Source organism: Veillonella sp. R32 (genome assembly GCF_010093125.1).
Classification (GTDB): Bacteria; Bacillota; Negativicutes; order Veillonellales; family Veillonellaceae; genus Veillonella_A.
In genome coordinates this window covers 1-43,065 of the sequence record NZ_NMZQ01000031.1, presented here as the reverse complement: position 1 = coordinate 43,065, position 43,065 = coordinate 1, and the positions used below count along the sequence as shown (strand labels likewise).

Sequence of the window (43,065 nt, the reverse complement as noted above, 5' to 3'; positions counted from 1 at the left end):
TCGACGCTTTTATTGTAACGGATTTTATTCAATATGTCTTTTTTTTGTACAAAAAAAGTAGGCGCCAAGAGGACACGCAACTTGCGTTTCTCTTTAGCGCCCCAAAATAAATTATAGAACCGTTTTTTGTATTATAAAACACTATTTTCGATATGCGATAAAACTATTTTAGATAATAGGGTTTATTCCTAAAAGTCATATGAAGAAACCCTTGAAGTTTAGCAGGTTTTCAAGTTGTTCTATAGAAAAAGACATGTTCTAAACCGTACATATCCTTATTTGATATAGCTTTATGGCACTTTTTGCTTTAGTTGTACTTTGTATACATGTTATAATGAACGTGTCCAAAAGATAGAGGGATGGAGTGATCTTAGCCCATCCTGGACATTTTAAAACGAAAACTACAAGATGATAACGGGATATACTCGGTTACCATATCGAGTAGCTATAAAGGAAACATAGTTTAGATTGTAATGAAGGATGAGGTACAGTATGCGTAAAGAACATGATTTTTTAGGCGAATTAGAAGTAGCTGATGAATTGTATTATGGGGTGCAAACATTGCGCGCTATGGAAAACTTCAATATTACGGGTAAACACATTGACCATGATTTTATTCGTTCCTTAGCGATGGTTAAGAAAGCTTGTGCATTGGCTAACATGAAAACAGGTCGTATGGATCCAACGATTGGTAATGCCATTGTAAAAGCAGCTGATGAAATTATTGGCGGAGGCTTAGTGGACCAATTCCCTGTTGATCCTATTCAAGGCGGTGCGGGTACATCGTTCAATATGAACATGAATGAAGTATTGGCAAACCGTGCCCTTGAAATTTTGGGACATCCAAAAGGAAGCTACGATATTATTTCTCCTAATAACCATTGTAATATGGCGCAATCTACGAATGATGCGTTCCCAACGGCTATCAAAGTATGTGCTATTTTAAAAAGCAAACCTTTATTAGCGGCTTTACAACGATTAGTAGATGAACTTGAGAAGAAAGCAGACGAATATAAAGAAGTCCTAAAAATGGGTCGGACTCATTTGCAAGATGCGGTGCCAATTACTTTAGGCCAAGAAATGGGGTCCTATGCATCGGGTATTCGTCGTGGTATTAAACGTATTGAATCCTCTATGTTAGGGGCTCACATTGTAAACATGGGTGCTACGGCTGTTGGTACAGGCCTTAATGCAGAACCTACTTATATTAAAGACGTAGCGGCTGAATTATCCGCTGTAGTAGGTGAAGAATTCTATACAGCTGAAAATTTAATTGATGCCACTAATAATACAGACGTATTTGCTGATATTTCCAGTGGTATGAAAGTAACAGCTTTAGTGTTAATCAAAATGGCGAATGATTTCCGTTTAATGGCATCGGGCCCTCGTTGTGGCATTGGTGAATTAAAATTACCGCCTCGCCAACCAGGATCTTCTATTATGCCAGGTAAAGTAAATCCTGTTATTGCAGAAGTACTTAATCAGGTATGTTACCAAGTAGTGGCTAATGACTTAGCCGTTACCTTAGGCGTTGAAAATGGTCAATTTGAATTAAACGTAATGGAACCAGTTATTGCTTATAATTTATTCAATGCTATGTGCTACTTGAAAAATGGTGTAAATACATTTGTAGATAAATTATTAATTGATTTAGAAGCTGACCGTGAACGTTGCCAATATTGGTTAGAACGCAGTGTTGGTATTGTCACTGCTTTATTACCGCATGTAGGCTATGAAAATGCGTCCGCTTTAGCAAAAGAAGCGTATACGACTGGTCGCGCCATTAAAGAAATTATTCTTGAAAAAGGCTTGTTGACTAAAGAAGAAATGGAACATATTTTATCCCCTGCAGAAATGACGAAACCAGGGATTGCTGGTGCCGATATTTTAAAAGTAAAAGGTAACTAATTTAATTAGGTCCCCCTTATAAAAAGCCCAAGGCCAGATGTAATAATACATCGAGCCTTGGGCTTTTGCATATTTTTCTATATGGTCTTCTATATGTTTTTTACATAGTTTGTAAGCTATGTAGCCATTGGGTTGTATATTGCATAGGGTCTGTTTGCTCCATTGCTTCATGCATGATGCATACACCAGCTAGGCCTGATGGGAGAGTCTGCCAATTATGTTGATAAATACCACCGATGGCGTAGGTAGGGCAGCCTAAATCGATAATCTGTTGCAAGATTTTATGGGAACGAGGGGGTAAACAAGGCTTGCAACGGGATTCAAATACGTGTCCATATACGAGCCAGTCACTATGATAGGCGAGTGCTTCTTGGGCCTCTTCATAGGAATGAATGGCTACCCCTATAGGGATTGAGTTCCTTATGGCCGGGGATAACTTAGTTAGTTCCGCCATGGATACTTGCAAGGGGCAGTTATAGGTTAGCGCTAGGTTAGGATGATGATTAACGATTAGTTTGACATTGTAATTGACTGCCAATGGTTGCAAGAATCGCAGTACTTGCTCATAGGTTCCCACACTTAATTCCTTAGCGCGCAAGACTAAACGATGAGGTTTACTTTTGATTAATGTGGCCATATAGGTAAGCACGTGTTGTAATGTAATATCTGTATACGCCAGCTTACTATATTGTGATTCACTATAGCGTAATTCATTATAGCGGGGGTTCTTGCCTAGGGAGTCATTATATTGTGAGTCAACATATTGGGGCTTACCAAATTGTGATGAATCATAGGGTGTATGTTTTAAAAAATTGATTATTGCCGGAAAATGGGTTACATAGGTAAGGGATAAGGAGGAGTGCCTAGTTGATAGCGTAGTTGTAGTAGGTGGTTGAGGTTTAGAGTCGGATATGGTCATGGTAGACTACCTGTAAGCCTTGGGCCACAATATCTGCATGCATCTGAGCCACACTGCGCGTATCATTAATATCAAATTGATCACTACTTTTATGCTTGTTACTTGCACTGTGTCCACCTACATCAACTTGTACACCAGCAGAAACTTTAGTGGCGCAAATTTTCATGACCGCATTGCGGAAGGATTCGCTTTCGCGACTGGACACCGTAATGTGGGCATGGGGCATAAATAAACGATAGGCACACATAATTTGTACTAAGTCGCGATCACTCACTAAATGATTGAAATGGCCTAGTTCGCCATTAATAGGTCGTAAGCGAGGTACTGAAAAGCTGAGTTCTGCTTCAGGAAAGGCCGTTTGCACTGATTGCAAGTGGAGACCTGTGGCCAAGGCATCGTGGCGAAAATCGCTTAGGCCTAAGAGCGCGGCAAAGCCAGCCCCTCGAAAACCGGCGTTAAGGGCCCGTTCTTGGGAATAAAAGCGATAAGGAAAACTGCGTTTATTGCCATACGGATGATAATATTCGTAGGCTGTTAAATCATAGGTTTCCTGAAAAACAGTGACAAAGTCAGCGCCTGCTTGATGCAATATTCGGTAACTAGCTTCATTGGTAGGATAAATTTCAATTCCAATATTAGCAAAATACGGTTTGGCTAGCTCGAGTGCACTAGCAATATAGTCAATGGAGGAGTGGGCCTCTGATTCACCAGTTAAAAATAGGATTTCTTGCAGGCCTGTAGCGGCGATGGCTTCTAGTTCGCGCTGAATTTCTGATTTTGTTAGTTGTGCTCGTGGGATAGCTTGCTGGCTGTTAAAACCACAGTAGCGACAACCATTGTGGCAGTAGTTGGCGATGTACAGCGGTGTAAACAGTTGGATGTTATTGCCGAAGTGAGCTCTAGTGAGGGTTTGTGCTTTGTGAGCCATCATTTCTAAATAAGGGCCAGCAGCGGAGCTAAGCAGGGCCATAAAGTCATAGGCGTTGAGGGTAGTTTTAGTAAGTGCTGTTTCTACATCTTGAGCAGTAAAGGCCGCATCATTAAATTCGGATTTCAAGGCTAACACTTGATTCATACGAGCTGGGTCTAATTGATCCATTTGTTCCGTGTAGGACATAATATCTTTCATCATAAGCTCCTTGTAGGCTAGATTAGGAAATGTAATAGACGATATAGGTTATGTAATGGGCTAGTAGTATAAATACAATTTAGTTATCTAAGAAGCCTGTTAATGGGCTGGATGCATCCCCTTGCTGGGTGAGCACACGCCCTGTTTTGGCGAGATAGCCTAGGCGACCGGCTTGAATGGCTAGCTTGAAGGCGGCACACATTTGGGCCACATCACCAGCCGTGGCAATAGCTGTATTACACATAATGGCACTAACGCCCATTTCCATAGCTTCACAGGCTTCGGAGGGTTTGCCAATACCTGCATCTACGATGACTGGTAAGTTGGTACTTTGCAATACAATGTCGATAAATGGTTTGGTGCATAGACCGCGGTTACTGCCAATGGGAGCCGCTAAGGGCATAATGGCAGCAGCGCCTGCTTCCTCTAACGCTTTAGTGGCATAGTAATCGGGATACATGTAAGGCAAGACGACAAAGCCTTTAGCCACTAATAATTTGGTGGCACGAATCGTTTCATCGTTGTCTGGTAAGAGCCAGCGCGCATCGCGAATGATTTCTACTTTGATAAAATCACCACAGCCCATAGCGCGGGCTAATTCAGCGATACGCATAGCTTCTTCAGCGGTGCGGGCCCCTGAAGTATTGGGTAATAAGGTTACATTAGGAGGGATAAAGTCCAAGATGTTTTCTGTGCCTTCTGGATTAGCGCGTCGTAGGGCGAGTGTTATGATTTCGGCTTCGCCACTAGCGACTACCGCTTTGATTAAAGGGAGGGAGAACTTGCCCGAGCCTAGGATAAATCGAGAGTGGAAGGTTTTAGGGCCTAAGGTGAAACTATCTGTTTGATTTGCTGGTGCAGTTGTTGTCATGTGACATCTCCTTTGTTAAGAGTAAATGTAAGAACATGGTAGCTTGGTGGGCGGCGCAAAGCATAACTCGTGGTGCTAGAAGACCTAAACTACTTTCACTATGGCCGTCACCAGTTTGATAATACTGAGGGAGAATTTGTTTAGTCTTTACTGTATTGGGCTCGTCATAACCACTGACACCACTGGCGCCGATGAGCGTAGTATTAGGGTAATGGGTGATGACATACTCCGTTAAGGCTGCTTTGTTTTCAGGGGCATCAAAGGCTTCTAGGATATAAGGGAAACCAATTAAATAGTCATCATAGTTGTGAGCATCAATTGTGTCGTGAATGGCCGTTACTTTTACAAAAGGGTTGATGCGGTGTAATAAAGCTTTTAAAGCTATTACTTTAGGTTTCCCTAAATCACTTAACTCATAGGCTTGGCGCCCTAGATTGGTAATGTCTACGATGTCTTTATCAATGATTGTTAATTCGCCGATGCCTAGGCGGGTTAAGCTCATTGCTATATGAGAGCCTAGGCCCCCTGCGCCACAGATGGCGACACGGCTATGTTTTAAAATCTGGTATATACGCTGGCCGTAACGGGCTTCCCAGATAGCATCGTAGGCAGCTTCGTCTGGTGCCTCGGTGACTGATCGAGCTATGAGCGTATCACCGTCTTGTAAGCAGGGATTATCTTGAAACGAAAAGCCGTTTAACAAATGTAAGCTTGTTGCTTGTAGATTATATTTTGAAAGTACATCGAGGGCAGAAGCACCAGTGGCTACGTCCAGTGTTTGCCCATTAAGGGTAATATGCATTAGCCGCCTCCTACAAAATGAACAATTTCTAACGTATCCGTATCTAAGAGCCACGTGCTTTCAAATTCACTTCGTGGCACGATGGTACGGTTCCGTTCTACTACTACACGTGTGCTTTGGTAGCCAGCCGTAGCTAGGTAGTCTGCTACGGTTATAGAGGTAGGTAGTGTTTGTGATGTGCCGTTTACTATCATGAGGGCCTCCTTTTATATTAAGTATGTTTTAGGCAAATAAAAAAAGGCATAAAGGAAGAACACCCTTTTGGTGGTGTTCCCCTTTATGCCTACATATTTGCTTAAGTTGGTTTCAGTATAACAGAAATGAAAGAGGAAAGAAAGAGGGAATTGTAAAAAGATACGATAAAAATAGTTTTGACAAAGATAACTATTAATGCTATAATACTAAATTGCAAATGTACTCAATTAGAGCGTGATGTGTCTATCACCTTCATTCTGTGCAACGCATAGAATGAACCGATGAGTATGAATAAATAAGACTATAACATTGTTACTGATAAAGGGTAAATCTTCCAAGGTTGTGTCAGCCGATGGCGAAGCAAGGTTCAAAAGAAAAAATTGAGAGCCTTGCTTATTTTGTCATTGTGTTGACAGGAAAACTGAGACCTGGATATTTGTCTTGTGTCATACCGTTATAGAATAGAAGGTAAGCCAATTGAAATGAGGGGTGAAAGCTGGTATGTTCAAACCTGAGCAGGTAGGTAAAAGAACGCGTTATACGTATGCTAAAATTGACGAAGTTCTAGAAATGCCACATTTGTTGGACGTGCAACGCAAGTCTTACGAGTGGTTTTTGGAGAGCGGTTTACAAAATATTTTTGACGATATTTCTCCGATTAAAGACAATTCAGGTAATTTAGTGCTTTCTTTTGAAGGTTTTAGCCTTGGAGAGCCAAAATATGATATTAACGAATGTAAAAACCGTGATGCTACATATGCAGCACCATTGCGTGTTAATGTTCGTTTGATTAATAATGATCCAGAAAATCAGGATATTAAAGAACAAGAAGTATTCATGGGTGATTTCCCATTGATGACCGAAACAGGCACATTTATTATTAATGGTGCTGAACGTGTTATCGTATCCCAGTTAGTGCGTTCTCCAGGGGTATATTACACTCGTGAAATTGATACCATGGGTAACCGTTTATATGGTTCTACGGTAATTCCTAATCGTGGTGCTTGGATTGAACTTGAAACAGATGCTAATGAAATGGTAGCGGTTCGTATTGACCGTAACCGTAAATTACCAGCAACTGTTTTAATCCGTGCCCTTGGTTGGAGTACAGATGAATCCATTTTAGAATTATTCTGGAATGGTGAAGTTGATGAAGATGGTAATCGTTTATATGATGAACGTTTAGTTCGCACGTTAGAAAAAGATACCACTGAATCCGCAGAAGAAGCATTGGTAGAAATTTATAAAAAGCTTCGCCCAGGCGAACCACCTACCGTAGAAAGTGCGCGCAACTTATTTGATAATTTATTCTTCGATCCTCGTCGTTACGACTTGGCTCGTGTAGGTCGCTATAAATTAAATAAAAAATTAGGTTGGCGCCAACGTATGCTAGGCCAGACTTTGGCTCAGCCAATCGTAAATATGGAAACAGGTGAAGTGATTGTTGATGCTGGCACTGTAATGAACGAAGAACAGCTAGATATCGTTGCTGACAGTGGCGTATTTAACGGTGAAGGTTTTGCTGAATTCTATGTAAAAAATGCAGATGGCACATCTTTCAAAGTAATTTGTAACAACTGCAATTTACCATTTGAACATCGCACTGTAACTCGTGAAGACATGATTGCTAATATTAGCTACTTGTTAAACCTTATGGACGGTGTAGGTCATGTAGATGATATTGACCATTTGGGTAATCGTCGTTTACGTTGCGTGGGTGAGTTATTGCAAAATCAGTTCCGCATTGGTTTAACTCGTATGGAACGTGTTGTGCGTGAACGTATGACAATTCAAGATAATGCTATGATTACGCCACAAGCATTGATTAATATTCGTCCTGTAGTAGCAGCGATTAAAGAATTCTTTGGTTCTTCGCAGTTATCCCAGTTTATGGACCAAACAAATCCACTTGGTGAATTGACCCATAAACGTCGTTTATCTGCCTTAGGGCCTGGTGGTTTGTCTCGTGAACGTGCTGGTTTCGAAGTTCGTGACGTGCATCACTCTCACTATGGTCGTATGTGTCCGATTGAAACCCCAGAAGGTCCAAACATCGGCTTGATTTCTTCTCTTTCCAACTATGCGAAAGTGAATGAATTTGGTTTCATTGAAGCGCCATATCGCCGAGTAGAAAAAATCTATGGTACGGGTGCAGATGCTAATAAAATTGTTAAAGTACAAGTTACGGAACAAGTTGTATATATGACAGCCGACGAAGAAGAAGGCATGACGATTGCACAGGCTAACTCCATTCTTGATGCGGAAGGCTGTTTCGTAGATGCTCATATCGCTTGTCGTCGTGGTCATGAAGTCCTTGAAGTTGTGCCTGAAAAGGTTGACTACATGGACGTTAGCCCTAAAGAAGTTGTGTCCATCGGTACCGCTATGATTCCATTCCTTGAAAATGATGATGCGAACCGTGCTTTGATGGGGGCGAACATGCAGCGTCAGGCGGTGCCATTGCTTCGTGCACAGGCTCCACTAGTTGGTACTGGTATGGAATACAAAGCGGCTTGTGACTCTGGCGTGTGCGTATTGGCTAAAGAAGAAGGGGTCGTTACTCGTTGTTGGGGTAATGAAATTCACGTTATGCGTGATAATGGTCGTGTAGATATTTATAAATTAAATAAATTCTTGCGTTCCAACCAATCCACTTGTTTCAATCAAAAACCAATCGTATTCCGTGGTGACCGCGTGGTAAAAGGCCAAGTATTGGCTGATGGGCCAGCTACTGATGGTGGCGAATTAGCACTTGGTTTCAACGTACTTGTTGCCTTCATGCCTTGGGAAGGTTATAACTACGAAGATGCTATCTTGCTTAGTGAAGAACTTTGCAAAGAAGATATTTATACGTCTATTCATATTGAAGAGTATGAATGCGATGCTCGTGATACTAAATTAGGGGCGGAAGAAATTACCCGTGAATTGCCAAATACAGGGGATGACAATCTTCGTAACCTTGATGAAGATGGTATTATCTGCATTGGTGCGGAAGTACATCCAGGGGACATCCTTGTTGGTAAAGTAACACCAAAAGGGGAAACTGAATTAACGCCAGAAGAACGCTTATTGCGTGCTATCTTTGGGGATAAAGAACGTGAAGTACGCGATACTTCTTTGCGCGTGCCTCATGGTGAATCTGGTAAAATCGTTGACGTTAAAGTGTTTACTCGTGAAAATGGCGACGAATTACAACCAGGGGTTAATAAATTAGTTCGTGTATATATTGCGCAGAAACGTAAGATTCACGAAGGCGATAAAATGGCTGGTCGTCATGGTAACAAAGGTGTCGTTTCCCGCGTTATGCGTCAAGAAGATATGCCATTCTTGCCAGATGGCACACCAGTTCAAATTGTATTGAACCCATTGGGCGTACCATCTCGTATGAATATCGGTCAGGTATTAGAAACTCACCTTGGCTGGGCTGTACAAGGTCTTGGTATGCAGATCAAGGCAACTGACCTTAAAATTCAAAATGTATTAAATCAGGCTAAAGCTGATAGTCGTTATTGGGATAATATTGATCGCATTAAAGAATTATATGCTGAAATGGAATCTTTACAGGCTAAAGTGGCTGAAAATGTAACCATTTCACATTTAGATGTAGATAGTGAAATTGATGCACGCCGTGAAGAAGCGCTGGGCTTAATTTATGAAGAAGCGCAGAAACAATTAAATACCCTAGGTGGTCGTGCTCGTTATGATGAGTTGCGTGCTCTTGAAAAGAGCTATAGCGATGCGGAAATCGAGTACTTCGATGATGAAGAACAAGCACCAGAAATGGAAGAATCCCTACAAGAAGAGTTAAAACAAATCTCTGTAGTGGTAGATATTATTGATGCTATCGAAACAGCTCGTGAAAAACGCGAAGAAATCCGTAAAGATTTAGAATCGTATGGCTATGACTATGCAACCTATGGTATGCCAAAACCTGATGTAGCAGGTATCCATATTGCTACACCAGTATTCGATGGTGCTCACGAAAGTGATGTATTTAATACCCTTCGTATTGCTGGTAAAGAAGATGACGGTAAGACCGTATTATATGACGGACGTACTGGGGAACCAATGGATAATAAAGTTACCGTTGGTTACGTGTACATGTTGAAACTTCACCATCTTGTAGATGATAAGATTCATGCTCGTTCTACGGGTCCATACTCCTTAGTAACGCAACAGCCATTGGGTGGTAAAGCTCAATTCGGTGGTCAGCGTTTCGGGGAAATGGAAGTATGGGCATTGGAAGCTTATGGTGCAGCCTATACCTTGCAGGAATTATTAACCGTTAAGTCTGACGATGTGGTAGGTCGTGTTAAAGCATACGAAAAAATCGTTAAAGGTGAAAATATTCCTGAACCAGGCGTGCCAGAATCTTTCAAAGTATTGCTTAAAGAACTTCAAAGTATCGGTCTTGATGTGAAAATCTTGAATGAAGATCAAGAAGAAGTAGTAATTAAAGAACTCGATGACGATGATGATGTAGATACAAATGAAGATGAAATCAAAGAAGTAATGGAAGGCTCAGATACAACCTCTACGGAAGGGGAATTACCAGACGTTGAAGAATCAGAACCTGTAACTAGTGGCGAAGATGACGACGTGTTAAGCGCTATGGCAGCGTATGGTGATGAGTCCGACACAGATGAAGACTAATATTTGAGTATCCAAAAGAAGGGAGCGATACTTGTGCTAGACGTTAATGAATTCGATTCTATGCGAATTGGCTTGGCTTCGCCGGACCAGATTTTAGAATGGTCCTATGGGGAAGTCAAAAAGCCAGAAACAATTAACTATCGTACGCTTAAGCCAGAACGTGATGGCTTGTTTTGCGAGCGTATTTTTGGACCGACTAAGGACTGGGAATGTCATTGCGGTAAATATAAACGCATTCGCCATAAAGGCGTAGTCTGCGATAAATGTGGTGTAGAAGTGACTCGTTCTAAAGTTCGCCGTGAACGCATGGGTCATATTGTCTTAGCTACACCAGTGTCTCATATTTGGTATTTCAAGGGGATCCCATCTCGCATGGGTCTCATCCTTGATGTATCACCACGTTCCTTGGAACGCGTACTGTATTTTGCAGCGTATATCGTTGTAGATCCAGGCAGTACGCCTCTTATGAAACGTCAATTACTATCTGAAACAGAATTCCGTGAATACGAAGCTCAATTCAATGAAGAAGACTATAAAATTAATGGTAAGCAAGTTGAAATTGAAACCGTAGCACAACGACGTGAACGTTTGGCTGTTATTGCAGAAGCAAAACGTAAATTAGCAGCTAACGAAGCGTTGAAATTGAATACGGATATTCCAGAAGAAGAAAAAGAATACGAAGAATTAACTCGTGAAGAACGCTACGAATTAGGCGCCGTAGAAGAAGTAGAATTCGTATGTGTTGACATGGGGGCCGAAGCGATTAAAGCGTTACTAAGCGAATTAGACTTAGAAAGCCTCAATGTAGAACTTCGCAGTGAATTAGAAACAGCAACGGGGCAACGTAAGATTCGTGCCGTACGTCGCTTAGAAGTAGTAGAAGCATTCCGTCAGTCTGGTAATAAACCAGAGTGGATGATTATGGATGTAGTACCAGTAATTCCACCAGAATTACGTCCAATGGTTCAACTTGATGGCGGCCGCTTTGCTACGTCTGATTTGAATGATTTATATCGCCGTGTTATCAATCGTAATAATCGTTTAAAACGTTTATTAGATTTAGGGGCACCTGATATTATCGTGCGCAACGAAAAACGTATGTTGCAAGAAGCTGTTGATGCTCTTATCGATAATGGTCGTCGTGGCCGTCCGGTAACTGGTCCTGGTAACCGTCCTTTAAAATCTTTATCCGATATGCTTAAAGGTAAACAAGGTCGTTTCCGTCAGAACTTGTTAGGTAAACGTGTTGACTACTCCGGTCGTTCTGTAATCGTAGTTGGTCCAGAACTTAAAATGCACCAATGCGGCTTGCCTAAAGAAATGGCTCTTGAATTATTCAAACCATTTGTTATGAAACGTTTGGTAGAACGCCAACAAGCAAGCAATATTAAAGCAGCGAAACGTCAAGTAGAACGTATTGGTCCTGGCGTTTGGGAAGCCTTGGAAGAAGTTATTAAAGAACATCCAGTGCTCTTGAACCGTGCCCCTACACTTCACCGTTTGGGGATTCAAGCGTTCGAACCAATCCTTTGGGAAGGTCGCGCTATTAAATTGCATCCATTAGTATGTACGGCCTTCAACGCTGACTTTGACGGTGACCAAATGGCATGTCATTTACCATTGTCTGTTGAAGCACAATCAGAAGCGCGTACACTTATGTTGTCCTCTCATAACATCTTATCCACTAAAGATGGTAAACCAGTAGCGGTTCCATCTCAGGATATGATTTTGGGGACTTACTACTTAACGGTAGTACGTCAACATACTAAGGAAAAAGCAAAATACTTCGCCAACTATGATGAAGTTATGTTAGCTTATGATTCTGGTATTATTGGTTTGCAAGATATTCTTTACATTCGTGAAGAAGGGTATGGTCGTGTTGAAACAACTGCAGGCCGTTTGATCTTTAACAATGCGCTCTATCCAGAGCTTCGTCAATATGAATTGCAAGAAGATGGTCATTATACCTTGGGCCGCGTTATGGACAAGAAAATGGTTGGTAAATTAGTTGACCAATGTTTCCAATTATTTGGCAACGAAAAGACGGCTGAACTTCTTGACCGCGTAAAATCTTTAGGTTATTCCTATGCACGTCGTGCTGGTATGACTATTGCTATTGCGGATATTAAAGTACCAACTGAAAAAGCTGATATTTTACGCAAAGCTGATGAAGATGTAGATAAAGTATCTCGCAACTATCGTCGTGGTTATATGTCTGAAGACGAACGTTATCGTAAAACGATTCAACTTTGGACACAGGCTACTGAAGATGTAACCGATGCCATGATGGATACAATGATGCGTGACCAAGAAGGGTTTAACCCAGTTTACATGATGGCTATTTCTGGTGCCCGTGGTAACAAACAGCAGATTCGTCAGTTGGCGGGCATGCGTGGTTTGATGGCCGACCCATCTGGTCGAATCATCGACTTGCCAATTAAAGCAAACTTTAAAGAAGGCCTTACTGTATTGGATTACTTTACCTCCAGTCATGGTGCGCGTAAAGGTTTGGCCGATACGGCGCTTCGTACAGCTGACTCCGGGTACTTAACACGTCGTCTTGTTGATGTATCGCAAGACGTTATCGTTCGTGAAGAAGACTGCGATGTAGTGGGTATTGATTTAGTGCGTGAACGTGCGCGTCTAGCAAGCTCTACACGTCAGGCTCTTGCTCTATTAAAAGATAAATTGATTGGTCGCGTTCTTGACAAAGATGTAGTAGATACAGCGACTGGTGAAGTTGTTTTAGCTGCTGAAACAGTATTAACACAGGCTGATTTAGATGTATTAGCTGATCATAAGATTACTGATATCGATCTTCGTGGCGCTCATTTAGGCAGCGATAATGATATTAATCATACTAATCTTGTACAGAAAATTAGCCTTGGTGAAACGGATGAAGGCATTCGTCAAACCTTGCGTGAAACTATGGTTCAAAATATGCTTGGTAAGGATACCGTTAATGCCGTTGTAGATAGCGAAGGCAATGAAGTATTCCCTGCTCATAGTGCGCTTACTGAAGCTGGCATTGAAGCTATTCTTGACAGTGATGTAAAAGAAGTACAAGTACGCAATAATGACATTCATGGCATTGAAGTAGAGGCTATTGTAGAAGGTCAAGGTATTATTGAACCATTAAAAGATCGTATTATTGGCCGTACTGCTGCGGAAGAGTTAATTAACAAAGAAACGGGCGAAGTTATCGTGCCGCTTAATGGTGAAATTACAGAAGAATTGGCTGATGAAGTAGTAAAACACTACGAAACAGTTAAGATTCGCTCTGTATTAACTTGTCGTTCCCCATATGGCGTATGTATGAAATGTTATGGTCGTGACTTAGGTACTGGTAACCAGGTTCAAGTAGGGGAAGCAGTAGGTATTATTGCGGCTCAGTCTATCGGTGAACCAGGTACACAGTTGACGATGCGTACGTTCCATACAGGTGGTGTCGCTGGTGACGATATTACACAAGGTTTGCCACGTGTTGAAGAATTGTTCGAAGCACGTCGTCCAAAACGTCATGCCATTATTAGTGAAGTAGAAGGTACGGTTCGCGTTGTACCTAATGATAATAAAAAAGGCACAAACACTATCTTTGTAACTGATAAAGATGGTGTGGAATTTGATTATCTCATTCCTTACGGTGCTCGTATTATCGTTCGTGATGGTGACTTTGTAAAATTAGGCGCTCGTTTAACGGAAGGTTCTATTAACCCTCATGACATTATGCGCGTAATGGACACTGAAGCTACTCAGCGTTATCTTGTATATGAAGTACAAAAAGTATACAAATCGCAAGGTGTAGAAATTAATGATAAACATATTGAAGTTATTGTTCGTCAAATGCTTCATAAAGTAAAAGTAGAAGAAGTAGGCGATGCTGACTTATTGCCAGGCGATCCTATTGATGTAAATACTTTTGAAGAAGAAAACCGTCGTTTAATCTTAAATGGTAAACAACCTGCTACAGGTAAACGCATTCTTCTTGGTATTACAAAAGCCGCATTGGCAACCGATAGTTTCTTATCGGCCGCTTCCTTCCAGGAAACTACCCGTGTCCTTACTGATGCTGCTATTAAGGGCAAAATCGATCCATTGTTAGGTCTTAAAGAAAACGTTATTATTGGTAAATTGATTCCAGCTGGTACAGGCATGAGTCGTTACCGTAAAATTAAAGTTGTAAAAAAAGACCCTCAAGTGGAAGACGTAGCGCCTATTGATGTAACAGCGTCTGTAGAAGAATAAACTTCTTAGTAGTTTGTTTAGGGGCTTACGTATTAGCTAGAAAGCAAAAAAACGTGATACAGGCATAAGAACGTAAGCGTTTCAGAATTATATTTTAAAAGAGTGTCTCTCTTAATGGATAGAGGCACTCTTTTATATTTCTTGAGAAAGTTGTGTATGCTTATTTTGCAATCAATGCATAAGAGTGTATAAAATAAAGGAAAATAGTCAAAATATTGTATAAATTTTATAAAAATATACAGTGTGTAGCTGTTTTGAAACACACGGATAAGTGTACATATAAAAGCTAGCTAATATGCGGAAAATTCGCTATAAAATATGTTGACAGAGGAGGGGGAGTAATGCTAAACTGATATAGTGCTCAGGGGATAGTGTGCCTGAGTGCGATACAATCATGAGGAGCAAAGGTATGGAAATCGAAGTTTTGACATCGGCGAAAAAGACAATCGGAGCTAAACAGACGTCGAAAGCGATTATGCGCGGCGAAGTTCAGATGGTGTTTGTTGCTAACAACAGCGATGACCGAGTGGTGTTACCCATCCTTGAACTTTGTGAGAAACAAGCGGTGCCAGTAAATCAAGAATACTCGATGGAGGAACTTGGTAAGGCTGGTAAGATAAAAGTAAAAGCCGCTGCTATCGGCGTGCTTCGTTAATCTTGGTAATATCTATGGCAACACTTTGTTGTGGTAGATCAATTATAAATCTAATTGTTTGGAAAGGAGGTGCCCTAATGCCAACTATTAATCAGCTAGTACGTAAAGGTCGCGAAACCGTGACTACTAAATCTACGGCTCCTGCGTTGAAAAACTGTCCGCAGAAACGTGGTGTATGTACTCGTGTGTACACAGCTACTCCAAAAAAACCGAACTCCGCGCTTCGTAAAGTTGCCCGTGTTCGTTTAACAAACGCTATTGAAGTAACTGCTTACATCCCAGGCATTGGTCACAATTTACAGGAACACAGTGTAGTACTTATTCGAGGTGGTCGTGTTAAAGACTTACCAGGTGTGCGTTATCACATTGTTCGCGGTGCATTGGATACAGCTGGCGTACAGAACCGTATGCAGAGTCGTTCCAAATACGGCGCTAAAAAAGCTAAGAAATAATAGCTAACAATTGAAATCACACATCGTAGAGGAGGAAATAACATGCCAAGAAAAGGCCCTGTGTTGAAGCGTGATGTACTTCCAGATCCGGTGTACAACAGCAAATTGGTTACACGCTTCATTAACAAAGTAATGTACGATGGTAAAAAAGGTATTGCTGAAACTATCGTATATGATGCATTTGAAATTATTCGTTCCAAAATGGGTCAGGACCCAATGGAAGTTTTTGATCAGGCTTTAAAAAATGTAATGCCTGTGTTGGAAGTTCGTGCTCGTCGTATCGGCGGTGCTAACTACCAAGTACCAGTTGAAGTTCGCGCTGACCGTCGTCAGACATTAGGCATTCGTTGGATGGTAAACTATGCTCGTCTTCGTGGCGAACGTACCATGAAAGAACGTTTAGCTGGTGAATTAATGGATGCGTTCAATAACACTGGCGCAGCTATTAAGAAAAAAGATGATACTCATAAAATGGCAGAAGCTAATAAAGCATTTGCTCATTATCGTTGGTAATTAGTTAAGAGGAGTTGACATTCGTGGCAAGAGAATTTTCTTTAGAGAAAACTCGTAATATCGGTATCATGGCTCACATCGATGCTGGTAAAACAACCACAACGGAACGTATTCTTTACTATACAGGCCGAGTTCACAAAATCGGTGAAGTTCATGAAGGCGCTGCGACAATGGACTGGATGGCACAGGAACAGGAACGTGGTATTACAATCACGTCTGCTGCGACTACTTGTCACTGGAAAGATCATCGCATCAACATCATTGATACTCCTGGTCACGTTGACTTTACTGTAGAAGTAGAACGTTCGTTGCGTGTACTTGATGGTTCTGTTGCAGTATTCAGTGCTAAAGGTGGCGTTGAACCACAATCTGAAACTGTATGGCGTCAAGCTTCTACTTATGGCGTACCTCGTATCGCTTATGTAAATAAGATGGATACTGTAGGCGCTGACTTCTTCAATGTAGTAAACATGATGAAGGACCGTTTAGGTGCAAACAGTGTGGCTCTTCAGGTTCCAATTGGTGCCGAAGATACTTTCAAAGGCATTATCGACTTAATGACTATGAAAGCGGAAATTTACATCAGCGATGATGGTAAAGAATTCGAAATCACTGATATTCCTGCTGACTATGAAGAAATTGCAAAAGAACGTCGTGAAATGTTAGTAGATGCTATTGCTGAAACTGACGACGAAATCATGATGAAATACTTGGAAGGCGAAGAAATCAGCATTGATGAATTAAAAGTAGCTCTTCGCAAAGCAGTTTGTGAAAACAAATTGTTCCCAGTACTTTGCGGTTCTTCTTACAAAAATAAAGGTGTGCAGATGTTGCTAGATGCAGTTGTAGACTACATGCCATCGCCACTTGATATTCCGGCAATTAAAGGTGTTAACCCAGACACTGGGGCTGAAGAAACTCGCCCAGCATCTGATGAAGAACCATTCTCTGCATTGGCTTTCAAAATCATGGCTGACCCTTATGTTGGTAAATTAGCGTTCTTCCGCGTATACTCTGGTTCTTTAGAATCTGGTTCTTACGTATTTAACTCCACAAAAGGTAAAAAAGAACGTATTGGTCGTATCCTTCAAATGCATGCTAACAGCCGTCAAGAAATTGAACGTGTTTACTCCGGTGACATCGCTGCTGCTGTTGGTTTGAAAGATACTACAACTGGTGATACTCTTTGTGATGATAAAGCTCCGGTAATCCTTGAATCTATGGAATTCCCAGAACCAGTTATCTCCGTTGCAGTTGAACCTAAAACAAAAGCTGACCAAGAAAAAATGGGTATCGCTTTAGCTCGTTTGGCTGAAGAAGATCCAACTTTCAAAGTTCGTACTGATGAAGAAACAGGTCAGACAATCATTTCCGGTATGGGTGAGCTTCACCTTGACATTATCGTTGACCGTATGAACCGCGAGTTCAAAGTTGAATGTAATGTTGGTAAACCTCAGGTTGCTTACCGTGAAACGATTCGCAAAGCTGTTAAATCTCAAGGTAAATTCGTACGTCAGTCCGGTGGTCGTGGTCAATACGGCGATTGCTGGTTAGAATTGATTCCTCAGGAACCAGGTGCTGGCTTCGAATTTGAAAATAAAATCGTTGGTGGTGCGATTCCTCGTGAATACATCGGACCAGTAGAAAACGGTGTAAAAGAAGCTATGGAATCTGGCGTTATCGCTGGGTATCCAATGGTTGACATCAAAGTAATCGTATTTGACGGTTCTTACCATGATGTTGACTCCTCTGAAATGGCGTTTAAAATCGCTGGCTCTATGGGCTTCAAAGAAGGCGCTCGTAAAGCAGATCCAGTACTTCTTGAACCATATATGGCTGTAGAAGTAGACGTTCCAGAGGAATACATGGGCGACGTAATCGGCGACTTGAACTCTCGTCGTGGTCGTATGGAAGGTATGGAAGCTCGTAACGGTAGCCAGCATATCAAAGCATTCGTTCCATTGAGCGAAATGTTTGGTTATGCAACGGACCTTCGTTCTAAAACACAGGGCCGTGGTAACTACTCCATGACAGTAGACCATTACGAAGAAGTACCTAAGAAAATTGCTGAAGAAATTCAAGCAAAGAAAAATGGCTAATCCCTTGAGGGTTAACTCAATAAGTTAAATTTTAATTATCCGGGAGGACAATTCAAAATGGCAAAAGCAAAATTTGAACGTACTAAACCGCATGTTAACATCGGTACTATCGGTCACGTTGACCATGGTAAAACAACTCTTACAGCAGCAATCACTAAAGTATTGGCTGAAGAAGGTAAAGCTCAGTTCCAAGACTACAGCATGATTGACAAAGCTCCAGAAGAACGTGAACGCGGTATCACAATCAACACTTCCCACGTTGAATATGAAACTGAAAACCGTCACTATGCACACGTTGACTGCCCAGGCCATGCTGACTATGTTAAAAACATGATTACTGGTGCTGCTCAGATGGACGGCGCTATCTTGGTTATCGCTGCTACTGACGGCCCTATGGCTCAGACTCGTGAACACATCCTTCTTGCTCGTCAGGTAGGTGTACCAGCTATCGTTGTATTCTTGAACAAAGCTGATATGGTTGACGACGAAGAATTAATCGAATTAGTAGAAATGGAAGTTCGTGAACTTCTTTCCACTTACGAATTCCCTGGCGACGAAGTACCTATCATCGTAGGTTCCGCTTTGAAAGCTTTGGAAGGCGACGCTAAATACGTAGAAAAAATCAAAGAATTGATGGCAGCTGTAGACTCCTACATCCCAACTCCAGAACGCGATACTGACAAAACTTTCTTGATGCCAGTAGAAGACGTTTTCACAATCACTGGTCGTGGTACAGTAGCAACTGGCCGTGTTGAACGTGGCGAAGTTAAAGTAGGCGACACTGTTGAAATCGTTGGTCTTAAAGAAAAAGCAGAAAGCTATGTAGTAACTGGTCTTGAAATGTTCCGTAAAACTTTGGACTCCGCAGTAGCTGGTGACAACGTTGGTGCGCTTCTTCGTGGTGTAGACCGCAAAGACATCGAACGTGGTCAAGTATTGGCTAAACCAGGTTCCATTCACCCACACACTAAATTCAAAGGTGAAGTTTACGTATTGACTAAAGAAGAAGGTGGCCGTCATACTCCATTCTTCTCCAACTACCGTCCACAGTTCTACTTCCGTACAACAGACGTAACGGGCGTTATCGAACTTCCAGAAGGTACTGAAATGTGCATGCCTGGTGATAACATCACTATGAGCATCGAATTAATTACACCAATCGCTATCGAAGCTGGTCTTCGTTTCGCTATCCGCGAAGGTGGCCACACAGTAGGCGCTGGTGTTGTTACTGAAATCATCGAAGGCTAATTAGTCTTTTAAGTACTAGGTTAAACCTATACTTTGTGCAGCGCAGAGCGGCATGTGAGTGCCGCTCTTGTGTTGTGTTTTTAAACTATGATATAGAAGGTTGCCTCTGCGGAGGAGAATTTCTATGGAGCAGTTCATTCATGAAATGGACGACAGGAGGAAGTATTCATGGCAAAACAGCAAAAAATTCGTATTCGTTTAAAATCATACGATCACAAAGCTCTTGATCAGAGCGCGGCAAAAATTGTTGACACAGCAAAACGCAATGGTGCGTTAGTATCTGGTCCAATTCCATTGCCAACAGAAAAAAACATTTTCACAATTTTACGTTCACCACATGTTAATAAAGACTCTCGTGAACAATTCGAAATGCGTACACATAAACGTTTAATCGATATTCTTGAATCAAATGCGAAAACAGTAGATGCTATCACTCGTTTAGAATTACCAGCTGGTGTATCTATTGAAATAAAATTATAATAAGGAGGTGCGATTATGTCTAAAGCTATTTTGGGTAAAAAGTTAGGAATGACTCAAATCTTCACTGCTGAAGGTAAGTTAGTTCCTGTCACTGTAGTGGAAGCAACCCCAAGCGTAGTAGTGCGTGTTAAAACTGTTGAATCTGACGGTTACAATGCAGTACAGCTAGGTTATGGCTCCATTAAAGAAAAACATTTAACTAAACCTGTAAAAGGCCAGTTCGAAAAAGCCGGTGTAGCACCAGTTAAATATCTTCGCGAACTTCGCCTTGCTGAAGCAACTGATTACACAGTGGGCCAAACTCTGGCAGCTGATATCTTCGCAGAAGGTGAGTTGGTTGATGTTGTAGGTACAGGTAAAGGTAAAGGGTTTGCGGGCACTATTAAGCGCCACAACTTCCATCGTGGTCCTGTAACTCACGGTTCCAAATCTCATCGTGAACCTGGTTCCATCGGTCCTATGATCTCCGGTGGTGGCGGTAAGGTATACAAAGGCAAGAAACTCCCTGGACAAATGGGTGGCGGCAGAGTTACCGTACAGCGCTTATCTGTGGTTAAAGTTGATGCAGACCGTAACTTACTTTTAGTTAAAGGTGGCATTCCAGGCGCTAAAGGCAGCCTAGTAATGGTTCGCAACACGGTGAAACCTGTTAAATAACATTGTCGAAAGGAGGATCTCTAATGCCAACAGTAACAAAATACAATATGTCCGGCGCTAAAGTCGGTGAAATACAGTTAAATGATGCAGTATTTGCAGTGGAAGTTAACGAAGCTGTTATGCATCAAGCCGTAGTTCGTCAGTTATCTAACGAACGTCTTGGCACTCACGCAACTAAAACGAGAGGTCTTGTTCGTGGCGGTGGTCGTAAACCTTGGAAACAAAAAGGGACTGGCCGTGCTCGCGTAGGCTCCACTCGTAGTCCATTATGGGTTGGTGGTGGTACCGTATTTGGTCCACAACCTCGTAGCTACTACAAGGCAATGCCTCGTAAAGCTAGACGTCTTGCAGTTAAATCTGCGCTTAGCGATAAAGTAAACAACAACGAATTAATCGTATTGGACGAATTAACCTTAGCAGCTCCTAAAACTAAAGAAGTATTAAATCTTCTTAACAACTTCAACGTAGGTGATGCTAAAGTATTATTTATCACTGAAGGTGATATTAATGTAGAACGTTCCGCTCGTAACATTCAAGGCGTTAAAGCTTTGGCATGTGAAGGCGTGAATATTTTCGATCTTCTCCACTACGATAAGCTCTTCATCACTGAAGGTGCCGTAGCAAAGATTGAGGAGGTGCTCGCATAATGGAATTACGCGATGTTCTTATTCGTCCAATTATTACTGAAAAAACTACATTGCTTATGGAAGAAGGCAAATACACTTTCCGTGTGCCTTTGACTGCTAACAAAGTGCAGATTCGTCAAGCTGTAGAAAAAATCTTCAACGTTCAGGTAGAAAAAGTTGCTACCATTCGAGTTCTTGGTAAAGTAAAACGCATGGGCCGTACACAAGGTAAACGTAGCGATTACAAAAAAGCTATCGTAACTTTAAAGGCTGGCGAATCCATTGAATTCTTTGAAGGTGTTTAAGATAGTCTAGTAAGGAGGCCCCATAATGGCAATTAAATCATTCAAACCGTACTCCGCTGGTCGTCGGTTTATGACAGTATCTGCCTTCACTGAAATCACTGCAAGCAAACCAGAAAAATCTTTGCTCGCTAAGGTTTCTCAGACAGGCGGTCGTAATAACACCGGTAAAATGACTGTACGTCACCAAGGTGGCGGTCACAAGCGTCAGTACCGTATTATTGACTTCAAACGTACTAAAGATAATATTCCTGCAAAAGTAGCTTCTATTGAATACGATCCTAACCGTAGTGCTCGTATCGCGTTACTTAACTACGCAGATGGTGAAAAACGCTACATTCTTGCTCCACATGGCTTGAAAGTGGGCGACACTGTATATAGCGGTCCTGAATCCGACATTAAGCCAGGCAACTGCTTACCATTACTTAACATTCCATTGGGTACTCAAGTACACAACATTGAAATGAAAATTGGTAAAGGTGGCCAAATTGTTCGCTCTGCTGGTACATCCGCACAGCTTATGGCTAAAGAAGGTTCCTATGCATTACTTCGTTTACCATCCGGTGAGCTTCGTCGTGTGCATATCAACTGCCGTGCAACAGTAGGTGTTGTAGGTAACATCGATCATGAAAACATCACAATCGGTAAAGCTGGTCGCCATCGTTGGATGGGCGTTCGTCCAGGCAACCGCGGTGTTGTAATGAACCCTTGTGACCATCCACACGGTGGTGGTGAAGGTAAGTCTCCAGTTGGTCGTAAACATCCAGTTACACCTTGGGGTAAACCTGCACATGGTGTTAAAACTCGCGACAAGAAAAAAGCTTCTAGCAGCTTAATTGTTAAACGTCGTACAAAATAGGATAACAGGAAGGAGATAAGACAGTGTCCAGATCTATAAAAAAAGGCCCTTTCGTCGCAGCTTCGCTTGTGAAGAAAATTGATGCCTTAAACGAAACAAATGATAAGAAAGTTGTAAAAACCTGGTCTCGTGCCTCTACTATTATTCCTAACTTTGTAGGCCATACAATTGCTGTGCATGATGGTCGCAAACATGTACCTGTATTCATTACAGAGGATATGGTAGGTCACAAACTTGGCGAATTCGCTCCAACACGTACCTTCAAAGGTCACATTAAGAACGAAAAAACAACTGGTAAGAAATAATATAGGAGGAATTAGATAATGGAAGCAAAAGCAATCGCTAAACACGTGCGCATCGCGCCTCGTAAAATCCGTATTGTTGCTGACTTAGTTCGTGGCAAGAATATCGGCGAAGCATTTGCCATCTTGAAGTTCACTCCGAAAGTTGGCGCTGATGTAGTAGAAAAAGTATTGCGTTCCGCAATCGCTAATGCAGAACACAATTTTGATATGAATGTTGACAATCTTTATGTATCCGGTATCTTTGTTGATCAGGGTCCAACAATGAAACGCATTCATCCTCGTTCCCGTGGACAGGCTTTCAAAATTTTGAAACGTTCTAGCCACGTAACTGTAGTAGTTTCTGAAAGAGCTTAATAGAAGGAGGGAATATAGTGGGTCAGAAAGTTAATCCCCATGGTTTGCGTGTTGGTATCGTAAAAGATTGGGACGCAAAATGGTATGCTGATAAAGATTACGCTGCAAATCTTCACGAAGACGTTTTAATTCGTAACTTCTTGAAGAAAACCCTTTTCATTGCTGGTATTTCCCGCATTGAAATTGAGCGTATTAATAAACGTATTAAATTAACTATCCACACTGCAAAACCAGGTATGGTAATCGGTCGTGGTGGTGCTGGTATCGAAGATATCCGTAAAGCGTTAAAACGTTTCACAGATAAACAAATCGATGTAAACATTGCTGAAATTAAACAAGCTGATATGGATTCCGTATTAGTTGCTGAAAACATTGCTAGTCAATTGGAACGCCGTATTGGTTTCCGTCGTGCAATGAAACAAGCCGTAGGTCGCACAATGCGCTTAGGTGCAAAAGGTATTAAAATCATGGTTAGTGGTCGTTTAGGCGGCGCTGAAATCGCTCGTAGCGAATCTTACCGTGAAGGTAGTATCCCATTGCATACACTTCGTGCAAACATCGACTATGGTACTGCTGAAGCTCATACAACATATGGTTGTATCGGCATCAAAGTATGGATCTACAAAGGTGAAGTATTGCCAGAGGCAAAACAGGTACCTGCTAAAAAGGAAGAAGGTGACAACTAATGCTTATTCCAAAGCGCGTAAAACATCGTAAACAATTCCGCGGTCGTATGAAAGGTCGCGCAATGCGTGGTAACAAAGTTGCTCACGGTGAATTCGGTTTAGTAGCATTAGAGCCATCTTGGATCACAAACCGTCAGATCGAAGCTGCTCGTATTGCTATGACTCGTTATATCAAACGTGGTGGTAAAGTTTGGATTAAAATTTTCCCAGATAAACCAATCACTGCAAAACCAGCTGGTACTCGTATGGGTTCCGGTAAAGGTTCCCCAGAATATTGGGTAGCTGTAGTAAAACCAGGTCGCGTAATGTTCGAAATGGACGGCGTATCTGAAGAAGTAGCTCGTGAAGCTATGCGATTGGCAGGTCATAAACTTCCAATCAAAACTAAGTTCGTTGTTAAGGGTAAAGAATTGGGTGGTGACGTAAATGAAGGTTAATGACATCCGTAACATGAGCGCTGCCGAAATGGAACAAAAAGTTTCCGGCCTTAAAGAAGAGTTGTTTAACCTCCGTTTTCAGCTCGCAACTGGTCAATTAGAAAATCCAATGCGTATTCGTGAAGTTAAGAAAACTATTGCGCGTATTAAAACAATTCAGCGTGAAGCTGCTCTTAAAGAAAACGCATAATAACAAATTTTGTTTGGATTGAAAAGGAGGCTAATGGTCGTGGCAGAAGAAAGAAATGTACGTAAAGTACGTGTGGGCAAAGTTGTAAGTAACAAAATGGACAAAACCATCGTTGTGTCTGTTGAACGTAAAGTGCCGCACGCATTATATAATAAGCCAATGGTAACAAGCAAACGCTTCAAAGCTCATGATGAAAACAATGAGTGCCAAATTGGCGATACAGTTAAAATTGTAGAAACTCGTCCACTTTCCAAAGATAAACATTGGAGATTGGTTGAAATTATTGAAAAAGTAAAATAATACGTGATGTAAGGAGGAAACACGATGATCCAGCAACAAACAATTTTGAATGTTGCCGATAACACTGGCGCAAAACGTATTATGTGTATTCAAGTTTTGGGCGGTTCTTATCGCAAATTCGGCAATATCGGTGACGTAATCGTTGCTTCTGTAAAAGATGCATCACCCGGTGGCGTTGTCAAGAAAGGCGACGTAGTTAAAGCCGTAATTGTTCGTTCTAAAAAAGGTATCCGTCGTCAGGACGGTTCTTATATTCGTTTCGACGAAAATGCAGCAGTAGTAATTAAAGATGACAAGAGCCCACGTGGCACTCGTATTTTTGGACCTGTAGCTCGTGAGCTTCGTGAAAAAGACTTCATGAAGATTATCTCTCTTGCTCCAGAAGTTTTATAAGAAGGAGGAACGCGACGATGTCCCAAACTAAACTTCTAGTAAAAAAAGGCGATACTGTTGTTGTTATCTCCGGTCGAGATAAAGGCAAACAAGGTGAAGTTATTGCAACTGAACCTAAAAAATCGCGCGTGTTCGTAAAAGGCGTTAACTTAGTTAAACGTCATACGAAACCAAGCCAGGCTAATCCTCAGGGCGGCATCATCACTAAGGAAGCTCCTATCCATGTTTCCAACGTAATGGTACTTGATCCTGAAACTAAACAGCCTACTCGTATCAAAAAAGTAGAACAAAATGGTAAATTTGTACGTGCTACTGTTAAAAGTGGTGCAGTACTCGATAAATAATAGGGAAAGGAGGGCTTTTAACTAATGTCTCGTTTAAACGAAAAATATACTAGTGAAATTCGTCAGGCTTTACAGGAAAAATTCCAGTACAAAAACGTTATGGAAATTCCTAAATTGGAAAAAGTCGTTATCAATATTGGTGTTGGCGATGCAGTAGGCAATGCAAAAGCATTAGACGCTGCTGTTAACGACCTCACAATCATCGCTGGTCAAAAACCAGTTATTACTAAAGCTAAGAAATCCATTGCTAACTTTAAAGTTCGTGAAGGCATGTCTTTAGGTACTAAAGTAACTCTTCGCGGCGAACGCATGTATGAGTTCTTGGATAAATTGATCAACGTAGCTTTGCCACGTGTACGTGACTTCCGCGGCGTAAGTGCTAAGGCTTTTGATGGCCGTGGTAACTATGCATTGGGTCTTAAAGAACAGCTCATCTTCCCTGAAATCGAATATGATCAGGTAGAACGCGTAACTGGTATGGATATCATCGTAGTTACTAGCGCTAAAACTGATGAAGAAGCTCGTGAGTTATTGGCTCTTTGTGGCATGCCGTTTGAAAAATAATTAGGAGGAACTTATAGATGGCTAAAAAATCTATGATTGAACGCGAAAAGAAACGTGCAAAGATTGTTGCTAAATATGCTGCTAAGCGTGAAGCTTTAAAAGCTGCTGGCGACTATGAAGCATTGGCTCAATTGCCAGCAAATGCTTCCCCAACTCGTTTACATAATCGTTGCAACTTGACCGGTCGCCCTCATGGCTACATGCGTAAATTCGGTATTAGCCGTATTGCGTTCCGTGAACTTGCATACAAAGGACAGATTCCTGGCGTTAAAAAAGCCAGTTGGTAATTGGATTACGGGAGGAGGTTTTTAGAATATGGTAATGACCGATCCGATTGCGGATATGCTTACGCGCATCCGTAATGCAAATGCTGCCCTTCACGAAACAGTTGAAATTCCTGTTTCTCGCATGAAGGCTGCCGTTCTAGAAATCCTTAAAGAAGAAGGATTTGTAAAGAGCGTTGAAACCGTTGAAAGCGGCAAACATACAGTATTAAAAGTAACGTTAAAATATGGTTCCAATAATGAAAAAGTAATTACTGGAATTAAACGTATTTCCAAACCAGGTTTACGTGTTTATGCGAAGAAGGAAGAACTCCCTCGCGTACTAGGTGGTTTAGGTATTGCAGTTATTTCTACATCTAAAGGTGTAATGAGTGATAAACAAGCTCGTAAAGAAGGCCTTGGTGGCGAAGTACTAGCATACGTATGGTAATCAGGCAATAGGAGGTAGAAATAATGTCACGTATCGGTAGAATGCCTATCGAGATCCCTGCTGGCGTTACAGTAAATTACGAAAATCATGTAATGACTGTTAAAGGTCCAAAAGGTGAATTATCTCGTGAATTGCATCCGGATATGATTATTACTGTGGAAGGTAACACAATCACAGTAGCTCGTCCGAGCGAAGATAAAGCGCATCGTTCTTTACATGGCCTCACTCGCGCTCTTGTTGCTAACTTGGTAACAGGCGTTCATGATGGCTTTGCAAAAACATTGGAAATCAACGGTGTAGGTTACAGAGCGGCAAAACAAGGTAATAAATTAGTTCTTACTCTTGGCTTCTCTCATCCAGTAGAAATGGAAGCTCCTGCTGGTATTACCATCGATGTTCCAGCTCCTAACAAAATCATTGTTAGCGGTGCGGACAAAGAAGTGGTTGGTGCTGTAGCTGCTAATATCCGTAAATGGAGAGAACCAGAACCTTACAAAGGTAAAGGTATCCGTTACGAAGGCGAAGTAGTTCGTCGTAAAGCTGGTAAAGCTGGCGCTAAAGGCAAATAATATCAGTAGAATTTAGAAAGGAGTGAACATCTTGGCTCGTAAATCCACAAGAAATATTGCTCGAGCAAAACGTCATCTTCGTATTCGTCGTCACATTTCTGGTACGGCGCAAACTCCACGTTTGAACGTATTCCGTAGCCTTAGCAACATTTACGCTCAGGTTATTGATGACGTAGCTGGTACAACATTAGTAGCAGCTAGCTCATTAGATAAAGAATTAAACTTGAACTATGGTGGCAATGTGGCCGCAGCTAAAGCTGTTGGTGAATTAGTTGCTAAACGTGCTATCGAAAAAGGTATCGAATCTGTAGTATTCGATCGCGGTGGTTACATTTATCATGGTCGTGTCGCAGCCCTTGCAGAAGGCGCTCGTGAAGCAGGCTTGAAATTCTAAGAAGGAGGAACTTTAGACATGGCGAGAATTGACTACACCAGTCTTGATCTTAAAGAAAGAGTAGTATTCATCAACCGCGTAGCCAAAGTAGTAAAAGGCGGTCGTCGTTTTTCCTTCAGCGCTTTAGTTGTTGTTGGTGATGGCAACGGTCACGTAGGCGTTGGCTTAGGTAAAGCGGCAGAAGTGCCAGAAGCAATTCGCAAAGGCATTGATGATGCTAAGAAAAATCTTATTCATGTTGTTATTAAAAACGGTACTATTCCTCACAGTGTTACAGGTACGTTCGGCGCAGGCCGCGTATTCTTGAAACCAGCTGCAGAAGGTACTGGGGTTATCGCAGGTGGCCCAGTGCGTGCCGTATTAGAATTAGTTGGTGTTCGTAACATCCTTACGAAATCCATTGGTTCTTCCAATCCTAACAACATGGTTCGCGCAACAATTGAAGGCTTAGCACAGTTAAAACGTGCCGAAGACGTAGCAGCTCTTCGTGGCAAAACTGTAGCTGAGATTTATGGCTAATAAGGGGGATTGACTGTAATGGCACAGGTAAAAATTACATTGACCAGAAGCTTAATCGGTCGCCCTGAAGATCAGCGCGCAACTGTAAAAGCTCTTGGCTTAAAGAAAACTAACTCTCAGGTAGTTAAAGAAGTTACACCTCAGATTCAGGGTATGCTTCACAAAGTTAGACATTTAGTTACTGTAGAAGAAGTATAATATAGATAAGGAGGTGCACTGAATGAAACTTCATGAATTAGCTCCAGCAGCAGGTTCTAAAAAGACTCGCACTCGTCGTGGTCGCGGTCTTGGTTCCGGTCTTGGTAAAACCTCTGGCCGTGGTCAGAAAGGTCAAAACTCCCGTAGTGGTGGTGGCGTACGCTCTGGCTTCGAAGGTGGCCAGATGCCTCTTTATCGCCGTTTACCAAAACGTGGTTTCAAAAATGTGTTCGCTAAAGAATATGCGGAAGTTAACATTTCCCAACTTAACCGTTTCGAAGACGGTGCTACCGTTGATCCAGTAGCTCTTATCGAAGTAGGCATTTTGAAAAACGTTCGTGACGGTATCCGTATCCTAGGTAATGGCACGTTAGAAAAGAAATTAACAGTTATTGCTAACGGTTTTACTAAAACTGCCGAAGAAAAGATTGTAGCAGCAGGCGGAAAAGTAGAGGTGATCTAGGGTGCTAGAAGGCCTCTCTAACATCTTTAAAATAACAGAGCTCCGTAACAAAGTGGCGTATACGTTACTCATGTTTATCGTGTTCAGGGCAGGCGTTCACATCCCAGTTCCTGGCGTAGATGCCTCTGTTATTGAAAGCTTATTCACCTCTGGTGGCTTGTTCGGTTTACTGGACTTGTTCGCTGGTGGTGCCTTAAGTAAATTCTCCATTTTTGCCATGAGTATTACCCCATACATCAATGCGTCCATTATTATGCAGCTGTTAACAGCGGTAATTCCGACCTTTGAACAATGGAGTAAAGATGGTGAAGATGGTCGTAAGAAAATTGCCAAAGTAACGCGATATGGTACTGTCGTACTTGGTTTCGTCCAAGCTTTCGGTATGGCCTATGCGTTGCGTGCCAATAGTGCATTAATTGACAACAGTTTCTTATCGGTAATTGTAATTGCTATCATCTTAACCGCAGGGACTTGTCTCCTTATGTGGATTGGTGAACAAATTACAGCATATGGCATTGGTAATGGTATTTCTCTTATCATCTTTGCTGGTATCGTAGCACGCTTCCCATCAGGGTTTAGCACAATTTATGAATACCTACAAGTAGGAACAATTAATATTTTCCAAGCTATATTATTTGCTATTATCGCCGTTGCAATGATTGTCTTTGTAATTGCGGTAACTCAAGGTCAACGTCGTATTCCGATTCAATATGCTAAACGCGTAGTTGGTCGTAAAATGTACGGTGGCCATTCAACCTTCCTTCCTCTTAAGGTCAACCAGGCAGGTGTTATTCCAATTATCTTTGCGTCATCCGTTTTGATGTTTCCTGTGACGTTAGCTCAGTTTGTGCAGGTTGACTGGGTGAGAACACTAGCTAACTATTTTACATGGGGAACTCCATTGCAGACTATTTTATATGCTGTATTGATTTTCATATTTACTTACTTCTATACAGCAATCTCAATTAACATTACGGATATGGCAGATAATATGAAAAAATACGGTGGATTTATCCCAGGCATTCGCCCAGGTAAACCTACTGCTGATTATGTAGATCGCGTAATGACACGCATTACCTTCGCTGGTGCTATGTTCTTAGCATTAGTTGCCATTTTACCAAACTTCATTGGTGGTATTACTGGTATTGAAGGCGTGTATTTTGGTGGTACAGCTCTACTCATCGTAGTTGGCGTAGCATTGGATACGATGCAACAAGTTGAATCGTTAGTATTAACACGTCACTACAAGGGCTTTGTTAAATAGGAGGAAAATTGCTATGTATATTTTGTTAATGGGACCTCCCGGTGCAGGTAAAGGCACTCAGGCAACTCGTTTAATTGATAAATATGGTATTCCTCAGATTTCAACCGGTGATATGTTCCGCGCTGCGGTTAAGGAATGTACCCCTCTTGGTCTTGAGGCTAAGAAATACATGGATGCTGGTCAGCTCGTACCGGATAGTGTTACGGTAGGAATTGTACGTGAACGCCTTGCTAAAGATGATTGCAAAAATGGCTTCATTCTTGATGGCTTCCCTCGTACAACCGCCCAAGCAGTATCATTAGATGCTATATTAAAAGAAATGGGAATTGTTCTTGATGCAGTTGTGAACCTCAATGTTCCAAATGATGAATTAGTTCGACGCATCAGCGAACGAGCACGTCTTGAAAATCGTGACGATGATAAACCGGAAACAGTACAGAAACGTCTTGCTGTATACGACGAATCTACAAAGCCTTTGATTGATTACTATCGTAACAGTGGTTTATATGTAGAAATCAACGGATTACAGGATGTGGATACAGTATTTACAGATATCATTAAAGCGTTGGAGAAATAATCAATGATTATTTTGAAATCGGAACATGAAATTGAGTATATCCGTCAGGCATGTAAGCTCACAGCTGAAACACTAGAACAGCTTATAGCAGTAGCTAAACCAGGTGTTAGCACCTTGGAATTAGATCAATTTGCCGAAGAATATATTCGCAGCCATGGTGGTGAACCTAGCTGCAAAGGTTACTATGGGTATCCTGCAACAATTTGCGCTTCTATCAATGATGAAGTGGTACATGGTATTCCCAATGCTCATCGCAAACTGAAGAATGGCGATATTATTAGTATCGACCTTGTATCTTCTGTTAATGGGTATCATGGGGATTCCTGTGTAACCATTCCTATTGGGAAGGTAAAACCTCAGGTTATGAAACTTCTCAAAGTGACAGAAGAAAGCTTGTTTAAAGGCATTGAACAAGCTGTTGTCGGGAACAGAGTGGGGGACATTTCTCACGCTGTTCAGACGTATTGTGAAAAATTCGGATTTGGAGTGGTACGTGACTTCGTTGGTCATGGTCTTGGTCGTGAAATGCATGAAGATCCACAAATTCCAAATTACGGTCCGGCTGGGCATGGCCCTCTTTTAAAGCCGGGTATGGTGCTTTGTATTGAGCCAATGATTACTATGGGTACTTACGAAGTGCAGGTTCTCGGTGATGACTGGACAGCTGTCACACGTGATGGCAAACCAGCGGCACACTTTGAACATACAGTGGTTGTTACTGAAAACGGCCCTGAAATTTTGACCATGCGTGATGAACCCAGGTTGATTAAATAACCAGTAGCCGGAGGAAATGATATGTCAAAAGAAGACGTTATTGAAGTGGAAGGTACGGTCGTTGAAGCTTTACCAAATGCCATGTTTCAGGTAGAACTTGAAAATGGTCATGTGGTACTTGCTCATGTGTCAGGCAAAATGCGTATGAATTTTATTCGTATCCTTCCCGGTGATAAAGTTACTATGGAACTGACACCATATGACTTAAATCGTGGTCGTATTACCTACCGTTTTAAATAGTAAGCGGCAGCGACACAAAGGAGGTACTTATGAAGGTTAGACCATCAGTTAAAAAGATATGCGAAAAATGCAAAATCATTAAACGTAAAGGCCGTGTAATGGTAATTTGCGAAAACCCAAAACATAAACAAAAACAAGGATAATTGATAGGAGGTGGATGAATAGATGGCACGTATAGCCGGTGTAGATTTACCACGTGACAAACGTGTGGAAATTGGTTTAACTTATATTTATGGTATCGGACTTACTTTGTCCAAAGAAATTTTGGAAAAAACAGGTATCAATCCAGATACTCGCGTTCGTGACCTTACTGAAGATGAAGTTGCGAAAATCCGTGCTCTTCTTGATGAAGAGTATAAGGTTGAAGGTGACCTTCGTCGTGAAGAAGCACTTAACATTAAGCGCTTAATTGAAATCAACTCCTATCGCGGGAAACGTCATCGTGCAGGATTGCCTTTGCGCGGTCAACGCACTAAGACAAATGCTCGTACTCGTAAGGGTCCTAGAAAAGCAATTGCTGGGAAGAAGAAATAATAAAGGAGGGATAAAGCGTGGCTAAAAAGGTAGTAAGAAGCAAAAGAAAAGAAAAGAAACACGTTGAATCTGGTGCGGCTCATATCCGTTCCACATTTAATAACACTATCGTAACAATTACTGATACAAACGGTAATGCTCTTTCCTGGGCCTCCGCAGGTGGTCTTGGATTCCGTGGCTCTCGTAAGAGCACTCCATTCGCAGCTCAGATGGCGGCTGAACAAGCTGCTAAAGCTGCTATGGAACACGGCTTACGTCAGGTTGAAGTATTCGTAAAAGGTCCAGGCTCTGGTCGTGAAGCTGCAATCCGTGCATTGCAAGCTGCAGGTCTTGAAGTTAACAGCATTAAAGACGTTACTCCAATTCCTCACAATGGTTGCCGTCCTCCAAAACGTCGTCGTGTATAATTTATAGTTTAAGCGATCGCTTGGAGCGGTCGCTATGATATACTATAGATGAAAGGCGTGTTTAATAGGAGGATTGTCCTGATGAGCGAAGAAAAGAAATTAAAAATCGAGAAAGTTGAAGTACGCGATGACGGTCGTTATGGTAAATTCGTCTGTGAACCATTAGATCGTGGCTACGGGATTACGCTCGGTAATAGCTTACGTCGAATTCTGCTTTCGTCTTTAGATGGAGCGGCCATTACTTCCATTAAGATTGATGGAGTGCTTCATGAATTTTCTACCATTCCTGGTATTCGTGAGGACGTAACGGATATAATTCTTAACCTCAAACAGTTATGCCTTCGCCTTGATAGCGAAGCACAAGTGCCTTTGGATCTTCATATTGATATCCAAAAAGAAGGCGTGTTAACTGCTGGTGAATTTGGACAAAATTTCCCACCTGAGGTAGAAATTTTAAATCCTGACCTCGTAATTGCTACGATGGATGAGGTAGCTCATCTAGTAATGGATGTGCGCATTGAACGTGGTAAAGGTTATGTGCCATCCACGAAGAATAAAAAGGATGATGATGTAATTGGTCGAATTCCTATCGACTCCATCTTCTCCCCTATTCTTCGAGCAAAATATGAAGTAAGTGATGTGCGCGTAGGCAACGAAATGGACTTTGATAAATTAACTCTTGAAGTTGTTACCAACGGTTCCATTACCGCCGCTGAAGCTGTAGCACGTTCTGCCAATATTATGATTGGTTACTTAAAGAACTTCACTAAATTAGCACATTCTGCTGAGGAATTTATCGTTCCTGGTGCAGATGATGAAGGTCCAATTGTCGATGATTCACCAGCTGGTGAAGAACCTGATGATGGTCCATCTAAAATCCTTATCGACGATTTAGAATTGTCTGTTCGTGCATATAATTGTTTAAAACGCGCAAGCATTAATACAATTGCGGACCTCTTGGATAAGAGTATGGACGATTTAGGTAAGGTACGTAATTTAGGTAAAAAATCCATTGATGAAATTGAAGAAAAACTTCAAAATCATCCATTGGGACCATTTTACTTGAAGAAAAAAGGCGAATAAGGAGGATGACTAATGTATAGAAAATTAGGCCGTGACAGCTCTGCTCGTAAAGCATTATTCCGCGGTATGTTAACATCTTTCTTCCAGTATGATCGTATTGAAACGACTGAAGCTAAAGCTAAAGAACTTCGTGGTTTAGCTGACCAGATGATCACACTTGCAAAACGTGGTGATCTTCATGCTCGTCGTCAGGTACTTGCATACCTTATGGACGAAGATGTAGTTAAAAAATTGTTTGACGAAATTGCTCCAAAATATGCTGATCGTCAGGGCGGTTACACTCGTGTAATTAAAACTGGCCTTCGTAAAGGCGATGCAGCTCCATTAGCACTTATTGAGCTCGTTTAATAATTAGGAAGTCGGTGTTGCAACGGATGTTAGCAACACCGCTTTTTTATGCTATACGAAGATAGTCGTCATAGTAGTTTGGGGCACTGTATTGACAGTATAAAAATAGAGGTCAATAAACTTTATGCGTTATTATCAACCCCTACTAAAATAGTGGGTTGACGAATGACCGCTATTTTTATATTATCAATATAGTAATTATGTATACATTAAGTTGAGGATAAATAATGAGTACACAAGACATTATGATACAAGCTAATCACATGAGTCATACCTATGAAGATGAATCAGGCAATGTGGTATATGCCTTAGATGATGTAAGTCTTTCTATTCGCAAAGGAGAATTTGTCAGTATTATTGGTACTAATGGGAGCGGTAAAAGTACATTAGCCAAACATTTTAATGTGCTACTAACGCCTACCAAGGGAACGGTTACGGTGCTAGGGATGGATACGAAAGATGCGCATCACTTGTGGGATATTCGTCAACATGTAGGCATGGTATTTCAAAATCCAGATAACCAAATTGTAGCAGCTGTGGTAGAAGAAGATGTTGCATTTGGGCCTGAGAATTTGGGCGTCGCGCCTGAGGAAATTCGTAGTCGTGTAAAAGAAGCTTTACAAAGTGTTAATATGACAGAATATGCCCTTCATTCCCCAGGCTTACTATCAGGTGGTCAAAAGCAGCGCATTGCCATTGCTGGGGTTCTAGCGATGAAGCCTGATTGTATTGTCCTTGATGAGCCAACCGCCATGCTCGACCCAGTAGGGCGTAAAGAGGTACTAGAAACGGTTCACCGCTTGAATAAAGAAGAAGGGATTACCATTGTATATATTACGCATTTCATGGAAGAGGCAGTTACGTCTGATCGTGTAATCGTTATGAAAAATGGTAAATTATTGCATGAAGGTACACCAAGAGAGATTTTTTCACAAGTGCCTATATTAAAAGAGCTGGGCTTAGATGTACCAGTCGTAGCAGAAGTAGCTACTAAGTTGCGGGCTGATGGCCTATCTTTACCAGCGGATATTATTACGGAGGAGGAATTGGGGGACCAATTATGCCAATAATATTAGATACTGTTTCGTACGTATATGGCGAGAATACGCCGTATCGTAAAGAAGCATTGAAGGGAATTAATTTAACAATTAAAGAAGGCGACTTTGTTGGTATTATTGGGCACACAGGGTCTGGTAAATCCACGTTAGTGCAACATTTGAATGGTTTATTGCATCCTACTACGGGTACGGTTACTATTAATGGCATAGATGCGGCGCTCAAAACAGAGGAAGCTAAAATAATGCGTCATAAAGTGGGCATGGTGTTTCAATATCCGGAACATCAGTTGTTTGAAGAAACAATTGCTCAAGATATTGCTTTTGGGCCAAAGAACTTAGGCCTTAGTGATGAAGAAGTTAATCAGCGAGTTCATGAGGCCATGGACTTTGTAGGCCTTGATTATGCTACCTATGCGGAACGCTCGCCGTTTCAATTATCGGGTGGTCAAATGCGCCGCGTAGCCATTGCTGGGGTGGTAGCTTTGGAGCCAGATTATTTAATTTTAGATGAACCGTCTGCAGGTTTAGATCCTTTTGGTCGTGAAGAAATCTTCCAGAAAATTATGGAACTTCATGAGAAAAAAGGAATTACAGTAGTATTGGTATCGCATAATATGGAAGATATTTCACGGATGGCTAATCGCCTCATTGTGATTGATAATGGGCAGATTCAATTAGATGGCAAACCGCTGGATATTTTTATGAATAAACGGAAAGAATTACAGGCTGCTGGTGTAGATGTGCCCCCTGTATCTAAACTAGTTGAGTATTTGCGCGACCGTGGTTTACCAGTGTCACAGCAAGTGATTTCTGTAGATGATGCTGTTAAAGCTATTGAAGTAGCCGTAAAGGAGGTAGCCCATGTTAAGTAATATTACAATTGGCCAATACTTCCCTGGCGATTCTTTTTTACATCGTATGGATCCGCGTGCTAAAATTATAGCCACTATGATTTTCATTGTAGCTATCTTTTTAGCTGAAACGACATTAGCCTATATAGTGGTTGGTTTATTTACTATTTTTACTGTTGCTTTGTCTCGGTTGCCTATGCGTTTAGTATGGAACTCCATTAAACCTCTATGGATTATTATCGTCTTTACCATGGTTATCCATATCTTTACTACGCCAGGAACGATGGTTTGGGAGATGGGCTTCTTACATATTAGTGAAGAAGGGCTTCGTATGGGGAGTTTTATGGCGGCGCGTTTAGTATTTTTAATTATTTTTTCGTCCCTACTAACCTATACAACGTCCCCTATTCGCTTGACTGATGGTATAGAGCACTTGTTGAATCCGTTTCGGCGATTTGGTGTACCTGCTCATGAATTGGCTATGATGATGACCATTGCCTTGCGGTTTATTCCTACTTCATTGGAAGAAACGGATCGCATTATGAAGGCGCAGGCTTCACGTGGTGCTGATTTTACAACGGGGAGTATTATTAAACGGGCTAAAAATATGGTGCCTTTACTAGTACCTTTGTTTATTAGTGCCTTCCGTCGGGCTGATGAATTAGCGGTTGCTATGGAAGCTAGATGTTATCGCGGTGGTCATAATCGTACGCGCATGCGTGAATTGACGGTTACCTCCTATGATTACATTGGCATTACTGGGGTTATTAGTATTACTCTCGTTTTATTAGTCTTGAAATTTTTCCCTGTTACCTTTTAAAGAGAATCTATTTTATATAGGGCGTCATTTTATGTAGGACGTAATTTTAGATAAGGCATATTTTACATAAGGCATATTTTAGATAAGGCTAAGGATAGCTGTAGAAAGGAGCTTTCATTGGACGCAGAACAACGTAATATACGCTTAATTGTTGCCTATGATGGCACTGAACTCAATGGTTACCAAAGCCAGCAAAATGGCATTACCGTACAGGATTGTTTAGAAGCAGCCTTGAGCCGAGTATGCAATGAGCCTATTTCTATTTATGGTGCTTCCCGCACTGATGCAGGGGTACATGCACGCTTTCAAGTCGTTACTTTTTTTACGACTGGGCGTATTCCTGTTGCTAATTTAACACGCGCCTTAATCGCTCATTTACCACCCTATATAGTGATTCGTAACGCTGAGGAAATTCCCCTTGATTGGAAACCTCGGTGGCAGATTGTTGGTAAGGAGTATGTGTATACGATTCATAATGATGAGGTAGCTGATCCATTGACTATGAGGTATCATTGGCATGTGAAAAAGCCCTTAAATCATGAGGCTATCGTCAAAGGGGCTCAGTATTTAGAAGGAACGCACGATTTTACGACTTTGCAAGGGGCCAATTCTACACCTGCTAATCCGGTGAAAACCATATATGCAGTGGTACCTCGATTTGAGGGGACTACCTTACGTATCCATGTAATTGGGGATGGCTTTCTCTATCATATGGTGCGAAACATTGCCGGTTTGTTAGTGGATGTAGGGTTAGGTCGTATTTTACCAGAGGCCATTCCTGATTTGTTGGCTAGTAGGGACCGCCGTTGTATTGGTAAAACGGCACCAGCACAAGGTTTATGTTTAGAAGAAATCTTTTTTGATGAAACAAGACGAAGTTCAGTTTTAAAAAGTTTGGGACGCTAACGGCGTCCCTTTTGCTTTAGCTAATTAAAAGGGTACTAAATTGTAGGGATATATCATTTGAGCATAGGTCTAGCTATAATTTTATAAATTAGCAGGTTAATGATAGGGCTGAAGTCTTTTCATTACTGAATGGCGGAAATCAAATGAGCTAGTGGCTTAATTAGCTTGTTACGATGGACTAAGGAATATATGTTTAAAATTAATAAAATATAAACTACACGTGGACTTATTTAGATGCTTTATAAAGTAATAGGCGTATCTATTTTTATAGGTTGCAGGGCAAACTATGACTATAGGTACGCCTTTTATAGTTCTAATGTAGTAAGACATTTATAATGGACTTGTATTTATGAAAGGGCTATTTGGTATTATAATTATGCATAAAATGAGTAATAATATTATTTATTGATGTCATTGGATATATATTATACACTATAGAATATGCCCTACTTGTAAGCTATAATTAGCCTTGCAGGCTAGTCATAATGGGTGCTATGGATTCCTAGAAGTTGTTTGCTGATTTTGTATAAAAATGTTAAAATGTAAAGTAGTTGAAAGATTTTACAGATCCACTATACCATGTAATGTTTAATCCTAAGGAGGGTGAATCTTTTGCAAAAACGTAAAGATTTTATCTGGAAAATGGGTGGCCAGCAGGGCGAAGGTATCGAAAGCTGCGGCGAAATTATGGCCACAATCTTAGCTAAAGAGGGGTACTCTTTATACAGCCAACGTCTCTTTGCATCTCGTATTAAAGGTGGGCATACAACCTTTGCACTACGTATTGCACTAGAACAAATTATGACGGTTGGCGAATCCGTTGACTTCTTGGTAGCATTAGACCAAGAAACCGTTGATATGCACGGTAATGAAGTTCGTAATGGTGGTTACATTATTTGCGATAGCAAAGTAAACCCTGACTTCTCTAAATTTGAAGGGGCACCTGTTACTTGCTTAGCTGTACCTATTACTGAAACAGCTATGAAACAAGGGTCCTTGTTGATGCGTAACATCGTTGCGTTAGGGATGTCAGTTGCTCTCTTAGGATTTGATAAAACCCCATTTAAGAAAGCCATTGCGGAACGTTTTGCTAAAAAATCACAAGATGTAATTGATAAAAACTTAAATGCCTTTGAAGATGGTTATACTCTAATCATTGAAAAACGTGGTGAAGGGGACGTAGATACTTTACCAGTACCAGAACCTAAAGATCAGATGTTCTTATTAGGTAATGAAGCATTAGCACTGGGTGCGATTGCAGCTGGTTCTCGTTTCATGGCATCCTATCCAATTACTCCAGCTTCTGAAGTTATGGAATACATGATTAAGAAAATGGATAAAATTGGGGCAACTGTTGTTCAAACAGAAGACGAAATTGCTGCTTGTATGACCGCTATGGGTGGTGTATATGCAGGCGTACGTGGTTTCACTTGTACTTCTGGCCCAGGTCTAAGCCTTATGGCGGAATCCTTGTCCATGGCTTCTATGGCTGAATTGCCAATGTTAGTTATTGACGTGCAACGTTCTGGCCCATCCACTGGTATGGCGACTAAAGTGGAAACCTCTGATATCAATGCAGCTTGTCACAATGCGCATGGTGATTATGCTAACATCGTTATTTCACCAACAAGTATTGAAGAATGCTTCTATGAAATTCAAAAAGCATTTAACCTCGCTGAAATGTATCAATGTCCAGTTATTTTCATGCCTGATTTACAACAAGGTTTGAATAAACAATCCGTACCTTCTTTCGATTTGAATCGTGTGCCAATTGAACGCGGTAAAATGATGAAAGAAGAAGATCTGCCAGAATTAGAACGTCCTCATTACTTCAAACGTTTTGAATTGACGGAAGATGGCATTTCCCCTCGTACCATTCCTGGTATGAAAAATGGTTTATTCTTATCTACTGGCCTTGAACATAATGAAGAAGGTAAACCAGCAGAAGCACCAACTATGCACGTTAGCCAAACTGACAAACGTCTTCGTAAGTTGAGTACGGTAGCTGATGTATATGAACCATTCCTTAATAATGCAAAACATGATGAATGTGATGTATTGGTAATTGGTATCGCTTCTAGCCGTGGTGCTATTGAAGAAGCAGCTGCTGAATTGGAAGCTGAAGGTGTTAAAGTTAACCACTTACAACTTCGCCTAATTAAACCATTCCCTAAAGAACAACTTATGCCTTTCTATGAAAAAGCTAAAAAAGTTGTTATTTGTGAACAAAATGCAACAGCACAATTAGCTGACTTATTCCGTATTAATATGCCTAATAAATGTAAGCTCCATAGTTGCTTAAAATATGATGGTAATCCATTCACAGCAACCTATGTAAAAAAAGCAATTAAGGAGGTTTTATAAGATGGCTCAAGTGACTGATTATAGAAATGATATTCGCCCTAACTGGTGCCCAGGTTGTGGTCATTATGGGGTGCAGGCGGCCATTACTGATGCTGTGACTCAGTTAGATATTTCTCCAGAAAAATTAGCTGTTATTTCCGGTATCGGTTGTTCTAGCCGTATTGGTGGTTATTTCTACGCTTATGGTGCTCATACTACGCATGGTCGTGCCTTACCATATGCTCAAGGCGTAAAATTAGCTAACCAAGATTTGGAAGTTGTTGTTTGCGGCGGTGACGGTGATGCGTTCGCTATTGGTATGGGTCATACGATTCATGCGTTCAAACGTAATGTTAATATTACTTACGTTGTAATGGACAACCATGTATATGGTTTGACTAAAGGGCAAACCTCTCCTCGTTCCGATATTGGTTTTGTAACTAAAACTTCACCACATGGTTCTTTTGAATCACCATTACCAATTTGTGAAACGGCGATTGCTGCTGGTGCTACTTTCGTAGCGCAAGGCTATATGATTAACCGTGCTGAATTGGTTGAATTGATTAAGCAAGGCATGCAACATGAAGGGTTCTCTTTCATTAACGTATTCAGCCCATGCGTAACATATAATAAACGCAATGGTTATGATTACTTCAAAGAAAACTTAACGTCTTTATCTAAAATTGAAGGATATGATCCTTCTAATCGTGCTGAAGCCTTAAAAACATTAGGTGATTATCAAGGCCTATTGACTGGTTTAATCTATGAAGATACGACTAAACCATGCTTTGAAAAAGCCTTAGCTGATGCTAATGGTGGTCCACATGCCCGTGCGCTTGTACATGATGTAGTAAAACCAGATGCAGCTATGTTCCAAGGTTTATGTGACGAATTCAAATAATTCTTTGGACTTGCTATGAAAAAGTAGGCTGATTAACAGTAAATTTAATTTTTTCTATATAAAAAGAATACATACAGTAGCAGTTTATGGTATAATAAACGATAGCTGTTACTTAACTAACAGGCGATGCTTAGGTATCGCCTGTTAGCATGTATGTAGTAAGACAGTTCGTAACCATCCTGTCTTTAAATAAAACTAAGGAGATTTTAAAAATGAATACTTTGAGTACAACAAAAAAGCTGACTATTTCAGGTCTATGTCTTGCCTTGTATATTGTGATTATGATGATCACGCAGGGCTTTGCGTTTGGTCAATACCAAGTGCGGATTGCTACCGCTTTGTATGGTTTGGCGGCGTTATTTCCTTTCTCTATTTTAGCCTTTGGTTTTGGCAACTTGATTAGTAATTTAATTATGGGCGGTTTAGGCCCTATTGATGCTATTGGGGGCTGTATAGTAGGCCTCGTTACTACGAGTGGTATTGTGTTAGGAAAGCGTATGGGGTTTGGTAATTGGATTGTGATTCCTTTTATTACCTTAGTTCCTAGTTTAGTAGTCCCTTTATGGTTATCACCTTTATTAGGCGTGCCTTATGTGGTATTAGTGACTTCCCTATTAGTGGGGCAAGGGATTTCTGCAATAGTGAGCTTTTTTATTGTAAATGGCTTAGAACGTTTTAGTCATATCATTATGGGGAGAGAACCTGTAATGAAGGAAGAAGCTATGAAATTACAAAGGGAGGTGCCATCCTATGGCAAGCGGTAGAACAAGTGAAGAGTTACAAGGGGTACATGGGTTAGGCCAAGCGACGAAATACCCTACTGATTATGCACCAGAAGTATTGGAATCGTTTCCCAATAAACATCCTAATAATGATTACTTTGTAAAATTTAATTGTCCTGAATTTACTAGTCTTTGTCCTATGACGGGACAACCTGATTTTGCGACGATTTATATTTCTTACGTGCCTGATGAACGTTTGGTAGAGAGTAAATCGTTGAAATTATATTTATTTAGTTTCCGTAATCATGGTGACTTCCATGAAGACTGTGTAAATATTATTATGAAAGACTTAATTGCTTTAATGAGTCCTAAATACATTGAAGTGTGGGGCAAATTCACACCGCGAGGTGGCCTGGCTATTGATCCGTATGCTAACTATGGCAAACCGGGTACGGAATGGGAAAAGGTAGCTAAAGAACGATTACACTTTCACGATATGCAGCCAGAGCGGGTGGCGTATCGGTAATAAACCAAGAAACTGCTTTTAAAGGTACGGTTTACATTGGATAACGTATTTTGTTCGGCCTTGCGGAACCGTTCTAAGGCGAAGGTAATGAGACGAATTAAGTGAAACCTATCGGCGACGATTTGTGCTTGAGGAAACCAATCATGCATTACAGAACGGAATTGCAGTGATATATCCATAGTGATATATTTTACGTTGTTTCGTATATACTTAGGAAATTGAGTAAAGTACTTGACTAATTCGGTAGTATCTCGTTTGGGCAGAATATCTAATATTTTATGAGACTCTGGAGCGGTGAGAATGACTTGGTACTTTTCTTCTGCTGTATTTTTTTAAATTCATCAATAGATAAGACCGGTGGCAACGTTGAGGGACGACTACAAGAGCAAACATAACGACGTTGGCGATACAAGAATCGAATAGGCTTTTCATTAGCGGTTGTATGGCGAATAGCTCGATTTGTATAGCCTTTAATACGTGTAGTTTTTGCATGACAATGCGGACAAGTGTGAGGGTGCGCGGGAACTTCTACATACAGTAAATGCTCTGAATCGGTTTCTCGCATATTTTTTATATATTCGGCTTTGATTCCTAGTAATTTTCCTATATAATTAAGAGTAGACATATTGAGTAAACATCCTTTAGTAATGGTTTCGTAGCTTTTATTT

At 41.1% G+C, this 43,065-nt stretch carries 53 protein-coding genes; 46 read left to right on the top strand and 7 right to left on the bottom strand.

Features of this window, described 5'->3' with window-relative positions; all coding sequences use genetic code 11:
- Window positions 1-492 precede the first annotated feature (492 nt).
- The gene (locus VER_RS07565; RefSeq protein ID WP_162100233.1) at window positions 493-1,908 is read left to right on the top strand and encodes an aspartate ammonia-lyase; all 1,416 of its coding nucleotides are present in this window, start codon (window positions 493-495) and stop codon (window positions 1,906-1,908) included.
- 100 nt (window positions 1,909-2,008) lie between these two features.
- Here VER_RS07565 and VER_RS07560 read toward each other — a convergent pair whose 3' ends face one another.
- The 5 genes from VER_RS07560 to thiS all read right to left on the bottom strand — a co-directional run bounded on the left by VER_RS07560 (window position 2,009) and on the right by thiS (window position 5,823).
- Entirely contained in the window at window positions 2,009-2,827 is an 819-nt protein-coding gene (locus tag VER_RS07560; protein WP_255494030.1) for a thiamine phosphate synthase, read from the bottom strand.
- Window positions 2,808-3,956 carry a 2-iminoacetate synthase ThiH gene (thiH, locus tag VER_RS07555; RefSeq protein WP_238390180.1) on the bottom strand — a complete coding sequence of 383 codons (1,149 nt, stop codon included), beginning with the start codon at window positions 3,954-3,956 and terminating at the stop codon, window positions 2,808-2,810. The genes VER_RS07560 and thiH overlap by 20 nt, the downstream gene beginning before the upstream one ends.
- A gap of 79 nt (window positions 3,957-4,035) precedes the next feature.
- Window positions 4,036-4,827, bottom strand: a complete 792-nt coding sequence (locus VER_RS07550; protein WP_162100230.1) for a thiazole synthase — start codon at window positions 4,825-4,827, stop codon at window positions 4,036-4,038.
- Window positions 4,793-5,629, bottom strand: a complete 837-nt coding sequence (gene thiF, locus VER_RS07545) for a sulfur carrier protein ThiS adenylyltransferase ThiF (protein ID WP_162100229.1) — start codon at window positions 5,627-5,629, stop codon at window positions 4,793-4,795. Before thiF ends, VER_RS07550 begins: the two co-directional genes overlap by 35 nt.
- The gene (gene thiS / locus VER_RS07540; RefSeq protein WP_162100228.1) at window positions 5,629-5,823 is read right to left on the bottom strand and encodes a sulfur carrier protein ThiS; all 195 of its coding nucleotides are present in this window, start codon (window positions 5,821-5,823) and stop codon (window positions 5,629-5,631) included. The genes thiF and thiS overlap by 1 nt, the downstream gene beginning before the upstream one ends.
- 502 nt (window positions 5,824-6,325) lie before the next feature.
- Here thiS and rpoB point away from each other — a divergent pair.
- The 45 genes from rpoB to queF all read left to right on the top strand — a co-directional run bounded on the left by rpoB (window position 6,326) and on the right by queF (window position 42,397).
- On the top strand, window positions 6,326-10,477 hold the full coding sequence (rpoB, locus tag VER_RS07535; protein WP_162100227.1) for a DNA-directed RNA polymerase subunit beta: 4,152 nt from the start codon (window positions 6,326-6,328) through the stop codon (window positions 10,475-10,477).
- A gap of 33 nt (window positions 10,478-10,510) precedes the next feature.
- Window positions 10,511-14,722 (top strand): DNA-directed RNA polymerase subunit beta', encoded by a 4,212-nt coding sequence (gene rpoC, locus VER_RS07530; protein ID WP_162100226.1) that lies wholly within the window; start codon window positions 10,511-10,513, stop codon window positions 14,720-14,722.
- Between the two features lie 409 nt (window positions 14,723-15,131).
- Window positions 15,132-15,377, top strand: a complete 246-nt coding sequence (locus tag VER_RS07525) for a ribosomal L7Ae/L30e/S12e/Gadd45 family protein (RefSeq protein WP_115310802.1) — start codon at window positions 15,132-15,134, stop codon at window positions 15,375-15,377.
- A 77-nt stretch (window positions 15,378-15,454) separates the two neighbouring features.
- A complete protein-coding gene (rpsL, locus tag VER_RS07520; RefSeq protein ID WP_115310803.1) occupies window positions 15,455-15,829 on the top strand; it encodes a 30S ribosomal protein S12 in 375 nt (124 codons plus the stop codon).
- A gap of 42 nt (window positions 15,830-15,871) precedes the next feature.
- Window positions 15,872-16,342 carry a 30S ribosomal protein S7 gene (rpsG, locus tag VER_RS07515; RefSeq protein ID WP_006555649.1) on the top strand — a complete coding sequence of 157 codons (471 nt, stop codon included), beginning with the start codon at window positions 15,872-15,874 and terminating at the stop codon, window positions 16,340-16,342.
- 23 nt (window positions 16,343-16,365) lie between these two features.
- Entirely contained in the window at window positions 16,366-18,441 is a 2,076-nt protein-coding gene (gene fusA / locus VER_RS07510; RefSeq protein WP_162100225.1) for an elongation factor G, read from the top strand.
- Window positions 18,442-18,498: 57 nt separating this feature from the next.
- Window positions 18,499-19,689 (top strand): elongation factor Tu, encoded by a 1,191-nt coding sequence (tuf, locus tag VER_RS07505; RefSeq protein WP_162100224.1) that lies wholly within the window; start codon window positions 18,499-18,501, stop codon window positions 19,687-19,689.
- 168 nt (window positions 19,690-19,857) lie between these two features.
- Window positions 19,858-20,169, top strand: coding sequence for a 30S ribosomal protein S10 (gene rpsJ, locus VER_RS07500; RefSeq protein WP_040770779.1), 312 nt, complete (start codon window positions 19,858-19,860; stop codon window positions 20,167-20,169).
- A 15-nt stretch (window positions 20,170-20,184) separates the two neighbouring features.
- On the top strand, window positions 20,185-20,826 hold the full coding sequence (rplC, locus tag VER_RS07495) for a 50S ribosomal protein L3 (RefSeq protein ID WP_115310805.1): 642 nt from the start codon (window positions 20,185-20,187) through the stop codon (window positions 20,824-20,826).
- Between the two features lie 23 nt (window positions 20,827-20,849).
- Window positions 20,850-21,473 carry a 50S ribosomal protein L4 gene (gene rplD / locus VER_RS07490; protein ID WP_162100223.1) on the top strand — a complete coding sequence of 208 codons (624 nt, stop codon included), beginning with the start codon at window positions 20,850-20,852 and terminating at the stop codon, window positions 21,471-21,473.
- On the top strand, window positions 21,473-21,757 hold the full coding sequence (gene rplW, locus VER_RS07485) for a 50S ribosomal protein L23 (protein WP_006555655.1): 285 nt from the start codon (window positions 21,473-21,475) through the stop codon (window positions 21,755-21,757). Before rplD ends, rplW begins: the two co-directional genes overlap by 1 nt.
- 25 nt (window positions 21,758-21,782) lie before the next feature.
- Window positions 21,783-22,613 (top strand): 50S ribosomal protein L2, encoded by an 831-nt coding sequence (gene rplB, locus VER_RS07480; RefSeq protein WP_006555656.1) that lies wholly within the window; start codon window positions 21,783-21,785, stop codon window positions 22,611-22,613.
- Between the two features lie 23 nt (window positions 22,614-22,636).
- Window positions 22,637-22,918 (top strand): 30S ribosomal protein S19, encoded by a 282-nt coding sequence (rpsS, locus tag VER_RS07475; protein WP_115310807.1) that lies wholly within the window; start codon window positions 22,637-22,639, stop codon window positions 22,916-22,918.
- Between the two features lie 18 nt (window positions 22,919-22,936).
- A complete protein-coding gene (gene rplV / locus VER_RS07470) occupies window positions 22,937-23,272 on the top strand; it encodes a 50S ribosomal protein L22 (RefSeq protein ID WP_115310808.1) in 336 nt (111 codons plus the stop codon).
- 17 nt (window positions 23,273-23,289) lie between these two features.
- Window positions 23,290-23,958, top strand: coding sequence for a 30S ribosomal protein S3 (rpsC, locus tag VER_RS07465; protein WP_162100222.1), 669 nt, complete (start codon window positions 23,290-23,292; stop codon window positions 23,956-23,958).
- Window positions 23,958-24,395 (top strand): 50S ribosomal protein L16, encoded by a 438-nt coding sequence (rplP, locus tag VER_RS07460; RefSeq protein WP_028254682.1) that lies wholly within the window; start codon window positions 23,958-23,960, stop codon window positions 24,393-24,395. Before rpsC ends, rplP begins: the two co-directional genes overlap by 1 nt.
- The gene (rpmC, locus tag VER_RS07455) at window positions 24,385-24,585 is read left to right on the top strand and encodes a 50S ribosomal protein L29 (RefSeq protein WP_115310809.1); all 201 of its coding nucleotides are present in this window, start codon (window positions 24,385-24,387) and stop codon (window positions 24,583-24,585) included. Before rplP ends, rpmC begins: the two co-directional genes overlap by 11 nt.
- A 39-nt stretch (window positions 24,586-24,624) precedes the next feature.
- Window positions 24,625-24,885 carry a 30S ribosomal protein S17 gene (rpsQ, locus tag VER_RS07450; protein ID WP_277600414.1) on the top strand — a complete coding sequence of 87 codons (261 nt, stop codon included), beginning with the start codon at window positions 24,625-24,627 and terminating at the stop codon, window positions 24,883-24,885.
- A gap of 24 nt (window positions 24,886-24,909) precedes the next feature.
- The gene (gene rplN, locus VER_RS07445; protein ID WP_006555663.1) at window positions 24,910-25,278 is read left to right on the top strand and encodes a 50S ribosomal protein L14; all 369 of its coding nucleotides are present in this window, start codon (window positions 24,910-24,912) and stop codon (window positions 25,276-25,278) included.
- A 17-nt stretch (window positions 25,279-25,295) separates the two neighbouring features.
- On the top strand, window positions 25,296-25,622 hold the full coding sequence (rplX, locus tag VER_RS07440) for a 50S ribosomal protein L24 (protein WP_162100221.1): 327 nt from the start codon (window positions 25,296-25,298) through the stop codon (window positions 25,620-25,622).
- A 24-nt stretch (window positions 25,623-25,646) separates the two neighbouring features.
- A complete protein-coding gene (gene rplE / locus VER_RS07435) occupies window positions 25,647-26,186 on the top strand; it encodes a 50S ribosomal protein L5 (protein ID WP_162100220.1) in 540 nt (179 codons plus the stop codon).
- A 17-nt stretch (window positions 26,187-26,203) separates the two neighbouring features.
- A complete protein-coding gene (gene rpsN / locus VER_RS07430; RefSeq protein ID WP_006555666.1) occupies window positions 26,204-26,473 on the top strand; it encodes a 30S ribosomal protein S14 in 270 nt (89 codons plus the stop codon).
- A 28-nt stretch (window positions 26,474-26,501) separates the two neighbouring features.
- On the top strand, window positions 26,502-26,900 hold the full coding sequence (gene rpsH, locus VER_RS07425; protein ID WP_115310812.1) for a 30S ribosomal protein S8: 399 nt from the start codon (window positions 26,502-26,504) through the stop codon (window positions 26,898-26,900).
- A 23-nt stretch (window positions 26,901-26,923) separates the two neighbouring features.
- Window positions 26,924-27,469, top strand: coding sequence for a 50S ribosomal protein L6 (rplF, locus tag VER_RS07420; RefSeq protein ID WP_115310813.1), 546 nt, complete (start codon window positions 26,924-26,926; stop codon window positions 27,467-27,469).
- Between the two features lie 31 nt (window positions 27,470-27,500).
- Window positions 27,501-27,863 carry a 50S ribosomal protein L18 gene (gene rplR / locus VER_RS07415; RefSeq protein WP_162100219.1) on the top strand — a complete coding sequence of 121 codons (363 nt, stop codon included), beginning with the start codon at window positions 27,501-27,503 and terminating at the stop codon, window positions 27,861-27,863.
- Window positions 27,864-27,881: 18 nt separating this feature from the next.
- Window positions 27,882-28,382: a 30S ribosomal protein S5 gene (gene rpsE / locus VER_RS07410; protein ID WP_115310815.1), complete on the top strand. Its 501-nt coding sequence runs from the start codon at window positions 27,882-27,884 to the stop codon at window positions 28,380-28,382.
- Between the two features lie 18 nt (window positions 28,383-28,400).
- On the top strand, window positions 28,401-28,580 hold the full coding sequence (gene rpmD / locus VER_RS07405) for a 50S ribosomal protein L30 (RefSeq protein ID WP_006555671.1): 180 nt from the start codon (window positions 28,401-28,403) through the stop codon (window positions 28,578-28,580).
- A 22-nt stretch (window positions 28,581-28,602) separates the two neighbouring features.
- Entirely contained in the window at window positions 28,603-29,043 is a 441-nt protein-coding gene (gene rplO, locus VER_RS07400) for a 50S ribosomal protein L15 (RefSeq protein ID WP_115310816.1), read from the top strand.
- A 1-nt stretch (window position 29,044) separates the two neighbouring features.
- Complete coding sequence (secY, locus tag VER_RS07395) at window positions 29,045-30,307, top strand: preprotein translocase subunit SecY (protein WP_162100218.1); 1,263 nt, start codon at window positions 29,045-29,047, stop codon at window positions 30,305-30,307.
- A gap of 13 nt (window positions 30,308-30,320) precedes the next feature.
- Window positions 30,321-30,884 carry an adenylate kinase gene (locus tag VER_RS07390; protein WP_115310818.1) on the top strand — a complete coding sequence of 188 codons (564 nt, stop codon included), beginning with the start codon at window positions 30,321-30,323 and terminating at the stop codon, window positions 30,882-30,884.
- 3 nt (window positions 30,885-30,887) lie between these two features.
- Window positions 30,888-31,658, top strand: coding sequence for a type I methionyl aminopeptidase (gene map, locus VER_RS07385; protein ID WP_162100217.1), 771 nt, complete (start codon window positions 30,888-30,890; stop codon window positions 31,656-31,658).
- Between the two features lie 21 nt (window positions 31,659-31,679).
- Window positions 31,680-31,898 carry a translation initiation factor IF-1 gene (gene infA, locus VER_RS07380; protein ID WP_005377071.1) on the top strand — a complete coding sequence of 73 codons (219 nt, stop codon included), beginning with the start codon at window positions 31,680-31,682 and terminating at the stop codon, window positions 31,896-31,898.
- A gap of 29 nt (window positions 31,899-31,927) precedes the next feature.
- On the top strand, window positions 31,928-32,041 hold the full coding sequence (gene rpmJ, locus VER_RS07375; RefSeq protein ID WP_006555676.1) for a 50S ribosomal protein L36: 114 nt from the start codon (window positions 31,928-31,930) through the stop codon (window positions 32,039-32,041).
- Window positions 32,042-32,063: 22 nt separating this feature from the next.
- Window positions 32,064-32,432, top strand: coding sequence for a 30S ribosomal protein S13 (gene rpsM / locus VER_RS07370; protein ID WP_115310820.1), 369 nt, complete (start codon window positions 32,064-32,066; stop codon window positions 32,430-32,432).
- Window positions 32,433-32,449: 17 nt separating this feature from the next.
- Window positions 32,450-32,839: a 30S ribosomal protein S11 gene (gene rpsK, locus VER_RS07365; protein WP_115310821.1), complete on the top strand. Its 390-nt coding sequence runs from the start codon at window positions 32,450-32,452 to the stop codon at window positions 32,837-32,839.
- Window positions 32,840-32,920: 81 nt separating this feature from the next.
- Window positions 32,921-33,922 carry a DNA-directed RNA polymerase subunit alpha gene (locus tag VER_RS07360; RefSeq protein ID WP_162100216.1) on the top strand — a complete coding sequence of 334 codons (1,002 nt, stop codon included), beginning with the start codon at window positions 32,921-32,923 and terminating at the stop codon, window positions 33,920-33,922.
- 12 nt (window positions 33,923-33,934) lie between these two features.
- Window positions 33,935-34,270: a 50S ribosomal protein L17 gene (rplQ, locus tag VER_RS07355; protein ID WP_162100215.1), complete on the top strand. Its 336-nt coding sequence runs from the start codon at window positions 33,935-33,937 to the stop codon at window positions 34,268-34,270.
- Window positions 34,271-34,497: 227 nt separating this feature from the next.
- On the top strand, window positions 34,498-35,340 hold the full coding sequence (locus tag VER_RS07350; RefSeq protein ID WP_162100214.1) for an energy-coupling factor transporter ATPase: 843 nt from the start codon (window positions 34,498-34,500) through the stop codon (window positions 35,338-35,340).
- Complete coding sequence (locus VER_RS07345; RefSeq protein WP_162100213.1) at window positions 35,331-36,200, top strand: energy-coupling factor transporter ATPase; 870 nt, start codon at window positions 35,331-35,333, stop codon at window positions 36,198-36,200. Before VER_RS07350 ends, VER_RS07345 begins: the two co-directional genes overlap by 10 nt.
- Window positions 36,190-36,999, top strand: coding sequence for an energy-coupling factor transporter transmembrane protein EcfT (locus VER_RS07340; protein WP_162100212.1), 810 nt, complete (start codon window positions 36,190-36,192; stop codon window positions 36,997-36,999). The genes VER_RS07345 and VER_RS07340 overlap by 11 nt, the downstream gene beginning before the upstream one ends.
- A gap of 117 nt (window positions 37,000-37,116) precedes the next feature.
- The gene (gene truA / locus VER_RS07335; protein WP_162100211.1) at window positions 37,117-37,905 is read left to right on the top strand and encodes a tRNA pseudouridine(38-40) synthase TruA; all 789 of its coding nucleotides are present in this window, start codon (window positions 37,117-37,119) and stop codon (window positions 37,903-37,905) included.
- A gap of 612 nt (window positions 37,906-38,517) precedes the next feature.
- On the top strand, window positions 38,518-40,269 hold the full coding sequence (locus VER_RS07330; protein WP_162100210.1) for a 2-oxoacid:acceptor oxidoreductase subunit alpha: 1,752 nt from the start codon (window positions 38,518-38,520) through the stop codon (window positions 40,267-40,269).
- Window position 40,270: 1 nt separating this feature from the next.
- Complete coding sequence (locus VER_RS07325; protein WP_162100209.1) at window positions 40,271-41,149, top strand: 2-oxoacid:ferredoxin oxidoreductase subunit beta; 879 nt, start codon at window positions 40,271-40,273, stop codon at window positions 41,147-41,149.
- 212 nt (window positions 41,150-41,361) lie between these two features.
- Complete coding sequence (locus VER_RS07320; protein WP_162100208.1) at window positions 41,362-41,913, top strand: QueT transporter family protein; 552 nt, start codon at window positions 41,362-41,364, stop codon at window positions 41,911-41,913.
- A complete protein-coding gene (gene queF / locus VER_RS07315; RefSeq protein WP_162100207.1) occupies window positions 41,900-42,397 on the top strand; it encodes a preQ(1) synthase in 498 nt (165 codons plus the stop codon). The genes VER_RS07320 and queF overlap by 14 nt, the downstream gene beginning before the upstream one ends.
- Here queF and VER_RS10540 read toward each other — a convergent pair.
- Together VER_RS10540 and VER_RS07305 are read right to left on the bottom strand one after the other, a co-directional pair.
- Window positions 42,361-42,660: a transposase gene (locus tag VER_RS10540; RefSeq protein ID WP_370456476.1), complete on the bottom strand. Its 300-nt coding sequence runs from the start codon at window positions 42,658-42,660 to the stop codon at window positions 42,361-42,363. The genes queF and VER_RS10540 overlap by 37 nt on opposite strands.
- Before the next feature lie 5 nt (window positions 42,661-42,665).
- Window positions 42,666-43,065: transposase family protein (locus tag VER_RS07305; protein ID WP_238390177.1), on the bottom strand; the 400-nt coding region annotated here is incomplete at its 5' end.

What these genes read in the sequence shown, in the direction of transcription:
- rplX (WP_162100221.1), top strand. Translation starts at nt 25,296, where the DNA reads ATGTCCCAAACTAAACTTCTAGTAAAAAAAGGCGATACTGTTGTTGTT.
- rpsN (WP_006555666.1), top strand. Translation starts at nt 26,204, where the DNA reads ATGGCTAAAAAATCTATGATTGAACGCGAAAAGAAACGTGCAAAGATT.
- map (WP_162100217.1), top strand. Translation starts at nt 30,888, where the DNA reads ATGATTATTTTGAAATCGGAACATGAAATTGAGTATATCCGTCAGGCA.
- queF (WP_162100207.1), top strand. Translation starts at nt 41,900, where the DNA reads ATGGCAAGCGGTAGAACAAGTGAAGAGTTACAAGGGGTACATGGGTTA.
- rpmC (WP_115310809.1), top strand. Translation starts at nt 24,385, where the DNA reads ATGAAGGTTAATGACATCCGTAACATGAGCGCTGCCGAAATGGAACAA.
- rplB (WP_006555656.1), top strand. Translation starts at nt 21,783, where the DNA reads ATGGCAATTAAATCATTCAAACCGTACTCCGCTGGTCGTCGGTTTATG.
- VER_RS07350 (WP_162100214.1), top strand. Translation starts at nt 34,498, where the DNA reads ATGAGTACACAAGACATTATGATACAAGCTAATCACATGAGTCATACC.
- rplV (WP_115310808.1), top strand. Translation starts at nt 22,937, where the DNA reads ATGGAAGCAAAAGCAATCGCTAAACACGTGCGCATCGCGCCTCGTAAA.
- rpsH (WP_115310812.1), top strand. Translation starts at nt 26,502, where the DNA reads ATGGTAATGACCGATCCGATTGCGGATATGCTTACGCGCATCCGTAAT.
- VER_RS07325 (WP_162100209.1), top strand. Translation starts at nt 40,271, where the DNA reads ATGGCTCAAGTGACTGATTATAGAAATGATATTCGCCCTAACTGGTGC.
- VER_RS07390 (WP_115310818.1), top strand. Translation starts at nt 30,321, where the DNA reads ATGTATATTTTGTTAATGGGACCTCCCGGTGCAGGTAAAGGCACTCAG.
- VER_RS07560 (WP_255494030.1), bottom strand. Translation starts at nt 2,827, where the DNA reads ATGACCATATCCGACTCTAAACCTCAACCACCTACTACAACTACGCTA.
- tuf (WP_162100224.1), top strand. Translation starts at nt 18,499, where the DNA reads ATGGCAAAAGCAAAATTTGAACGTACTAAACCGCATGTTAACATCGGT.
- rplW (WP_006555655.1), top strand. Translation starts at nt 21,473, where the DNA reads ATGGAATTACGCGATGTTCTTATTCGTCCAATTATTACTGAAAAAACT.
- thiF (WP_162100229.1), bottom strand. Translation starts at nt 5,629, where the DNA reads ATGCATATTACCCTTAATGGGCAAACACTGGACGTAGCCACTGGTGCT.
- VER_RS07340 (WP_162100212.1), top strand. Translation starts at nt 36,190, where the DNA reads ATGTTAAGTAATATTACAATTGGCCAATACTTCCCTGGCGATTCTTTT.
- thiS (WP_162100228.1), bottom strand. Translation starts at nt 5,823, where the DNA reads ATGATAGTAAACGGCACATCACAAACACTACCTACCTCTATAACCGTA.
- infA (WP_005377071.1), top strand. Translation starts at nt 31,680, where the DNA reads ATGTCAAAAGAAGACGTTATTGAAGTGGAAGGTACGGTCGTTGAAGCT.
- VER_RS07360 (WP_162100216.1), top strand. Translation starts at nt 32,921, where the DNA reads ATGAGCGAAGAAAAGAAATTAAAAATCGAGAAAGTTGAAGTACGCGAT.
- rplC (WP_115310805.1), top strand. Translation starts at nt 20,185, where the DNA reads ATGTCTAAAGCTATTTTGGGTAAAAAGTTAGGAATGACTCAAATCTTC.
- rplO (WP_115310816.1), top strand. Translation starts at nt 28,603, where the DNA reads ATGAAACTTCATGAATTAGCTCCAGCAGCAGGTTCTAAAAAGACTCGC.
- rpmJ (WP_006555676.1), top strand. Translation starts at nt 31,928, where the DNA reads ATGAAGGTTAGACCATCAGTTAAAAAGATATGCGAAAAATGCAAAATC.
- rpsM (WP_115310820.1), top strand. Translation starts at nt 32,064, where the DNA reads ATGGCACGTATAGCCGGTGTAGATTTACCACGTGACAAACGTGTGGAA.
- rplQ (WP_162100215.1), top strand. Translation starts at nt 33,935, where the DNA reads ATGTATAGAAAATTAGGCCGTGACAGCTCTGCTCGTAAAGCATTATTC.
- thiH (WP_238390180.1), bottom strand. Translation starts at nt 3,956, where the DNA reads ATGAAAGATATTATGTCCTACACGGAACAAATGGATCAATTAGACCCA.
- rplF (WP_115310813.1), top strand. Translation starts at nt 26,924, where the DNA reads ATGTCACGTATCGGTAGAATGCCTATCGAGATCCCTGCTGGCGTTACA.
- rpsE (WP_115310815.1), top strand. Translation starts at nt 27,882, where the DNA reads ATGGCGAGAATTGACTACACCAGTCTTGATCTTAAAGAAAGAGTAGTA.
- rpsG (WP_006555649.1), top strand. Translation starts at nt 15,872, where the DNA reads ATGCCAAGAAAAGGCCCTGTGTTGAAGCGTGATGTACTTCCAGATCCG.
- rplP (WP_028254682.1), top strand. Translation starts at nt 23,958, where the DNA reads ATGCTTATTCCAAAGCGCGTAAAACATCGTAAACAATTCCGCGGTCGT.
- rpoB (WP_162100227.1), top strand. Translation starts at nt 6,326, where the DNA reads ATGTTCAAACCTGAGCAGGTAGGTAAAAGAACGCGTTATACGTATGCT.
- rplE (WP_162100220.1), top strand. Translation starts at nt 25,647, where the DNA reads ATGTCTCGTTTAAACGAAAAATATACTAGTGAAATTCGTCAGGCTTTA.
- VER_RS07550 (WP_162100230.1), bottom strand. Translation starts at nt 4,827, where the DNA reads ATGACAACAACTGCACCAGCAAATCAAACAGATAGTTTCACCTTAGGC.
- VER_RS07525 (WP_115310802.1), top strand. Translation starts at nt 15,132, where the DNA reads ATGGAAATCGAAGTTTTGACATCGGCGAAAAAGACAATCGGAGCTAAA.
- rplN (WP_006555663.1), top strand. Translation starts at nt 24,910, where the DNA reads ATGATCCAGCAACAAACAATTTTGAATGTTGCCGATAACACTGGCGCA.
- VER_RS07320 (WP_162100208.1), top strand. Translation starts at nt 41,362, where the DNA reads ATGAATACTTTGAGTACAACAAAAAAGCTGACTATTTCAGGTCTATGT.
- rpsJ (WP_040770779.1), top strand. Translation starts at nt 19,858, where the DNA reads ATGGCAAAACAGCAAAAAATTCGTATTCGTTTAAAATCATACGATCAC.
- rplD (WP_162100223.1), top strand. Translation starts at nt 20,850, where the DNA reads ATGCCAACAGTAACAAAATACAATATGTCCGGCGCTAAAGTCGGTGAA.
- VER_RS07565 (WP_162100233.1), top strand. Translation starts at nt 493, where the DNA reads ATGCGTAAAGAACATGATTTTTTAGGCGAATTAGAAGTAGCTGATGAA.
- rpmD (WP_006555671.1), top strand. Translation starts at nt 28,401, where the DNA reads ATGGCACAGGTAAAAATTACATTGACCAGAAGCTTAATCGGTCGCCCT.
- rpsL (WP_115310803.1), top strand. Translation starts at nt 15,455, where the DNA reads ATGCCAACTATTAATCAGCTAGTACGTAAAGGTCGCGAAACCGTGACT.
- VER_RS07345 (WP_162100213.1), top strand. Translation starts at nt 35,331, where the DNA reads ATGCCAATAATATTAGATACTGTTTCGTACGTATATGGCGAGAATACG.